The organism is Stenotrophomonas sp. ATs4, assembly GCF_051861585.1.
Classification (GTDB): domain Bacteria; phylum Pseudomonadota; class Gammaproteobacteria; order Xanthomonadales; family Xanthomonadaceae; genus Stenotrophomonas; species Stenotrophomonas maltophilia_AS.
This window is the reverse complement of the sequence record NZ_JBLYPK010000018.1, coordinates 1-41,504: the sequence shown is the minus strand read 5'-3', so window position 1 is coordinate 41,504 and position 41,504 is coordinate 1. Positions and strand designations below refer to the sequence as shown.

The 41,504-nt window shown below is 62.8% G+C and carries 40 protein-coding genes; 18 read left to right on the top strand and 22 right to left on the bottom strand.

Annotation, left to right across the window (positions count from 1 at the left end; all coding sequences use genetic code 11):
* Positions 1-292 precede the first annotated feature (292 nt).
* From ABR323_RS21545 to ABR323_RS21520, 6 genes are all read right to left on the bottom strand, one after another.
* The gene (locus ABR323_RS21545; RefSeq protein WP_135272093.1) at positions 293-853 is read right to left on the bottom strand and encodes a queuosine precursor transporter; all 561 of its coding nucleotides are present in this window, start codon (positions 851-853) and stop codon (positions 293-295) included.
* Positions 854-928: 75 nt separating this feature from the next.
* A complete protein-coding gene (locus ABR323_RS21540; RefSeq protein WP_439450777.1) occupies positions 929-1,441 on the bottom strand; it encodes a hypothetical protein in 513 nt (170 codons plus the stop codon).
* A gap of 32 nt (positions 1,442-1,473) precedes the next feature.
* Positions 1,474-1,977, bottom strand: coding sequence for a hypothetical protein (locus tag ABR323_RS21535; RefSeq protein WP_135272095.1), 504 nt, complete (start codon positions 1,975-1,977; stop codon positions 1,474-1,476).
* Between the two features lie 19 nt (positions 1,978-1,996).
* Complete coding sequence (locus ABR323_RS21530) at positions 1,997-2,848, bottom strand: DUF2145 domain-containing protein (protein WP_439450776.1); 852 nt, start codon at positions 2,846-2,848, stop codon at positions 1,997-1,999.
* 48 nt (positions 2,849-2,896) lie between these two features.
* A complete protein-coding gene (locus ABR323_RS21525; RefSeq protein WP_439450775.1) occupies positions 2,897-3,124 on the bottom strand; it encodes a hypothetical protein in 228 nt (75 codons plus the stop codon).
* A 148-nt stretch (positions 3,125-3,272) separates the two neighbouring features.
* Positions 3,273-4,238: a mitochondrial fission ELM1 family protein gene (locus ABR323_RS21520; protein ID WP_439450774.1), complete on the bottom strand. Its 966-nt coding sequence runs from the start codon at positions 4,236-4,238 to the stop codon at positions 3,273-3,275.
* A 121-nt stretch (positions 4,239-4,359) separates the two neighbouring features.
* Between ABR323_RS21520 and ABR323_RS21515 the strand changes: the two genes are divergently transcribed.
* Both ABR323_RS21515 and ABR323_RS21510 read left to right on the top strand, forming a co-directional pair.
* Positions 4,360-4,950 carry a malonic semialdehyde reductase gene (locus tag ABR323_RS21515; RefSeq protein WP_439450773.1) on the top strand — a complete coding sequence of 197 codons (591 nt, stop codon included), beginning with the start codon at positions 4,360-4,362 and terminating at the stop codon, positions 4,948-4,950.
* A 75-nt stretch (positions 4,951-5,025) separates the two neighbouring features.
* Positions 5,026-5,733 (top strand): YceI family protein, encoded by a 708-nt coding sequence (locus ABR323_RS21510; protein WP_135272102.1) that lies wholly within the window; start codon positions 5,026-5,028, stop codon positions 5,731-5,733.
* Positions 5,734-5,890: 157 nt separating this feature from the next.
* Here ABR323_RS21510 and ABR323_RS21505 read toward each other — a convergent pair whose 3' ends face one another.
* A complete protein-coding gene (locus ABR323_RS21505; RefSeq protein ID WP_439450772.1) occupies positions 5,891-6,292 on the bottom strand; it encodes a hypothetical protein in 402 nt (133 codons plus the stop codon).
* Between the two features lie 254 nt (positions 6,293-6,546).
* Between ABR323_RS21505 and ABR323_RS21500 the strand changes: the two genes are divergently transcribed.
* Complete coding sequence (locus ABR323_RS21500) at positions 6,547-7,380, top strand: hypothetical protein (protein WP_439450771.1); 834 nt, start codon at positions 6,547-6,549, stop codon at positions 7,378-7,380.
* A gap of 195 nt (positions 7,381-7,575) precedes the next feature.
* Here the strand turns inward: ABR323_RS21500 and ABR323_RS21495 are convergent, their stop codons facing one another.
* Both ABR323_RS21495 and ABR323_RS21490 read right to left on the bottom strand, forming a co-directional pair.
* Positions 7,576-8,373 carry a siderophore-interacting protein gene (locus ABR323_RS21495; RefSeq protein WP_439450770.1) on the bottom strand — a complete coding sequence of 266 codons (798 nt, stop codon included), beginning with the start codon at positions 8,371-8,373 and terminating at the stop codon, positions 7,576-7,578.
* Between the two features lie 59 nt (positions 8,374-8,432).
* On the bottom strand, positions 8,433-8,993 hold the full coding sequence (locus ABR323_RS21490) for a PadR family transcriptional regulator (RefSeq protein WP_439450769.1): 561 nt from the start codon (positions 8,991-8,993) through the stop codon (positions 8,433-8,435).
* A 568-nt stretch (positions 8,994-9,561) separates the two neighbouring features.
* On the opposite strand from ABR323_RS21490, the gene aceE reads away from it, so the two are divergent.
* The 3 genes from aceE (at position 9,562) to ABR323_RS21475 (ending at position 16,147) form a co-directional block, all read left to right on the top strand.
* A complete protein-coding gene (gene aceE / locus ABR323_RS21485) occupies positions 9,562-12,249 on the top strand; it encodes a pyruvate dehydrogenase (acetyl-transferring), homodimeric type (protein ID WP_439450768.1) in 2,688 nt (895 codons plus the stop codon).
* Positions 12,250-12,641: 392 nt separating this feature from the next.
* Complete coding sequence (locus tag ABR323_RS21480) at positions 12,642-14,813, top strand: ATP-binding protein (RefSeq protein ID WP_439450767.1); 2,172 nt, start codon at positions 12,642-12,644, stop codon at positions 14,811-14,813.
* Positions 14,810-16,147, top strand: a complete 1,338-nt coding sequence (locus ABR323_RS21475) for a hypothetical protein (protein WP_439450766.1) — start codon at positions 14,810-14,812, stop codon at positions 16,145-16,147. Before ABR323_RS21480 ends, ABR323_RS21475 begins: the two co-directional genes overlap by 4 nt.
* Positions 16,148-16,494: 347 nt before the next feature.
* Here ABR323_RS21475 and ABR323_RS21470 read toward each other — a convergent pair whose 3' ends face one another.
* The 3 genes from ABR323_RS21470 to ABR323_RS21460 all read right to left on the bottom strand — a co-directional run bounded on the left by ABR323_RS21470 (position 16,495) and on the right by ABR323_RS21460 (position 20,941).
* Positions 16,495-18,237 (bottom strand): DUF262 domain-containing protein, encoded by a 1,743-nt coding sequence (locus ABR323_RS21470; RefSeq protein WP_439450765.1) that lies wholly within the window; start codon positions 18,235-18,237, stop codon positions 16,495-16,497.
* A gap of 647 nt (positions 18,238-18,884) precedes the next feature.
* Positions 18,885-19,340 (bottom strand): very short patch repair endonuclease, encoded by a 456-nt coding sequence (locus ABR323_RS21465; protein WP_439450779.1) that lies wholly within the window; start codon positions 19,338-19,340, stop codon positions 18,885-18,887.
* 101 nt (positions 19,341-19,441) lie between these two features.
* Positions 19,442-20,941 (bottom strand): DNA cytosine methyltransferase, encoded by a 1,500-nt coding sequence (locus ABR323_RS21460; protein ID WP_439450764.1) that lies wholly within the window; start codon positions 20,939-20,941, stop codon positions 19,442-19,444.
* Positions 20,942-21,270: 329 nt separating this feature from the next.
* Between ABR323_RS21460 and ABR323_RS21455 the strand changes: the two genes are divergently transcribed.
* Positions 21,271-22,395: a protein NO VEIN domain-containing protein gene (locus ABR323_RS21455; RefSeq protein ID WP_439450763.1), complete on the top strand. Its 1,125-nt coding sequence runs from the start codon at positions 21,271-21,273 to the stop codon at positions 22,393-22,395.
* A 566-nt stretch (positions 22,396-22,961) separates the two neighbouring features.
* Here the strand turns inward: ABR323_RS21455 and ABR323_RS21450 are convergent.
* From ABR323_RS21450 to ABR323_RS21440, 3 genes are all read right to left on the bottom strand, one after another.
* Positions 22,962-23,330: a hypothetical protein gene (locus ABR323_RS21450; RefSeq protein ID WP_171956374.1), complete on the bottom strand. Its 369-nt coding sequence runs from the start codon at positions 23,328-23,330 to the stop codon at positions 22,962-22,964.
* Between the two features lie 454 nt (positions 23,331-23,784).
* Complete coding sequence (locus tag ABR323_RS21445; RefSeq protein WP_439450762.1) at positions 23,785-24,210, bottom strand: energy transducer TonB family protein; 426 nt, start codon at positions 24,208-24,210, stop codon at positions 23,785-23,787.
* Between the two features lie 92 nt (positions 24,211-24,302).
* Positions 24,303-24,485, bottom strand: a complete 183-nt coding sequence (locus ABR323_RS21440; RefSeq protein ID WP_439450778.1) for a hypothetical protein — start codon at positions 24,483-24,485, stop codon at positions 24,303-24,305.
* A 167-nt stretch (positions 24,486-24,652) separates the two neighbouring features.
* On the opposite strand from ABR323_RS21440, the gene ABR323_RS21435 reads away from it, so the two are divergent.
* Together ABR323_RS21435 and ABR323_RS21430 are read left to right on the top strand one after the other, a co-directional pair.
* Positions 24,653-25,291 (top strand): DUF1629 domain-containing protein, encoded by a 639-nt coding sequence (locus ABR323_RS21435; protein ID WP_439450761.1) that lies wholly within the window; start codon positions 24,653-24,655, stop codon positions 25,289-25,291.
* Positions 25,292-25,328: 37 nt separating this feature from the next.
* Positions 25,329-28,682 carry an XVIPCD domain-containing protein gene (locus ABR323_RS21430; RefSeq protein WP_439450760.1) on the top strand — a complete coding sequence of 1,118 codons (3,354 nt, stop codon included), beginning with the start codon at positions 25,329-25,331 and terminating at the stop codon, positions 28,680-28,682.
* 114 nt (positions 28,683-28,796) lie between these two features.
* Here ABR323_RS21430 and ABR323_RS21425 read toward each other — a convergent pair whose 3' ends face one another.
* Positions 28,797-29,288 (bottom strand): hypothetical protein, encoded by a 492-nt coding sequence (locus ABR323_RS21425; RefSeq protein WP_439450759.1) that lies wholly within the window; start codon positions 29,286-29,288, stop codon positions 28,797-28,799.
* Positions 29,289-29,460: 172 nt separating this feature from the next.
* Between ABR323_RS21425 and ABR323_RS21420 the strand changes: the two genes are divergently transcribed.
* The 4 genes from ABR323_RS21420 to ABR323_RS21405 all read left to right on the top strand — a co-directional run bounded on the left by ABR323_RS21420 (position 29,461) and on the right by ABR323_RS21405 (position 33,524).
* Positions 29,461-30,387 (top strand): XVIPCD domain-containing protein, encoded by a 927-nt coding sequence (locus ABR323_RS21420; protein WP_439450758.1) that lies wholly within the window; start codon positions 29,461-29,463, stop codon positions 30,385-30,387.
* A gap of 166 nt (positions 30,388-30,553) precedes the next feature.
* Positions 30,554-31,699, top strand: a complete 1,146-nt coding sequence (locus ABR323_RS21415; protein WP_439450757.1) for a YncE family protein — start codon at positions 30,554-30,556, stop codon at positions 31,697-31,699.
* Between the two features lie 144 nt (positions 31,700-31,843).
* Positions 31,844-32,419, top strand: a complete 576-nt coding sequence (locus tag ABR323_RS21410) for a hypothetical protein (RefSeq protein WP_439450756.1) — start codon at positions 31,844-31,846, stop codon at positions 32,417-32,419.
* Between the two features lie 40 nt (positions 32,420-32,459).
* Positions 32,460-33,524 carry an XVIPCD domain-containing protein gene (locus ABR323_RS21405; protein ID WP_439450755.1) on the top strand — a complete coding sequence of 355 codons (1,065 nt, stop codon included), beginning with the start codon at positions 32,460-32,462 and terminating at the stop codon, positions 33,522-33,524.
* Between the two features lie 109 nt (positions 33,525-33,633).
* Here ABR323_RS21405 and ABR323_RS21400 read toward each other — a convergent pair whose 3' ends face one another.
* Positions 33,634-34,041, bottom strand: coding sequence for an XVIPCD domain-containing protein (locus tag ABR323_RS21400; RefSeq protein ID WP_439450754.1), 408 nt, complete (start codon positions 34,039-34,041; stop codon positions 33,634-33,636).
* Between the two features lie 99 nt (positions 34,042-34,140).
* A complete protein-coding gene (locus tag ABR323_RS21395; RefSeq protein WP_439450753.1) occupies positions 34,141-34,623 on the bottom strand; it encodes a nuclear transport factor 2 family protein in 483 nt (160 codons plus the stop codon).
* Between the two features lie 227 nt (positions 34,624-34,850).
* Between ABR323_RS21395 and ABR323_RS21390 the strand changes: the two genes are divergently transcribed.
* From ABR323_RS21390 to ABR323_RS21380, 3 genes are all read left to right on the top strand, one after another.
* Positions 34,851-35,663, top strand: coding sequence for an alpha/beta fold hydrolase (locus tag ABR323_RS21390; RefSeq protein WP_439450752.1), 813 nt, complete (start codon positions 34,851-34,853; stop codon positions 35,661-35,663).
* A 538-nt stretch (positions 35,664-36,201) separates the two neighbouring features.
* Positions 36,202-36,861, top strand: coding sequence for a hypothetical protein (locus ABR323_RS21385; RefSeq protein ID WP_439450751.1), 660 nt, complete (start codon positions 36,202-36,204; stop codon positions 36,859-36,861).
* Positions 36,862-36,931: 70 nt separating this feature from the next.
* A complete protein-coding gene (locus ABR323_RS21380) occupies positions 36,932-37,900 on the top strand; it encodes a polysaccharide deacetylase family protein (RefSeq protein WP_439450750.1) in 969 nt (322 codons plus the stop codon).
* A gap of 3 nt (positions 37,901-37,903) precedes the next feature.
* Here the strand turns inward: ABR323_RS21380 and ABR323_RS21375 are convergent, their stop codons facing one another.
* The 3 genes from ABR323_RS21375 to ABR323_RS21365 form a co-directional block, all read right to left on the bottom strand.
* The gene (locus tag ABR323_RS21375) at positions 37,904-38,746 is read right to left on the bottom strand and encodes a class I SAM-dependent methyltransferase (protein WP_439450749.1); all 843 of its coding nucleotides are present in this window, start codon (positions 38,744-38,746) and stop codon (positions 37,904-37,906) included.
* Between the two features lie 126 nt (positions 38,747-38,872).
* The gene (locus tag ABR323_RS21370; protein ID WP_439450748.1) at positions 38,873-39,196 is read right to left on the bottom strand and encodes a hypothetical protein; all 324 of its coding nucleotides are present in this window, start codon (positions 39,194-39,196) and stop codon (positions 38,873-38,875) included.
* Positions 39,197-39,265: 69 nt separating this feature from the next.
* Positions 39,266-39,682: a hypothetical protein gene (locus ABR323_RS21365; RefSeq protein ID WP_439450747.1), complete on the bottom strand. Its 417-nt coding sequence runs from the start codon at positions 39,680-39,682 to the stop codon at positions 39,266-39,268.
* 90 nt (positions 39,683-39,772) lie between these two features.
* Here ABR323_RS21365 and ABR323_RS21360 point away from each other — a divergent pair, with 90 nt between their 5' ends.
* Entirely contained in the window at positions 39,773-40,057 is a 285-nt protein-coding gene (locus ABR323_RS21360; RefSeq protein WP_208044070.1) for a hypothetical protein, read from the top strand.
* 119 nt (positions 40,058-40,176) lie between these two features.
* Here the strand turns inward: ABR323_RS21360 and dmeF are convergent, their stop codons facing one another.
* Positions 40,177-41,163, bottom strand: a complete 987-nt coding sequence (dmeF, locus tag ABR323_RS21355; RefSeq protein ID WP_439450746.1) for a CDF family Co(II)/Ni(II) efflux transporter DmeF — start codon at positions 41,161-41,163, stop codon at positions 40,177-40,179.
* A gap of 48 nt (positions 41,164-41,211) precedes the next feature.
* Between dmeF and ABR323_RS21350 the strand changes: the two genes are divergently transcribed.
* Positions 41,212-41,496, top strand: a complete 285-nt coding sequence (locus tag ABR323_RS21350; protein WP_439450745.1) for a metal/formaldehyde-sensitive transcriptional repressor — start codon at positions 41,212-41,214, stop codon at positions 41,494-41,496.
* Positions 41,497-41,504 lie beyond the last annotated feature (8 nt).

The following is a 41,504-nucleotide window of genomic DNA, read 5'->3' as shown; positions in this document are numbered from 1 at the left end:
CCCGGCAGCGTTCATGACGCCGGCAACAGCGTGCCAACCAAGGTTGGCACCTACCAGAGCTATGGCCTGGCGATGACCTGCTATTGGTGGGTGCCAACCTTGGTTGGCACAACCCGTCAGCGTTCATGACCCTGGCCACAGCGTGCCAACCAAGGTTGGCACCTACCAGAGGTATGGCTTGGCGATGACCTGCTGTTGGTAGGTGCCAACCTTGGTTGGCACAACCCATCAGCGTTCATGACCCCGGCAACAGCGTGCCAACCAAGGTTGGCACCTACCAGGGCGATGGTGGTCAGCCGGTGGTGCGCAGCGGCGCCATCTTCCACAACAACGCGCGGAACGGGGCCAGCAGGCATACGCCGATCGCCAGCTTCACCGCCAGGTCGCCGGCGGCCCAGCTCACCCACGGCAGGGTGGAACCGGCAAACGCGATCGACCAGAAAATGGTGGTATCCACCGTCGCGCTGCAGGTGGTGGCCACCATCGGTGCACGCCACCAGCTGCCCCGGCGCAGGCGGTCGAACACGGTGATGTCCAGCAGCTGGGCCACGATGAAGGCCGAGCACGAGGCGATAGCGATACGCGGCGTGGCCACCCAGATCGACAACAGCACCGCCACCAGGAAACCGATCCACGCCACGCGGCGCGCCGGGCCCGGGCCGAAGCGGCGGTTGATCAGGTTGCTGACCAGGAACGCGACCGGATAGCTGAAGGCACCCCAGGTCAGCCAGTCGTTGATCGGGTACTGCACCAGTACGTTGGACAGCAGCACCACCGCGCCCATGGCCAGCACCGCCAGCACCAGGGCGCGGGCGGTCAGCGGGGCAAACACAGGGGCAGGACGCACGGACATGGCGAGCCGGGGGGACAAGGGGGATCGCCCATTATCCGCCCGGCCCGCGGCAAAGCCAAAACCGGTCGTTCAGCTTTACAGCGCTTCGCTCATCACATCGCCGGCGGCATAGGCGGTCGGCACATAGGCCAGGGCCTGGCCCTGGGCGCTCTTCACGGTCCAGCCGGCACCGGCTTCGGTGGGGTCGAAATGCACCTGCTGGCCGACCACGAAGGCCGCCGTCTGGTCCTCGTGTACCTTTGCAGGCCAGCGCAGGGTGGCGGTCTGATCGGCCTTGTCGGGTACCTGCAGCTGCACCTGGCGCTCGCCTGCCGCGGTGGTCTCCACCTTTTTCACTTCCATCGGCGGCAGCGGCACTGCCTTGGTGCGCGTGGCCCGGCCGTTGCGCTCGCTGGCCTTGAACGGCGCCTTGGACAGTTCGGACAGGCCCGCGGATGCAGCGAGGGGCACCGAGACCACGATCAGCGAGGTGATCAGCACGCTGGCCTCGCTGCTGTTCAACTGCGGCGCGGCGCCGGCATGGACGGTGGGCACCAGCAGCGCGGAGAGCAGCAGGGCAGAAGCGGGAACGCGCAGGCAACGGAACATGGAGACCTCCTGGTCAGGGTGGGGACGGCGGCTCAGCGCCGGGTATCGAAGATGTCGCGCGGGCCGGTGGCCTCGGGCAGGTATTCCAGCGGGCGGCCCTGGTTGTCCTTCAGCTGCCAGCCCTGGTCGTTGCCAGTGGGCTCGAAGTTCACGGTCTGGCCCACGGTGAACTGCACGGCGGGATCGCCGATGCCGCGCGGGTACTGCATCGATGCGGTGTTCTGCGGGTCGTTGGCATCACGCAGCAGCACTTCGCGGCGGCCATCCACGGTGGTGGCGATCGCACTCACCTGCATCTGCGGCAGCTTGATCTGCTGCTGGCGGGCCAGTGGTTGGCCGGCGTCGGCTGCATCCTGGGCTTCCTTGGCCGCTGCCGCACGGGCCGAGTCCACCATCTGCGGGGACATCTCCAGGCTCGGCCCTTGTGGGCCCGGGTCATGGATGATCACGATGCGGCGCTCGGCGTGGGCGGCCGAGGAGCAGAGCAGGCCGGCAACGATCACCATCGACATCAGGGAAACAGGCAGGGCGCGCATCTCGTTCTCCTTGCAGGATTCAGGGGCTGGCTGCGGCGGCACCGGCCACCGGCACGTGGGGGATCACCAGTTCCTGCTGCAGCTGGCTGCGCTGGTGCAGGAAATCGAACACCGACTCCACCGTCACCACCGAATAGTTGCCGGAGATGCGTTCGCCGGCCGGATGGTCGGTGGTGGTGGCGTTGGCCACGAACAGGCGCGCACCCACGCGCTTGCCGAGGCCGATATGCAGCACGCTGGGCTGGAACTTCTGCTGGCGCAGCCACTGCTGGGCCTGCTCGCGCTTGACGATGGCCGGCGCGCCCTCGGTCTGCGCCATCGCCGCGGCCAGCACTTCCAGCACCCACTGGTTGGAGTTCTGGTAGTCGGTGGCGAACGGGTAGGCGACCACGTTGTACTTGGTTTCGTGCAGTGCCTTGGGCTGGATCGACGGCGACACCAGCATCGCCTTCAACGCAGCACGCAGCGCCGCCGAGGGCACGCCGATGCGCAGGTCGGTATGGCCACTGCTCTCGCCGACGAAGTTGCCCAGCCCTTCGTGGTACAGCTGCGAGCTGTCGGTCTTGCAGCGGTTGAGCAGGTGCATCGCGCGCCAGCGGCCGTCGTCCTCGCGCAGCAGGAAGGCCAGGTGGCTGTGGCGCAGGCCATAGCGGCTCAGGTCCTGTCCACCGCGCGCGGCCACCACCACGTCCACATCAGGTAGCGCGTCCAAGCGCTCGGCGGTGGTCCAGGCCACGTCCAGCATCGCTGCCTGCGAGGCCACGCTCGGGTAGCGCTCGCGGCATTCGGTGCTGTTGGCCCAGGCCGGTGCAGTCGCCAGCAGGCTGGCGATCAGCAGCGCGGCGCGGGGCAGGCGGAAAAAACGATCCATGTCGGTACCTTCAACGGCGGGCAGGCCCGCGCGCCGATCATACGCCGGTCAGCGCAGCGGGCGGTCCAGGCCCTTGCGCTGGAGTTCCTTGTCGCAGGCATCGCTGATTGGCGCCACCGGCAACGGCGGGCGTTCCCCACGCGGATTACGCAGCGCCGGCTGTTCGCGGTACGCGTCCAGCTGCTGCTGGCATTGATACGAGATCGGATCCAGCTCGGTGGGCGTGGTGGAGCAGGCAGCGAGCAGGGCCAGGGGCAGCAGGAGCAGGGTACGCATGAAGACGTTCAGTGAGATGGGGGAAGCTGGACTCTAACCGCACAGTCGGATCGAAATGTTCAGAAAATGCTGCGCACCCGGTAGTGCCGGCCGCTGGCCGGCAACGGCGTTCGGTAACGCGTGCAGTGTTGCCGGCCAGCGGCCGGCACTACCTCACTGCCAGGCGCTGTTTCACTTCTGCCGCTACCCGCGCGGTCTCGCGCAGTGGTTCGATGCGGTCGTACTGCCAGTCCAGCCAGTTCGCCTGCAACCGCCCGCGCTCGCGCAGCTGCTGCTGGAAGCGTGCCAGCCGGCCCTGCACGGTGTCGGCCAGCGCCACCATCACCGGCATGCGCGTGGCGCAGGCTTCAGACAGCAGGTTCACCGAATCGGGCGAGACCACCACGCGGTTGGCCCAGCCGAGCAGGCCGCCATAAGGATTGGTGCCGTCACCGCCGTCGCCCCAGATCACGTGCGGCAGGTCGGCGAACGTTGCGCGCAGGATCTCGGCCAAGGCCGGCGGCGTGCGTCGCGAGGTGGTGGCCAGCAGGCTGCCGCCCTCGCTGCGGATCTGCTCGGCCAGCGCCTGGAACACGCCCACCATCGCGGTCTCGTCCCAGGGCGCCAGCGGCGTCGGCCCGCCCACCAGCAGCGCGGTGCGCGGGCCGGGCAGGGTGCTGAAGCCCGCGAACGCGGCGCGGCCCCAGGCCAGCCAGTCGTCGTCCACCGGGTTGAGGCTGCCGAGCAGGGTCAGCACGTTGCTGCCACGCAGGGCATCGTGTTCGGGCACTACCACCATGTCCCAGTGGCGGGCGTTGATGCGCGGGTCGAGGATCTGCACCACCTGGCTGCCACGTGCGCGCAGCACGCGCAGTGCGCCGGCGGCCTGTCGGCCACAGCCGATCGCCAGCGCAGGGGCCTTTGCCGCCAGCGTCGCGAAGGCCTCGCCGTAGCCGTTCACATCACCGGGCAGCCGCCGCGGCGACAGCCAGCGCCAGGGTGCGCGCGGCTGCAGGACCAGCGGCCGATGGGTGCCCTGGCGCAGCGCAGAGGCCAGCGCGACCGCCTGGCGGACATTGCCCGCACGGCCGTCTGTGACCGTCCAGGGCGCGCTCGATCGTTTCACCTGTGGCATTAATTCGTTTCAGCCCTGCTGGGTGTTGCAACAGTCGCGACACTCTACACTGCGGCTCGTCGATTCGCCCCGCGCCGCCCGCGGGCACTGACCTTCCCTTAGCCGCCCTGGAGATCCACCGATGTCCCACGCGCTCGACGCTGCTGCCCTCGACCAGTTGTTCCGTACTGCCCGCACCCAGAATGGGTTCCTCGACAAGCCGGTCCCGGCCAGCCTGCTGCAGGAACTGTACGACCTGGTGAAGTGGGGCCCGACCGCCGCCAACACCACGCCGGCCCGTTTCGTCTTCGTCACCTCGAAGGAAGCCAAGGCCAAGCTGGCCCCGGCCCTGTCCGAAGGCAACCACGACAAGACCATGGCTGCCCCGGTCACCGCCATCATCGGCTTCGACCTGGACTTCCACGAGAAGCTGCCGTACCTGTTCCCGCACACCGATGCCAAGGCCTGGTTCGACGGCCCGCAGGAAGGCCGCCACGAAGCCGCCATCCGCAACGGCAGCCTGCAGGGCGCCTACCTGATCCTGGCCGCACGCGCGCTGGGCCTGGATGCCGGCCCGATGTCCGGCTTCGATGCGGCCAAGGTGGATGAAGCCTTCTTCGCCGGCACGTCCATCAAGTCGAATTTCCTGGTCAACCTGGGTTACGGTGACTCGGCGGGCCTGTTCCCGCGTCTGCCGCGCCTGTCGTTCGACGAAGCGGCGCGCATCGCGTAAGTCGCTGTATCGGTTTCGGGCCGTCACTTTGGCGGCCCTTGTTGTCCCCACCCTACGATCCGGAGAGTTCCTGAGATGAGCGCCACCCGTAAACTGCTGCTGCCGCTGGCCCTGACCCTGGCCATCGCCGCCTGCTCCAAGCCGGCCGACACCGCTGCCCCGGCTGCCGATGCCGCCGCCCCGGCCACCACCGAGCAGGCTGCCACCCCGGCCGCCGACGCCGCGGCTGCCGCACCGGCCGCTGAAGCGATCAAGATCGCCTCGGGCACCTACAAGCTGGACCCGACCCACACCGACGTGCTGGCCCAGTGGAGCCACTTCGGCTTCTCCAACCCGAGCGCGCACTTCGGCAACGCCGAAGGCACCCTGGTGTACAACGCCGAAGACGTGACCAAGTCCACCGTGGAAGTGAAGCTGCCGCTGAGCGGCCTGAACAGCTTCACCGCCAAGTTCGACGAGCACCTGAAGAGCGCCGACTTCTTCGACGCCGCCAAGTTCGCCGATGCCACCTTCAAGAGCACCAAGGTGGAAGCGGCCGGCACCAACAAGCTGACCGTCACCGGCGACCTGACCATCAAGGGCATCACCAAGCCGGTCACCCTGGACGTCACCGTGAACGGCGGCGGCGAGCACCCGATGGCCAAGGTTCCGGCCGCCGGCTTCGATGCCACCACCACCCTGAAGCGCAGCGATTTCGGCGTCGGCGCGTATGCCCCGAACGTCAGCGATGAAGTGAAGATCCGCATCACCACCGAAGCCACCGGCGAAAAGCCGGCGGCTTGATGCACCCCGCTCACTCGTCGTGAGAAGGCAGAAGGCCCGCTGAAAAGCGGGCCTTCTTTTTGGGTTCCGGGGAACACGCGTTGGTAGGTGCCAACCTTGGTTGGCACACGGGCACTCTGCGGGCCAACCAAGGTTGGCCACTACCGGGTACGCGCGCTCAGCGCAACGCGCCCAACCATGCCACGCACGCCTCGCTCGGGCTCTGCTTGGCCTTCACCGCCAACCCGCTCATGCGCGCGAAGGTCTGCGCGGCCTGCGCCACCACCTGGCGTGCGATCAGTGCCGCCTGCTTGGTGGCGGCCTGCTGCTTGCGCAGCTGCACGATGTTGATCGAAGGCCGGCCCACCGGCGCGTACTTCTGGTCGCGGCGCAGCATGTCGGCCACCTGCGCCACCTCGAATTCGGCCTGCAGGTAACGGTGTTGTGCCTCCACCAGCTCGCGCAGCGGCGCACGCAGCGCGGCCGGGTCGGTGAACGCGGCCAGTGCCGTATCGCAGGCGGCGTCATCGGCAAAGCGGGTACGCAGCGCGTCCACGCTGGCCAGGGTCAGTTTGGCCATGTGGGCCTCGTTGCTGCAGGAAAGGAGCGCGATTGTCGCATTGCCGGCTCGGTAGTGCCGGCCGCTGGCCGGCAATTGCATGGAAGTGTGCGGACCAACGGTCCGCACCCACCAGTAGATGGCGGTCCGTGCCCACGCTCGGCGGCTCTCTGCCTCCGGTGGGTGCGGACCGTTGGTCCGCACATTCCCATGAGCAGCCGAGCATGGGCTGGCCTCTACAATGGCCCGCTGTATCACCCACGGAAGGAAGACCCATGCAGGACGCGCAGTACTGGTTGAACGAATTCTGGTCGGGCCTGAGCGTGCTCGACCTGGTGGGCGGCAGCGTGATCGGCACGTTGCTTGGCCTGGTGCTGGGCATTCTTGCCTGGCGCTGGCTGCACCGCCGTGGTTGGTTGCAGCGGCGCAAGCGCTGGCATCACTGGCTGCTGGCCAGCTACCTGGTGTTGCTGCCGCTGGCGACGGCTTTCTTCGGCCTGCAGCTGGGCTTCACCGCCGGTGCGCACCGCGCGCTGTTCAAGCAGCTCGATCATTTCCAGCCGCACCTGCAGACCCTGGTGGAAGGCTGGAGCGAAGGCTTCACCGACTCGCTGGACGACCCGCGCATGCGTGAGGCATTGCGCAGCCAGGGCACCGTGGGCGATGTCGCCGACACCATTGCCTCGGCCTACCTCAGCGAACATCCGTTGCCCGGCCTTGATCGTCTTGGCAACGGCCCGTTGGCGCGCGGCACCGGCTGGGTGATCGGCAAGGTGCGCGAAGGCCTGCTGCGCGGCATGGTGGAAGACACGCTGGTGGACAAGGCCGGCACGGTGGGCCTGGAACCCAAGGTGGTACGCGAGGCGCTGACCATGCATGTGGACGAGCTGCTGCACACCCGCGGCGTGCTACGGCTGGTGAAGGCGCAGATCAACGGCATGATGCCCGGCGTGTACTTCGGGTTGCTGCTGCCGCTGCTGATCATCGCGCTGCTGGTGGCGCTGGAGATCTGGGCCGCGCAGCGGTTCGGGTGGACGCGGCGGGTGGCATCCAGCGCGGTAGTGCCGGCCGCTGGCCGGCAGCTGCAGGTTCCTGCCGAAGGTTCATGAGGTTGCCGGCCAGCGGCCGGCACTACCCATCGGGAGGAGCGTGCGGACGACGTGGCCGATGGCCCCCTGTAGGGTCGAGCCATGCTCGACTCATCGCGCGTAGCGCGAGGGTGGATCGAAAAGCAGCCGAGCGTGGGCTCGGCTCTACACAGTCAAGGGCGTGCGGACCAACGGTCCGCACCCACCGCCTTTGGGTCAATCGCCGTCGGTTTCGTCCGGGTGGGCCTTCCAGTAGCCGGTCGAGCGGATCCAGTCGCGCGGCACGCCCAAGTGGCCTTCGATGAACTTGCGCATCATCCGCGCGCGGCGCGATTCGGTGGCGATCCAGTAGAAGACATCACCTTCCGGTGCCTCGAAGTCGGTCAGCATGTCTTCCAGCAGCGTGCTGCTGGCCGCTGGGAAGCCGTTGCGTTCCAGCCAGTGGATGCGCACGTTCTCGTACTGCGGCAGGTCCTGGCGTTCGGCTTCATCGCTCACTTCAATGAAGGCCTGCACCTCGGCACCGTCCGGCAGCACGTCCAGCCAGCGGGCGATGGCGGGCAGCGCGGTTTCATCGCCGATCAGCACATAGGCATCAAAGCTGTCTGCCACCACGAACGAGCCGCGCGGGCCGCCGATCACCAGCACGTCGCCAGCCTTGGCCTGCTCGGCCCACGGCCCGGCAATGCCCTGGTCGTGCAGCACGAAGTCGATGGCCAGCTCGCCGGTTTCGTGGTCCCACCAGCGCGGGGTGTAGTCGCGGGCCGGCGAATGCTCCTTGCCTTCCGGGTAGCGCGGGCCCTCGGCGGTCATGGTCGGCAGCACCATCTCGCCGCTGCTGTTGGGGAAGAACAGCTTGATGTGGTCGTCGGCGCCGGGCGAATCGAAACCGGCCAGCTCGGCGCCACCCAGCACGATGCGGCGCATGTGCGGGGTGACGTCTTCGGTGCGCAGCACGGTCAGTTCACGGATGCGCACATCCAGGCGCAGGCGCGTGTTGTTGTGTTCGGTCATGGGGTTACCTGTAAAGGTGTCGCGCAGTGCTGCGCGGCGTAGGGGAGACCTGGCTGGATTCAGTCTGGCTGGGTCGTTGAAATGGGTGGGCTCTCGCTACCGGCCGTACCGTTGAGCAGCGCAGACGCCCGCGTCAGCAGCGCCGCCACTTCTTCCGCTTCGCCCTCGGCCCAGCGGCCGTGGTGGTGCACCAGCGCCCGCTTGAACTCGCGCAGGGCAGTGGCCAGCGGCGGCGGCAGCGAGGCCTTGGTGATCTCGCGGGCACGGTCGAAGGCACGCCGCTGCGCCAGGCGTACCTGGGTGCGCTGCACCTTCAGCTCGAACTCGCCGGCAGCGGTAATGCGGAAGATCCGCTTGCCGTCCACTTCCTCGGCCTCGATCCAGCCGGCCTGCTCGAAGCTGGCCAGCAGCGGGTACATGGTGCCGGCGCTGGGCGTGTAGGCCTGCATGAACTGGTTGCTGATCAGCTGCATCAGCTCGTAGCCATGACGGGGTTGCTCGCCGATCAGGGCCAGCACCAGCAGGCGCAGGTCGCCGCGGCTGAGCACCCGTGGCTGGCCGTTGCGGCGCGGCACGGACGGGTCGGTGGAACGGGTTCTGGGAGAAGCGGTACGGCTCATTTCGATATATCGGTAAACGAGTGTGCAAACGATATATCGATATATCGAAGACGACAATCATCGATCCGGCCACAAGCGGGTCAGTTTTGGGCCACGGCCGGCCCCGCGCACAGCAAAAGGGGCGCCCCTTGCGAGGCGCCCCGGGCAACACTGTGGAAGGGAATGAGGCAGGGCCAGACGGCGGACCGAAGCGGGCGAGGCCAACACTCGAGGCCTACCCTGAGGGCAGGGCGGGGGTCGATCCAGAGGCAGGTGCGACACGTTGTCGCCGGTTCAGCGCCAGCCCGCGCTGCCGATACCGCAGGCTGTGGTGTTGCCCTACAACCGTCATCGGCAGCGGTAACACTGCGTCCTGCACATGGGCGCAGCGGCCCGCAAGCGACAGCCCGCGCAGCCACCAAGGCCCGCCGCAGGGCCTTCAGCGGGTCCGGCAAGCCCCTTGCGGACACTGGCCGGTTGCATCCATACGCCTGCGTAGCCAAGTGACGAAAGCCCTTGGTGCGCTACACTTTGCGGTCTAGAAATCTATACAACAGTCGCGCGCGTGCGTGCGGTTATGGGAGCGCTAATGAACTGGTTGAACGAGGTGCTGAACAACGACCCGAATCCTGTGGAAACCCAGGAGTGGATCGAGTCGTTGAAGGCCGTTATTGATGTCGAGGGCTCCGAGCGCGCGCATCAGCTGCTGGAAGGCATGGTGGAACTGACCCGTCGTTCGGGCGCCTACCTGCCGTTCTCTCCCACCACCGAGTACGTCAACACCATCGAGCCGCAGCTCGAGGCCAAGAGCCCGGGCAATGCCGAGCTGGAATGGCGCATCCGTTCGATCATCCGCTGGAACGCGATGGCCACCGTGGTCCGCGCCAACCGCAAGCCGGGTGACCTGGGCGGCCACATCGCCTCGTTCGCCTCCGGCGCCACCCTGTACGACGTGGGCTTCAACCACTTCTGGCGCGCCCCGAGCGAGAGCCACCCGGGCGACCTGCTGTTCATCCAGGGCCACAGCGCCCCGGGCATCTACGCGCGTTCCTTCCTGGAAGGCCGCATCAACGAAGAGCAGCTGGACAAGTTCCGCATGGAAGTGGACGGCGGTGGCCTGTCCTCGTACCCGCACCCGTGGCTGATGCCGGAATACTGGCAGACCCCGACCGTGTCGATGGGCCTGGGCCCGCTGGCCGCCATCTACCAGGCGCAGTTCATGCGCTACCTGGAAAACCGTGGCCTGATCGAGAAGTCCGACCGCAAGGTGTGGTGCTTCATCGGCGACGGCGAGAGCGACGAGCCGGAAACCCTGGGCGCCATCGCCCTGGCCGGCCGTGAAGGCCTGGACAACCTGATCTTCGTGGTGAACTGCAACCTGCAGCGCCTGGACGGCCCGGTGCGCGGCAACGGCAAGATCATCCAGGAACTGGAAGGCGTGTTCCGTGGCGGCGGCTGGAACGTGATCAAGCTGCTGTGGGGCGGTTACTGGGATGCCCTGCTGGCCAAGGACAGCGACGGCGTCCTGAAGAAGCTGATGATGGAAACCGTCGACGGCGAATACCAGAACTGCAAGGCCTTCGGCGGCGCGTATACCCGCGAGCATTTCTTCGGCAAGTACCCGGAAACCGCTGCGATGGTCGCCGGCCTGAGCGACGACGACATCTGGCGCCTGAACCGTGGTGGCCACGACCCGCACAAGGTGTACGCCGCCTACCACCAGGCCGTGAACACCAAGGGCATGCCGACCGTCATCCTGGCCAAGACCGTGAAGGGTTACGGCATGGGCAGCGCCGGTGAGGCACTGAACCCGACCCACCAGACCAAGAAGCTGGACGACGAAGCGGTGCGCCACTTCCGCGACCGCTTCAACATTCCGGTGACCGACGCGCAGCTGGCCGACGGCCAGGTGCCGTTCTACCACCCGGGCCCGGATTCGCCGGAAGTGCAGTACCTGCAGGAGCGCCGTGCTTCGCTGGGCGGTTACCTGCCGCAGCGCCGCCGCAAGGCCGACAAGACCTTCGTGGCGCCGAAGCTGGAAAGCTACGAGCGCCTGCTGAAGAGCAGCGGCGAGCGCAGCTACTCCACCACCATGGCCTTCGTGCAGAGCCTGAACATCACCCTGCGTGACAAGGAACTGGGCCCGCACATCGTGCCAATCGTGGCCGACGAAGCCCGTACCTTCGGTATGGAAGGCCTGTTCCGCCAGATCGGCATCTACGCGCCGTTCGGCCAGAAGTACAAGCCGGTGGACGCCGACCAGCTGATGTTCTACCGCGAAGACCAGAGCGGCCAGGTGCTGCAGCAGGGCATCAGCGAGCCGGGTGCGATCAGCTCATGGATGGCGGCCGGTACCAGCTACTCGGTCAGCAACGTGCCGATGCTGCCGTTCTACATCTACTACTCGATGTTCGGCTTCCAGCGCGTAGGCGACATCGCCTGGCAGGCCGCCGACATGCGTACCCGCGGCTTCCTGCTGGGTGGCACCGCCGGCCGCACCACGCTGAACGGTGAAGGCCTGCAGCACGAAGATGGCTTCAGCCATCTGGTGGCTGGTGGCATTCCGAACGTGCGCAGCTACGACCCGACCTTCGGCTTCGAAGTGACGGTGATCCTGCAGCACGGCACCAAGGCGATGATGGAAGATCAGATTGACGAGTATTACTACGTCACCCTGATGAACGAGAACTACACCCACCCGGAAATGCCGGAAGGCGCGGCCGAAGGCATCGTCAAGGGCATGTACCTGCTGACCGACGCCGGCAAGCCGAAGAAGGGCGAGCTGCGCGTGCAGCTGCTGGGTTCGGGCACCATCCTGCGCGAAGCCATTGCCGCGGCCGAGCTGCTGGACAAGGACTTCGGCGTGACCGCCGATATCTGGAGCTGCCCGAGCTTCAACGAACTGCGTCGCGATGGTTTCGACGTGGAGCGTGCCAACCGCCTGCATCCGGAAGGTGAGCAGCGCAAGGCCTACGTGACCGAGCTGCTGGAAGGCCGCCAGGGCCCGACGATTGCCGCCACCGACTATGTACGTGCGTATGCGGACCAGATCCGTGCGTTCGTGCCGATGTCGTACACGGTGCTGGGTACGGATGGTTTCGGCCGCTCGGATACGCGTGCGAACCTGCGCCGGTTCTTTGAAGTGGACCGCTACTACATCGCACATGCCGCGATTGCGGCGCTGGCGAAGGACGGGAAGATGACGGGTAAGGATGTGGCCCGGGCGATCAAGCAGTACAAGATTGATCCGGAGAAGGCTAATCCTGTTGGGGTTTGATTGATAATCTCAAACAGGAAGGGCAGGGCTGATTGGGTCGCGAACAAGCAGTACTTCGAGGCTTGTAGTCACTGACTAATCTCTGGACCTGCGAAATGAGGCGGCTCACTGAGCCGCCTCATTGCGTTTTTAGCCCCAGGTCGCAAACGAGATCAGAGTGCCCGGAAGGTGGGTGGGCACCGCCCAGCTAGGGCTGGCGCGGTGAATTCAGAAGCTTGTGCTAGAAACCCTGGCTGCCGTCGGATTGAACTCAGCTGCCTGCCAAGCCAATCTAACCAACCGGTTTGCTAACATTCCCTGGCGAACCGGTGAACTGGTGCCGCCGGTTGCAGACTCAAGCGAGATTCGGCTTAGTGCAGAAAATGATGCTCGGCCCGGACAAGGAGCTGTAAATGCAAACTTCAGATAAGAATGACCCAGTTTCAGAGACTTTGCCCTTTCGGCCGAGGGCTCGTTTGCTGCAGCTTCTTGGAGACCAGCTGATCGGTAGCCCAAGGCTCGCAGTCTTCGAGCTTGTAAAGAATGCCTATGATGCAGATGCCGAACATGTCACGGTAACGCTGAGCTCGCTTGGCACCACTCAAGCCAGCATCACGGTGCAAGACGATGGCGATGGGATGACTCTCGCCACAGTTAAGGACATTTGGCTTGTACCTGCACACGATCATCGGGGGTTGCAGCGATCAAAGCTGAAGCGCACTAAGTTGAATCGTTTGCCCTTGGGTGAAAAGGGGCTAGGCCGCTTTGCGGTGCACAAGCTCGGAGACGCAATCGAGCTGGTCACTCGTGCTTCGGGTGAGCAAGAGTGCGTTATTCAAATTGATTGGGCTGCACTCATAGCAAAGGAGTTTCTTTCGGAGGCTGAGGTTACAGTAGAGACTCGGGAGCCCTTAGTCTTCACTGGAGATAAGAAGGGGACACGCCTAACGATTGGCGAACTTCGAGAAGCAAATTGGACTCGAGGAGAGGTAAGGCGTCTGCTGAGGCAGATTACCTCCATTTCTTCACCATTCAATGCTCGCTCCGACCAGTTTAATACCGAGCTTAAGGTTCCTGAACATCCGGAGTGGGTCTCTGGAGTTCCCGATATTGGTGTGCTTCTAGAAAGGGCGCCGTGGCGTTTCGTGTTCTCCTTCGAGAACGGAAAGATTGACTGGGATTACGAATTCCGCGGTATCGCAGGTATCAAACTAGAGAAGCGTGCAGTAAGTGATAACGCAGGAAATCTCCAGATCGTAGCTGATCGCGATGTTGATGATCTTGGGACCAATCAAGGTGCTACATCTAAAACTGCGAGAAAGCTAGTAGCCGATGAATCCATGACCGATGGCGTAGGGCCAGTTACTGGAGAGTTCTACGTTTTTGACCGAGATCGGGAAGTTCTACAGCTGCTTGGAGATAGTCAGCTAATTCAGAGCTTCCTTGACGAAAATGGTGGCGTTAGGGTGTATCGGGACAGCATCCGAGTGTACAACTATGGCGAGGCCGGGGATGACTGGTTGAGCCTGGATCTTCGCCGTGTAAATACCCCGACTCGAAACATCAGCCGAAATATCATCGTTGGTGCGATAGATCTATCTCTCGAGAAAAGCACCAGTCTCGTGGAGAAGACGAATAGAGAGGGTTTTGTTGAGAATGCTGCCTACGCAAATCTGAGGCGTATAGTTATTGGCGCGCTCGCCATACTCGAAATTGAACGAAAGATAGACAAAGATAACATTCGTGCCATCACCGGAAAAGGCAAGGATCGGGAGGTCGCTAACATAACGATGCCGCTTCAGGCGCTTCGCGATGCGGCCAAGAAGCACAAACTCTCCGCAGAGCTAGATCCCCTGATCAATAAGGCGGAGAAGAATTACAATGAAATGCGCGATACCATGCTTCAGGCAGGAATTTCTGGCATGGGGCTCGCGATCGTGTTTCACGAGATCGAGCAAGGCGTCCGGCTTCTGTATGACGCAATCGAGGACGGACGCAATCTTCAGAACGTTCAGGTTCAGGCCCGAGAGCTAGTTCGGGTGCTCGACGGGTTTAGCGAGCTTCTGCGCAAGGGCGACCGCCGAGATCATAGTCTCAAGCATTTGATCAAACGAGCGAGAGATCTTAATCGTGTCAGATTCAGAAATCACGGCGTCAGTCTTGTCTGTCCAATTCTCGAGGATGACTCGCCTGGAATAGAAAGAAGGTTCTCGTTCGGATTGCTACTCGGCGCGCTTAACAACCTCCTTGACAATGCGTTTCACTGGCTTCAGGTCAGATGGCCAGAAGGCTCTCAGAATGACCGAAAAATTTACATTGGCATCGAGCCAGATCTCACTGGTTGCCCAGCTATCATCGTTGCCGACACTGGCCCGGGCTTCCAAGATGATCCAGAGCGGCTGATAAAGCCGTTCTTTAGTCGACGCCCGGATGGTATGGGTGTCGGACTCTATTACGCGAACATGGTGATGGAGCTAAATGGTGGACATCTCGCTTTCCCAGATGCGGCGGAAGTTGGGTTGCCCGACGAGTTTACTGGGGCTGTTATTGCCCTTATGTTTCCGAAGGAAGGGACCTCCTCATGATGATCGTAGCGCCGCGCTTCATTGCAGTAGATGATAAGAAAGAGCACCTCGAAGCAATCGTTTCTTCCCTGCAGAAACTGGGGGCGCCTTGCATAGGTGTACAGTACGATCTTGAAAATGACCTAAATGCCAGTCATTTTCGCGGTGTCAGATGCCTATTTATGGATCTTCATCTAACGGGTGGCAACCTCAAGACCGACCACAAGGGTGACTTCAGTAGAATTCAGCAGATCCTGGAAGACTGCATCGACTCTCGTGGCGGCCCTTTTATTCTGGTCATGTGGACTCAGCATCCCGATCTGAAGGATCAGTTGGTCGAATACTTGGAGAGGAACATTGATCTGGCCCGTCCGTACGCGCGTCCGCTTGCTGTACTTAGCCTCGCCAAGGACAGGTACTTGGTGAATTTGGACGAAGGTGTAGTTCGCGATCCGGCGGAGCTTCTTGGCGCTATCCAGGAATCCATACTTGGAAATCCACAGCTTGCCGTTATTCTTCAATGGGAAGCTGACGTACTCAGGGCTGCCGGTGCGACGTTGGCATCGTTGTTGGAGCTGGTGCCAGTCGGTTCACGGACGAACGCGCATTACTCTGACGCGCTGGATTCGCTTCTCAGTCGCATGGTGACTGAGGCGGTCGGGACGAATCATGTCGCGGCAGATCCGCGAGCGGCTATCACGACGGCCCTTGCTCCAATACTTTCTGACCGTGTCCAAAACCAGGACGTCGCAGATGCCGAAGCCGCTATATGGAGCGCGGCTGTAACCAAGCACGACGCGAGGATGCCGAAGGCCGATTCCTTCGAGGCTGGTAGCATCAACAGGATGCTTCACCTCGCCATACCTGGCACAGAGAGACTGACAGCCACAGATTGGGGGGCCGTGGTAGCTTGGCCATTCGAGCGGGACGATCCGACCTTCCTTCGTATTACTGGAATCAGCATTAAGGATATGCTGTGCCAGCAGTTCAAGATGAGAAGCGCGTCGATTGCAGATTGTCGTCCGATTCTCGTTCGAGTTGGGGCTGCGTGTGACTATGCACAAAGCAATGCTGGCCCTATTACCTACTTGCTGGGGTTCGAGATTCCCGAGAATGCTGCGCGTCAGGACGCCAAAGCCACTGATGCGATATGGGTCTCCCCTGTGTTTGTTCTGGATCCAGCACAAGGCCCTTACCGGATTCATGCGCATATCAGGTTTCCACAGACTCACCTACCTGCGGAGGCTAGTCAGTGGCAGGTTACTAGCCGGTTGCGCGAGCAGCTGCTTATGCAACTTATTAGTTCTGCAAGCAACTACGTGGCACGTCCGGGGATTGTTCAGATTACATGTTGAGGGGCCGCTGATCCGGAAACATGATCTTAGTTCTCGATTTGCACAGCGCCGGGTCCTGCCTGAGTCATGCCGAATGACCTGAGCAGGCAGCAGTGCGTCATTAGACGCTCTTGGACCCCCGTGCTGCGAGCTCTGTGAATCTTGCCGCATTGGTCGATCAGCACAGGGGGGGGGGCACCTACGTGCCCTCTCCAGATCATCTCGATTAGAATGCGCGGAAATCTCAGAACTCGCCAGACCCGTTGCGCGACGCAGTAAGTCGCGCGCGCAAATCAGAGCGAACTGACGGCGCCGCTCGTGATCCGTTGCAGTAGGTTCGAAATCACTGGCCGGCGACTATGTTCGTATCACGCCCACCTTTTGACTGCCCAGTCAGCGAGAATTTGGGAGCGCTCGGAAATCAGAGTTGGGGTCCAACTTGCGTAATCCCGTGCAAAACTTCGCGCAGCCTTGAACCCTGAATCGTCCTGGTAGACGTTTTTCTTTTTCTCATATGGGCCATTGCTTAGTGATTGGTTCATTTCTCTAGATAGTGGAAGTAGGTTTGCTAGAAGGCCCTTCAAAGCTTCATGCTGTTGCGTCGAGAAGTGTTCCTTCCATGTCTCCGACAGCTTGTCCGGCAATACATGCTCAATCCACATTGTTCCCTGGGGCTGGTCACCGCCAAGGTGACGATTCCATTCCAGAAGGACGAACCCCGTTACCGATGCACCATAGAGTGGTCTCTCCGCTATTGCTTGTCGCACATCATTGTCGTCGGGCCAAACAACGGTCTTGTGCTTGCGAATACATGCCTCCACCGAATCTTCTGTTGGGCTGCCATCGCAATCCTGCCACAGTCGCTTAAAGACGGCGTGGAGTCCAGTGGGCTCGTGTCCACAAACAGCTCGACGGATAAGAAACGATTCAACCTTTGCGGCAACTTCAACGGCTACAGTCGGAGCTATGGAGCCTTCTCGCACGGCATTGGTGAGCTGCATCAGGAATGGATAAGTCGAGCTTGGTGCATCGCATTCGCTGAGGCGGAGCAGGGCCTTGGCTATATCTGGAGGGAGGCCTTGCTGATTCGTGCCATTCACCACATCGAGGAATGCATCTTGGTACTTCGCGAGGTCGTTAATGATTGATCTTGGATCAGAAAGGTCTTTCCATCTGAGGCGAAGCTTGTCAAAAACCTCAGACTTTTTCACATTGGGATCGTGGATTAGGCCGTATGGGAAGAAGTAGGAATCGAAGAGGCTCTTCTCATCGCGTAAGAACTTGCTGTAGAAGGGCTGCCAGTCGTTTTGATCAATTTCTTCGATTCGGTCTGGTGCTTCACTTGCAACTTTCGAAAAGATCTCGTTGCGAACCAAGTCGCCAGTGGTAATCGGCTCCTGCCGCGAATTAAGACTGTCAAATATCTTGGGGCCATCGGTTGGATTCCGGACCACAATCTGCACAACGCTCACGGCTCCCAACAGAGCGCGATAGATCCCATGTAGGCGCTCCTCTCCCTCAAGTTCAACTTGGTCCTTAAGAAATCGATGCGCTGTTCGATAGTTGTTCCACAAGCGTCCGTTGTTATGCCCTGTCGCAGACAGTGGCTTGTATCTGAACGAGCCAAGCTTCTCCGCAAACTTGGTATCCGAGAGGATGTGTTCGAATACTCTGTTGAGCTGGGCGCGGTCTTCCTTGCACGAATGGAGCTTGGAATTGGATGCCAAACGACCTTCCCGCCCGATGCCGATGACTAGGTACTTAAGGAAAAGGCCGGCTGCATCGTCATAGAGGCCGTTGTCGCAGAGTGTCTTTACAATTGCGCAGATGTAAAGGAAGACGGTGGTAGTCCGCTGCTGACCATCGATAACTTCGTATACGCTCGGATCTGCAGGGTTGCCGCGGCGCGCGTACATAATGATCGCACCCAGAAAATGCGTGTCTTCAGCATCGATAATGCTGAGGAGGTCCTTCTCGAGCTGCCGGAGCCTTTCAGGCTTCCATTTATAGGCGCGCTGAAAGTAAGGAATGCTGAAAACTAAGTCTCCGGAGAGCAAGTTGGAGAGCTCGGTTTCATCTGAGCTATTGGTGAGGCGCTGTGCGGTTGACATCAGGGGCCATTCTCCATGCGGAAGATTGCTTGAGTGGGTCTTGCTTTCCTAGGACTGCAATGGATCGATATCTGGTCTCTTAAGCGCTAATGCAACTGTGGTCAAAAGGGTCCTTAGGGTCGCCGCCCGTTCGATCATGCCGCTACGGGGCAACATAGAACAAGGGATTCACCCTGGCTTTCAGCGACACACTTGGCGGCCGGCCCGCCTGGCCTGAGCGCAAGCAATGGGGTTCGATTTAGGCAAGCAACGCCTACCTCGGTACCACCTGCTCCATCTAGGCCAGGAAGATCTCACGACGGGCCTGCATGCGTCTTCCCAGGCTCTCGGCGTCGCCGAATGTTAACTGGATGGATGGCTCCTCAACATGTGCCGCCATTGTCGCTCAGGAAGCCGGTCAGCGGCCGGCACTACCGGAGGGGGCAGAGCATCACTAACGCGATCGCCTAACAACCGTTGACCACTGCTCAGAGAAAAACACTATGGTTCGAGTGATTCGAACCCCGAGGGAAGGGTGTGTACATCTGCAGGATGTCCCACAAATGATGACGCCTTGACTGATGCTGAGGACTAATATCCCAGACGCGGCCTATGACTACACATCAACCAAATGGACCAGGGCGGCAGGCTGTTGGTCACTGCAGGGCTTAGTGTGTTGAAATCTCGATCTTCGTGTCCTTGGTATTACGTAGAAACGACGCACATCGGATGGCTGCTGCTTGAGCTCCAATCCTCCTACTGCCTCGGAGGGCGCATTCCCATACAATGATGACTCGCCAGCCCAGCACTGTGAGCGTCCTTTCGACCCGTTCGTCTCGCGCCCGGTTGCCCGCAATCTTCTTAGTCCAGAAATCTGTTCTCGTCGAGGGAATCTTTGCGCGGTGGCAATTATGACCATGCCAGAAGCAGCCATGAACGAAGATGGCAGTTCGGTACTTTGTCAGTGCAATGTCCGGCGAGCCTGGAAGATCTTTCTTGTGCAGTGCATATCTGAATCCAAGTGAATGGAGGGCTCTTCTCAGCAACATCTCGGCCTCGGTGTCGCCTTTGCGAACCCGACTCATGTTCCAACTACGTTGTGCCCGATCGCTGCGATCGGTCATCACCGCCACCTCTGCGTGCAGGGAAATGAAAATGACCGTCCAGCAGAACTCGGTACGAGACACCAAGGTTGCAACTGAACGGTCATCGTGACTGGAATCTTCTAAGTGCCGACCCGCTCAGTCGGAGCGGTCGTTCCGAAGTTTGCGGAGACAGAACTCATGAGAGTTCCAATCATCTCAGATGCAATTGCTTTTGCTAGCAGGGGAGGGACAGCGTTACCGATCTGCTTGAACGCAGGATTCATAGTGCCGCTGAACTTGAAGCCATCTGGGAAGGACTGAAGCCGAGCCGCCTCACGAACCGATATCGTGCGGGCCTGACTGCTATCGTAGTGAATATGGCTATAGCTGTCCTTCCCCAGGTGCGCCATCAATGTGCGCGCGGGTTGATCCGCCCACATCTTGCGCCACTTGTTCGGGAACTTGGTAGCGTCATATGGCGGAACAACAGAATCCCAAAGAGCCTTGTAGCCCGCCGACTTCTCTCCCAGCTTCTCGCCCCGGGCGCGGGCGGCGTCCAGCTTCTCCTGGAACATCTCAAGAGCGTGTGCGTAAGCCTCAGGATACTGATCCCCAGGATTCATTCTTGCAAACAGCTCGTAGTCTCTCGGTAGGTACCGAATCACGTGGTCGGAGATGCCTTGCTTGGGGGCTTCACGCCCCTCCCACGAGCGCATCAGTGCACCGTAAACAGTGGGCTTCCTCTTGCCATAGGGGATCGGAGTATCAAAGCGACGCGCGCCACGCACAATCTTTCCCTGCGCAAGAAGCTCGCGTGCATTGATACTTGGCATATCTGCCAGGGCGTCTGCCGCGGTGACGGCAGGTGGAAGGTCAGGTGAGGCCGCCGGAGGAGCAATGTATGAATGAGCCCCGTCAAAGAGATTGCGCAACGTCTTCAGTGCGACAGAGCGCGAACCCTCATAGCCTGGCGGCAAGACAAGATAGTGCGTCGGCTTGGGGAAAGACACGGTCGCATTGAGTTCGCGCCTGTATGCCATCAGAAACATACGCTCACGCATTTGCGGAACGCCATAGAACGCCGCATTGAGAAGTGTGTACCCGCAGGTATAGCCCTTCGACTCGAGCACCTCACAGGTTTCTTCAGCGATGTTCTGCCCACCATGGTTCAGCATGTCGGGCACATTCTCCATCAGAACCGCGATGGGCTGGAACGCATCTACGTACTCAAGGTACTTCTTATAGAGTTGAGCTCGCGGATCATGAATGAAGGCCTCAGGATGCTCTTCGATCTCGCGCAGCTTGGAGCGGCCGACGCGAGCGAACGCTTGGCATGGCGGACCCCCGACGACGATGTCAAACGCGTCAGCGACGCTCCCAAGGCCAAGCTGCATGCAAAGCTCGGCTGGTGTGGTCTTGGTGATATCAATTGGCTTGCTGTGAGCCTCTGCACCACCATGGAAGTTCAAGCCATGCGATCTAGCAGCATCGGGGTCGAACTCAACCGCGGCGCGAAGCTCGAAGCCGGCTGACTCAAAGCCCAGAGAAATGCCCCCGCAGCCAGCGAACAGATCAAGCACGCGAGGCTTACCGCCCGCGGCGATGCGCTCTAGCTTACGAAGAATGACATCAGTGTTCATCAATTGGTCCCTTGCCCGTTTGGCAGGCGAAGTGGTGACTCGGCTTGGTTGTTGCAGTCGTCGAGGAAGCGTTGGACCGCCATGCGAATGACCCAGGCGGACGAAACGTGGTGGCTGTCTGCTAAGGCCTGAACCTGGGTGTGGACGTTTTCGGGCAGCATCACCGACGTCCGCACAGACCTGCGGTCTGGTGAGATGGGGCTTCGAGCCATGACAAGGCCAGCTTTGGGATGGTGGCAGCATTGTGGAGTAATCTGCGTATAAATGCACCACATAAGCAGCTCTGGAGACGGCATACTTGTATTCATCTGAATAAACACGGTCGACATATGGCCCGCAAGCTAGCCCTCAAGCGTCTCACCGCTTCAGATTTGACTGTTTTCCGCTGGCATTTCACCAATCGACCCGCCGGCAATCAGAAGGCGATCAACCTGGACAGAAGCGTCTTGGTGGACAGCCTGTTCCCTGAGCTGGCCAAGCCGGGGGCGGTGCCCAACCCTCGGTACAACCTCGAGCTCAAGATCTCTGGCCCTGGGGCCTGCGCGCCTCACACGTTGGTCCGCAAGATCCTTAAGCAGCAGAAGAACTGGAGGCTCAACGGCGAGTTCATCGATGGTCCGATCGATGATCCACAGAGGTACAACTACCTCGCAGCTGACGACTTTGCCTTCTTTGAGTTCCGCGGCGATCAAGTGCCAGAGGCTATCCATATGCTGCTGGTTTCGGCAGCCGATCCACAGGACGCACAGCTTCATCAAGCCCTCAGTCAGATCTTTGTGACCGGCTCGATGCGTGTCATAGATGAGCACTTCATTCATGATGTATTGGAGCGGAGTGGAGTTGCTGGCCGACACGCGCTGTCTGACTGGGCAGAGGGCGCACTGCTTGAAGAGATCGGGCTTGGCAGCGCGGCTGCCACCCTTAAGCTCTACGCCCGTCATAACAGGCGTGGACTCACTCCAGAGGAATTTCTCGAGATCCGAGGCCGCGCACAGTCAACGGGAATCTCCGGCGAACTGTACCTCAACGACTGGCTGTTGGACCTGCAGCGAGAGGGAGAGTGCTCTGACGTTGAGTGGACATCAAGCAGCAATGCGATCGCACCATATGACTTCCGACTCAGAACGTCTCCGCATGGCGTCGAACGCCGGATTGATGCCAAGTCGACCACTGGCGAATTTGAAACCGCACTGCATATGTCGCGCGCGGAGATCATTGAAGCAGTACGAGGTGGTGTGTGCTACGACATATATCGTCTTTATCGACTGTCAGAGGAAGGGGCGGAGATGCGGGCTGCATACGATGTCGGGCCCGTCTTGGCCTCTGTACTGGAAGCGCTAGAAGATCTTCCGCCTGGCATCTCGGTAGATTCGGTCTCCATCGACCCGCGAATTCTTCAGTTCACCTCAGACATCCACTATCCGCGAAACTCGGAGCTGGACGACGACAAGTAAGTCTCTGAACTACATCGGTGCTACTTCCCAGTGACCTGATGAGCCGGGCGGTACGCGACTTCCTCTGGCACCAGAGGGCATGCTCTTCGAACGAATTGCGGCCCTCTTTCGTCCCCGTTGCCGCGATTACCAAGGTATCGTTCACTCGACCCCCTGTCTGTACGCCCTTCTCCGCAAGCGCGATCCGAATGGAGATGCTGACGATCAGTAGCTGTGTCGTGGAATTGTCTACCAGCACAGCTGGGGTGCCTCGGCTCATAAGCTCGAAGAACTCATCTCCAGAATGAAGTGAATCTAGCGCCGAGCCCGTTGCAGCCAGACGCAGCGCTCTGTCGCCCACATCTGCCAACTTAGTACTGGAGACCTTCTTGTAAGTTCGAAGTTCAAGCGTCATTGTGGGCGCGTGGGATGTGAAAGGCATTGCGAGCATCCACGCTGGAACGAGCCCGATGGCGAATCTCTGCAACATCACTGAAAGGGATCGATGACGAACGGGGAAGCGCCGATGCCCTCGGTGCACCGTCAGTGGCGCTCCCCACTGCGATCGATGCTGTGAGTCGCCCGCGCTACTCCCGAACATGCAACCGCTCAGCCACCTGTGCGGTCAACGCCACACACGCCATCTTCAACCCTTCCATCACCCGGTCCCCCAGGTACTCCTCGGGCGCACCGTTCTGCCGAGTCCGCTCCGCAGCTAGCATCAGCTCCGCCACCACGCGCAGCCCGGCCAGTGCGCAATCCGCATCCGCCAGCTGAAGGCAACGCCCAGGCAGTTGATGACGCTCCGGCCAAGGCTGGCCATCCGCAGCCGCACCGGTGCCGATGCGGCGCAGCGTGGCGACGAAGGCGTTGGGATCGACGGACGGTTCGCGCTCGGGTTCGGCGTTGTCCGGATCGTACTGCGCGTGCAGGGAACGGAAGTCCGATGTATTCATGGCAATGCTCCGTACAGGACAGATAGCAGCGCCACCGATAAAGGCGGCGGACGGTGCGTGTCTCGAAAACCGGTGAATACCCAAGCCGGCGGGCCCGAAGGCCCCCACGCACCGCCCGCCATGGAACGCGAACGGATTGCCAGCCGGCGCCATCCGAAGATGACGCCGACTGGCAAGCGTAAAGCACTGGGTATTCAGACGGGTTTTCGAGTCCCGCGCCACCCTTTTCCGGTGGCACGCCAAGAGATACCCGTGCAGCAACCAAATGCCAAGAAACCACAGGACTGATGATTGCCAGTCCTGACGCTTTCGGCATTGTCGCACACGGTGTTAAGCCAGCAAGCGATTGCGCCGCAACGGTCTTGAAGGGCTTGGCGCTATTGGCTCCAAGCGCAGGAATGCCCGCAGCCAGGGCCATGGCGTAGGACCAATTGCGACAGATTGGAGCAACAGTTCAGCCGGGCGGCGCCTCGGCCGTGGGCACGACGGTCAGACGGACCCGTACCCGCGCATGCAGCGCGACGCCCTCAACCACGACCGGATCAAAGCGCCACTTGCGCACAGCGGTAAGGGCCGCACGATCCATCTCCCGCAGTCCGCTGGACCGCGCCACCATCACGTTGGAAACGTGGCCCAGCTCATCCAGTTGAGCAACCAGCACCACCTGCATGGGAGCCTGCAGGAAGGTATCGGGCGGCGTGACGAGGGCCGTTGAATACTCAATGGCAGGCGCCTGCTGCAGCTCGAAGGTGGGATTGTCACCGCGCTCCACGAACACTTCAGTGGAAACCTGCAGGTCTGCCGTCATGGCCATGGCAGGTGTAGCGCCCAGCAGCGTCAGAACGAGGTTCAGTGCCAGGGCAGTGTTCAAACGGGGCATACGTGGCTTCCATTCCAGTGCGCTGCCAAGCATAGCGGCCATCCCCTGGCATCGCTTGCCTTGAATGCCGGCGTGCCGGGTTTCTGCGCGGATCACATAGGCGCGCCATGCCGTGGCCACAGCGCATCGTCGCGCTCCAGGTCGTAGTCGCTGCCGAACGCCAGTGCAACCTCGCGCGGCGGTAGATCTGCGTAGTAGCGCAGCAGGTACTCATCCATGCCGGCATCGCGATGGTCGATGGCGAACAAGCGAAGGGCTCCTATTGGACGGATGATCTACCTGTAATGGATTTCGTTGTAATCCGATTACCGGCTGCTGCCGACCGGGTTACAAGGCAGCATGCCCATTCAGCACGCTTCTTTGGAGTGTGAGTGTTTGATCCGTGACCGGTGACCGGTAAGCTGTGCCCAGTGCAGGACTCAGAATGAGATGGAGATAGCGCATGGATTCGACCTCAGCTAATCACCCTCGGAAGGGGGAGTTCTTTCTCCTTGAGGCCGGTGCAATCAGTGGCCCTGCATGCGGGGTCGTCTTCGAGAATCTGGATCGACTGCTGTCTCCTCCCCGCATGATCCTGCTACCAGAGGAGGGAGGCATTCCACCACTCCGCGAGGTTCCGCGATTGGCTTTCAATCCGAGCGTAGGCGCACCGCCACGGGATCTGGAGCCGGGATTCAGCGGATACTGGCTCGTCTCGAAGCGACTGCATGACGTGATGATTTCCGTTGATCCTCACGCCTTCGCCTTTGCGGAAGTTGACTATCGGCTGGAAGATGGTAGCCAAGGCGACCGCCGCTACTTGTGCACTGTGATCCGGGTAATTGATGCGTTGGACGAAGGTGCTTCCAAGCTCTTTATTGATACCTCCGAAGATTTCATCAACGGGAAGTTCTACGACCTGGGTGGTGGTGCAAGTGTGACGTTTGATCGTGGCGCGCTCGGCCAGGCGCACGTCTTCAAGACACCTTATACAGCCTCTGTCTTTTGCGACCACGTGTTCAAAGACGCAGTGGAAAGCGCTGGCGTGGCTACTGACAATGATACCGATGGCATGTGGTTTATTGACGCTGCAGATATCTAGCTGCTTTGCAGCTGCTGAGCAGGAAGGAGCCTGATCGATGCCTCGCAACGGACCTGACTTTCAAGACCATCACGCGATCGAGCAGCGTACGCTAGCGCGTAGCCCACTGCTCAGGATGCTCGCCGACACCGGTCATTTTGATATCCACGCCCCGGAGAATCGGATCTTTCTCCCGGCTGATCCGGCGTTCGCTCAAACGCTGGGAATCACTCCGCACAGTGGTGGCCCTATCGCCGACTATCAGATCGGCCTCCTGCAACGTTTGCGTCGCTTGGAGCAGACGCCCGACGGAGTGGGCGCGTTCAACGGAGACGCTGCGGCACAGGCGCGGATTTCCGGGCGGGTAGAGGCACTGCGCGACACGGTACGGGTCGGCCTGATCAATGGTGATCTCTACACCAACGCTCCCTATGGTCTAAAGCCTGACGATATTCGGCCACAAGTTCAGAGCTTCTTCTTCAACGAAGCCCGTTATGGCCAGTTAAACGCTCCCCAGCTTCAACAGCTTAGGAGCTTCACGCCGATCGATAGCGGCTGGGCGGGTGTTACTCATTCGGAGCATCGTGTAGTGGCCACGCTCCGGCACGTTCAGTCATCTCCCAATCCGTTAACGCGTGGAGGTGGAGCGGAGTTGCAGCGTCAAGGCCTTTCGGAGGCAATCTCCAGCGCCTACCACGGTGGCAGGCTGAGCATATCCTCAGAGGGAGTCCTGATAGTTGAGAATGCTCTGGGTAAGGAAGCGGCAGACCCATTGCGCGTTCCGCAAGGTCAGCGAGGATTTGCGACTACCAGCATCCTCCTCGGCGAAGCCTCCACCAGCCAACTGATCCGCTCCGGCGGCCTGCTCGCCTCTGGCGCCGACGCCGTCATCACCGCCCGCCGAACCTCGCAGCTGCTGGAAGAAGGCAACGGCACCGCCGCTCAGTCCGAGCTCACCCACGCCCTGGCGCGAAACGGCGGTGGCTGGATCGGTGGCATGGCCACTGCGTCGGTGATCGGCACGTCCAGCTTCGTCCCTGTGGCCATCGTCGCGGGCGATGCGCTGCTGATGAGCAAGGCGTTCGACAAAGGCGCCGATCTGCTCGACAACCGTGCCGTCTACCGGCAGACCGACAAGGCCGATGTCACGTGGGAGTTCAATGGCCTGAACTGGCAGCGCCAGGCAGTCATGGACAGCGCAGGCGACGGCCTGGGCAATCCGGCTGAGCGCAGTGTGGGCGCCAGTTACGAGAAGGCCTGCGAGCTGGGCGCATACGCCCACGTAAAAGCGGTAGAGCTGGCGCTGGGCAAGGCACCGCTGCCGCAGGATCCTTTCAGTATTCCGGCGAAGGATGGCGAGGGCCGTCTGGACAATTCCAACTGGCACCGCGATGCGCAGACCGAACAGTGGACGCGGCAGGTCAAGATTGGCGTGTCCGGTGCCAACGACCGGGGTGTGTATGAGACGCAGACCGCCAGCCCCGAACGCGCCAACGAGTTGAATCATGAGGCGGTGCAGCGCATCGAGAACAACATCGCCAACGGCAAGGCCGCCATTGCTGCCAGCTACCTGGAGACCTACGCCGCTACCCGCGCCAGCGACTTCGTGCCGATGGTGCCGGAAGCGGTGGAGCAGGCGCGTGCCAGGCCCGACGCCATCCAGGGCTCGGACAACCAGCTTTACCAGCGCGACGAAGCAGGGCAGTGGAGCCATGCCGGCCAGATCGCGCAGGGCAACATGGCACTGGAGCTGGAACTGACCCGCACCATCCAGCAGCCGTCGCTCGATCAGTTCAACCAGACCATTGCCGCGTTGGACGCGCGGCCATTGCCGTCTGCGGCGGAAGTGAATCAGAACGAACTGCGCCACAGCTACTACGCTGCGGGCGTCGTGCTGTCACCGGCATGGGAGCAATCGATTGCGCTGGCTACGGCACGCACGCGCGAGCAGCACGGCATTACGGGTCCCACGCTGCAGGAACTGGGGCCTGTTGCTGAGGGCAACGCGGGCGCCTCTCGGCCCATCACCCATTACCAGGTAGGCGAGGATGGCGTGGCGCGCGCCGTCGCGACCACCAGTACGCTGGAGCTGCAGGCGGCGTGGAATGAGGTGCGGGCGCTTGCCAATGAGCAGGCGCCGGTGCCGGACTCACCCGAGCTGCGCATTGCCGCGCTGTCGGCGGGTGAGCAGGAGGCTTACCGGCAGGCACTGCAGGAGGCCAATCGACAGGGGGCTGCGCAGGTGGATGCGGGACAGGCTGCACGAGCGGCCGCGCAGGTGGCACATGGCGACAAGCGATCGGACCAGGGCGGGAACGTGGAAGTGCGGCCCGAAGAGCCGGTGACTGCGCAGCCCATCGCGCCTGCGACGGTTGCGGCAGCGTCGCCAGCGATAACGGTCGCACCACCACCTACGCCCACCCCACAGGACAAGCCTGAGCCTCAACGGCACGCCGAGCAGCGCGATCCGCCGCGGCGTGAGGCGGAGCCCCAATCTCAGCCCCATCCAAACAGCGAGGCGCCCACCGAAAACCGTACCGCCTCACAGAGGCTGGAGCCGGCTGGGCCGATGCAGGCGCACTCAGCCGCACCTGAGCGCGCGACGCCACATGCCGCCGCGCCTCTGGATGCGGCAACGCAGATGATGCCCACGCAGCGCACAGAGCAGGCATCGGAGCCGGAACGGATGGCCCCGGTGCCTGCGGTTGCTCCCACTCCAAAGCAGGACATGGCAGTTCAGGAGGTGGAACCGGTGCCCTTCAAGGAGCCGCTGCCTGCTGAGCCTGCGCGCGATCCATGGTCTTTGGAGCAGGAAGCGGCACAACACGTGCCAGAGCCCGAAACGGCGCCATTGGATGACCTCCAGCCCGTCACTGCGGCTGTCGCTGTTCCTGCCGAGCCCACGATAGCGCCAAGCCCTGAGCCGGCCGCGCCCGCACCCGCACCGGATGAGGCATCGGCCCCGAACCGGGCGCTGCAGGACCCCACGCAGCCCGGCCACCCCGATCACGCGCTGTATCAGCAGATCCGTGAGGGCGTGGAAGCGCTGGATGCCAAGCACGGCCGCAGCTTCGATGAAGTCAGCGAACGCATGACCGCCAGCCTTCTGGTACTGGCCAAGGACAACGACCTCGAACGGGTGGACCATGTGCTGGTGAGCAACGCTACGAGTGAACATCCGGCCGGGCACACGCTGTTCGTGGTGCAGGGTGAGCCAAGCAATCCGGCCCATCAGCGCGCTGCGATGCCGACAGAACTGGCGGCGCAGACATCAGTTGAAGAGTCACTGCAGCAGTTCGACTCTGTCAGCCGTGAAGCGCATCAGCGTGCGCTTGCGAATCAGATGGATCAGCAGCTGGAAGACCAACGGGTGCAGCACGACATCCAGATTCGTGCGGCCAGCGGGGGATGATCACTGGTCAGGGGCGAACAGGTTCAGAAGTATGACTGTTGTGAATCACCAAGGACGACACTTATCCCCTGTCCCTCAGTAACTTCAGGTCGTGCTTGTCGTGCTGCTGGTCACTTAATCCCTTGGCGGAATCTGCAGAATTGCGAGCAGCAGATAGCCTTCCAGGGAATCCAGTACGTGATGCGCATTCGCCGGCACGCCAGCGCCAGCCAAGGCATCCTGCGTGGTCAAGGCGACATAGCGCACATGGTGCCGTGACCGGACGCCGGAGCCTGCGGCTGACAGCAGAGCATGAACGATCCTGCGCAGAAAGGAAAAATCGTCCTCGGTGCTGCCTAGGGCTGACTTCTCTTCGAGCAAGCATCTCAATGACTGCGGATGTGTGAAGTCGAGTGAATAAATGTCCTCCCAATGCCCCTCTTCTCTGATGTACCAATCCAGCCCTCCGCTCACCCCGGCGACCCCAACGCGCTCGCCGTTGCGCCGGAATACGTACTCATACTCTGCAGGTGATGGCCCACCGCCTTGCAGGCGAGCAAGGCTGACCAGGACCGCGTTCTGCATCTCGGCTTCTGACGTTGCATCTGGATAGAAAGTACTTGGCATGTGTTTCCCTTGGTTGTCCTTGACGAATTACCGGCGACCCAATTCTCGTACTGCCGTCTGGTTCACACATTCAGCAAGCCGGTACCAGCATCTGGCTGTCCTCCACCTGCCCCCCATCCCACCTATGCCATTATCCGCCCAGGACCGCAGTACCCAACAAGGCTGAGCAGGCATGGAGCAGGCAACACGCTACACCGCAACCCTTTATCTGGCCGCACCTGGAACCCCGCTGAAAAGCGGAGGCATCTCGCCGCGCGGCCATATGTACCTTCAGGTGGCTGAGGGCGACGAGGCCCACAGCTACGGCTTTGCACCACCGCGCCAGGCGCCGGGCGAAACCCGCACCGGCGTGCAGTACGCGCAGGTGTGCCACGACGATGCCGACGAGCATCTGGACCCGTACTACAGCCGCACCCTGGAAATCACCGAGGAGCACTACGGCTGCCTGCGTGATTTCGCCGAGGAACCGGCCGAGTTCGAATTCGATGTGGATCGCCCGGCCACCATCAACCGCTGCAGCGATTTCGTCTGGGCCGCGCTGCACTATGCCGGCCTGCATCCGCTGCCGGCACCGCTGGACGGCGGCAGCAACCTGGGCGAGTTCGCGGTGCTGTTCAACCTGCCGGAAATCCAGTGCATTGCCGCGCCGTTCCCGGGCAGCGACCTGAATGCCGAAACCCATCACGCGATGCCCGAGCGCGAGGCCGAACATCATCGCCAGGGCGACCGTGCCAGCGATGAGCCGCCGCCGACGCCGATTGAAGTGGCCGGTACGCTGCTGGACCCCTCGCATCCAGACCATCGCCTGTTCTCGCAGCTGATCCAGAAGGTGGCCGAGCTGGACGCCGCGCATGGCCGCCCGTTCGATGCCGCCAGCCAGCGCATCAGCGCCAGCCTGCTGGTGCTGGCCAAGCAGAACAATCTCTCGCGCGTGGATCACGTGCTGCTCAGCCAGCCGACCCAAAGCAGCCATGCGGCCGAGAGCATCTTCATCGTGCAGGGCGATCGCAACGACCCGGGGCACCGCCGCGCCAGCATCGCCACCGAGGTGGCGGCCACGACCGATGTGGCCGATTCGCTGCGCTTGAAAGAGCAGTAATCCGCGCGCCTGCCATACGCGCGCCGGCGCACGCCACGCCCCCCACCTGCTACCATTCCTCCGCAACCCCAGCCAGCCCACCCCGCGCAGACAGATGCAGGTCGGGCCGTCGCAGTACGGCCCAGCGAGCCAGGACACCTTCCCGTGCCCATTCAAGGACGCTCGCATGTTCCGTAATCCTCTCTTCCGCTCGGCCGCCCTGGCCGTTGCCGTTTCGCTCAGCCTCGGCGCGCCTTCTGCATTCGCCGACAACGCACCCGCCGCCAGCGCCACCGCCGCCGTGCAGCGCCAGGCCGTGGCCAAGGGCCTGTACGAGCTGGCCTACAGCCCGAAGCAGAACGCCGTGTTCGTGGCCTCGTCCGGGGGCTTCGGCGATGACGCCGGCCCGGCCCAGGTGCTGCGCCTGAACCCGGCCACGCTGGCCGTGGAAACCCGTATCCCGCTGGAGCGCAAAGCCTTCGGCGTGGTGCTGGATGACGCCCACAACCGCCTGTACGTGGGCAACACCGTGGACCTGTCGGTGACCGTGGTCGACACCGCGCAGAACAAGGCCGTCGGCACCATCCAGTTGATGGAGAAGAAGACCGGCAAGGATGGCAAGGCCGCTTACACCCATGACCTGCGCGAGCTGGTGGTCGACAGCGCCGCCAACCGCCTGTACGTGACCGGCCACAGCAGCCAGCCCGACGTGAGCAGCGTGCTGTTCGTGATCGATACGAACACGTTGAAGGTGATCAACACCATCGACGGCCTGGGCAATGCCAAGGCACCGGGCCTGGCGCTGGATGCGGCCAACAAGCGCGTCTACACCAGCAACCTGCTGGCCGACCTGGTGGTGGTGGGTACCGATTCGAACAAGGTGGTGTCGCAGCACAAGATCGCCGCCGAGCAGCCGATGAACATTGCCTTGGATCCGGCCGGCAAGCGCCTGTTCGTGACCGACCAGGGCTCGGAATTCCTGCGTGGCTACCAGGCCAAGAGCAGTGGCCTGGTCAGCAAGCATCCGGGCCAGCGCGTGCTGGTGCTCGACCGCAGCACCGGCAAGGAACTGGCCAGCATCCCGACCGATGCCGGCCCGCTGGGCATCCTGCTGGATGCACCGCGCAAGCGCCTGTACGTGACCAACCGCGAGGCCGGTACGGTGACCGCCTACAACAGTGACAGCTACCAGAAGGTGGCGACCTACACGGTGCCGACCCACCCGAACAGCCTGGCGCTGGATACGAAGAACAACGTGTTGTTCGTGAGCGTCAAGAACGGCGAGAAGGATGACAAGGGCGCTGACGAGAGCGTGGCGCGGATTCAGCTGTGATGGAGTGACGCCGGGGCACGCCCGGCGGCGAGCCGCGTGAAGAAGGCAGGGTGCAGACCCTGCCTTTTTCTTTGCCCGGTTGCAGTGCCCAGCGCCAACCCGCTAGGGTTGAAGCCCATGGCAGGGAGCCAAAGGATCTGAATCATGCTGGGTATCCACCGCTGGCTGCGCGCCGGCCTGATCTTCACGCTGGCGGGCGCACTCGGTGCCTGTAGCAGCCGCGTACCGGATGCGCCGGAGCCGCTGGATCTGGTCAGGCCGATCAACGTGGCCGAGTCCGGCCAAGCGGTGCGGTTCGAGTTCGAGACGAATGCCCGCAACTTCTATCCGGGTCGACCCTATGTGCTTGATCTCGAGGTTCAGCGACATGGACCCGGGTCTGACAGTGAGCCTGACATGGACAATGTCCATGTTCCCTTCCAGCTGTCCCTGCAGCGCTGGGTCGCAGGCGCTTGGCAGGACGTTGCAACTTCTGATGTCTATCAGGCAAGGGCGCGCAATCTGGGGGAGCCCCTCCCCGAATGGCATGCATCGGCAGACTGGCGCTACGCGCAGCAGGTATCGATGGGCGCCAGCCGATACAGGTTGAGCATCGTCACGCTGCCGATGGAAACGGATGCCCACTACCGCCTGGATGTGCGCACGGTGCAGCCCACCGCTGCGCTCCAGCATTACCCGGCACAGCTGCGGGTTCATGCGGACCCTCTCTCGGGAAAATAGTCGCTGTCCCACTTCTGGGTGGAATTGAAGGAGTCTTCTTATGGATAAGCCGCGCTACACCGTAGAAATCGTCATTGCCGCACCTGGTACGCCGTTGGTGGACGAGAAAGGTGTACAGAAAGTTGTGGACGGGGTCCCGCAGACATCCGGGCCCGGGCACATGTTCTACGTGCTCCATGGGCCGGACAAGACCACGCGGAGTTTCGGCTTCGCGCCTTCCGAACATGGAAGCATGAACGGGCCGGGCGAGGTCATGAAGACCGATGCGACCGAGTACAAGAACCCCCATTACAGCCGCACGCTCGAGATCAGCGAGCAACAGTACAAGAAGCTTGAGTCGTTCGGCGCGCACCCGGATAAGTACGGCTTCGATCTGCAATACAAGGACGTGCGCCACAACTGCGTTGACTTCACCTGGGAAGCCTTGAACCACGCGGGCATCGAGCGGAAAAAGAGCATCGACGTGAACGCGCTGGGAGGTGGCATCGGCCAATTGCTTCCCGATGTCCGCATTCCCTTGGAGAGCAAGGGTGCAGGCAAGGATGGGTTCCGACCGCTGCGCAACATCCATGGCGTGGATAGCATTGATCCGCCGTTTCCAAACAGCGAGCTCAATCAGAAGAAAACCCACCCCCTGCCGGAGCGCAGCTTTCAGCAACGCATCCTGAGCGACGCCGAGGGTATGGGGGAGCGCAGTGGTGATCTTCTGGCCCGGCACAGCAACGACCCGCTGCTCTCGCAGATCCACCAGGGCGTGGCCCTGCTTGATACAGAGCGGGGCCGCAGCTTCGATGCCACCAGCGAGAACATCAGCGCGAGCCTGTACGCCCTGGCCAAGGCAAACGGCCTGACTCAGGTCGACCACGTGCTGTTGAGCGATCGCACTGCGCAGGCCGATGCGGCGCAGAACATCTTCATCGTGCAGGGCGAGCGAAACGACCCGGCACAGCTGCGCGTCAGCATGCCAACTGCGGTGGCCGCGCAGACACCGGCAGAGACCTCGTTTGAGCGTGCCGAGCAGCTGTCCCAGTCTGCTCAGATGCGCACGCATGACGAGTTGCAGCAGCGTCAGGTGCAGGAGCAGCCTGGGCCTCGCATGGTGTAGGAAAGTGGCCTTCCGATCGCAGCGAGGTGCGATGGGTTTGGGCTACATCGACGGCAAGCGCCACGGCGTGCCGGTGCTTCCGTGCCGTGCCGCCAACAACGCCGGCGGCTCAGCCCAGGCGGTGTGCCGGATTCTGCTGCTGGTCCTGCGCCTGTGCATCCAGCGTCTGCTGCCCGGCCTGTACCAGCTGCTGCATACCCAGCCCCAACTTCTGCATCGACTGCTCCACCGGCGTCTGTACCGCCACAGCCGTCGGCATCATCGCGCGCAGGTGCGCCGGATTGGCCGGGTCGCCCTGCACGACGAAGACGTTGTGTCCGGCCGGATGCTGGGCCGTGGCGTTGCTGACCAGCACGTGGTCGACCTGCTGCAGGCCCTGCTCGCGGGCGAGCACGGTCAGGCTGGCGGTCAGGCGCTCGCTGGTCTGGTCGAACGGACGGCCATGCTGAGCGTCCAGTGCGGCCACGCCCTGGCGGACCTGGTCGTGAAGCGATGAGGGAGAAGAATCGGGGGTCATAACGTGGCTCCGCAGCGGACGGGAAGTTGGCAGAGGTCCGCCGCTGCAGTCGAGTGTAAAGCCACGCCGCGTGCTTCCGCGACCCTGCGCAGGATGGGCCTACGGTGTGGCCGGCCGATGGTCATAGCTGATCACCCGCTCGGCCAACCAGCGCCCGTCCACGCGGCGCCAGACCTGGATGAAGCGGGCCTGGCCCACCCATCGCTCCACACCGTCCTTGCCGCGTTCATGGAAGCGGTGGTCGCCGATCTCCAGCGCTCGCTCGTCGTGCAGCGGGAACACCTGCAGGGAAGGCTCCACCAGCTCGCGGCGCAGGTGCCAGCCACCCTTGCGCGCGTTGCCGCACATGTTGGCCACGCTGCGCCGGAAGTCCTCGCGATTGCTGGCCGATTTGCCATCCTTGTCATGGAAGAACTCCATGTCTTCGGTGGTCATCGCGGCGGCCTTGTCGGCATCGCAGGCCTCGAAGGCCACGGCGAACAGCTGGGTGTCGGCCTGACGGATCTGTTCGCGCAGGTCATCGGAGGATGCGGGTGCGGCGGCGAGGCCGGCGGCCAGCAGAGGCAGGGTGAGCAGCAACATGGCGAGACTCCAAGGGTGGTTCACGCAGGCTCGCATGGCGTTTGGGCCGCTGCAGCCGGCTTCCGACGAAACGGCCCTTCTATGGAGTGAATGCCCGCATTTGCGGCCCAGCTCCAGCGCCGGGGCCGTCGTCTGTGCAGGGGATGTCATGGCGACCGGCGATTCCATCACGGTCGCGATAGGGGCCGGCCCATAGCCTGAAATCCTCCCCTTCCACAGGAGCTCCCATGCCTGCTTCCCGCATCCGCCTGCACGTTGAAGACACCGGTGGCGACGGCCGCCCGGTGATCCTGATCCACGGCTGGCCGCTTTCCGCCGATGCCTGGAAGACGCAGGTGTCGATCCTGCGTGATGCCCAGTACCGGGTGATCAGTTACGACCGCCGCGGCTTCGGCCGCTCAGACAAGCCGGCCGAGGGCTATGACTACGACACGCTGGCGGCTGACCTGGCCGGGTTGATCGAGGAGCGTGATCTGCGCGACGTGACCCTGGTTGGCTTCTCGATGGGCGGTGGTGAGGTGGCGCGCTATGTGGCGAATCACGGGCAGGATCGACTGCACAGCGTGGTGTTCGCCGCCGCCGTGCCGCCGTATCTGCTGCGCAGTGATGACAACCCGGACGGCCCGCTCACCCAGGACAAGGCCGATGACATGCGCAGCGGGCTGGAGAAAGACCGCGAAGCCTTCTTCGATGGCTTCACCCGCGATTTCTTCAGTGCCAATGGCCAGTTGATGGTGACCGAAGAGACGCGTCAGGCGGCGATCGCGCTGTGCCACCAATCCGACCCGGCGGCGGCGTTGGGCTGCATGCACGCATTCGCGACTACTGATTTCCGGGATGACTTGAAGAAGATCACTGTGCCAACGCTGATCCTGCACGGTGACAGCGATGCCATCGTCCCGTTTGAAGGTTCTGGTCAGCGCACGCAGCGAGTCATTGCGGGCAGCGAAGTGGTGATCCTTGAAGGCGCACCCCATGGCTGCAATACCAGCCATGCCGATCACTTCAATCTGGCGCTGCTGAACTTCCTGAAGCGGTAAGCTGCGGCCATGCGCCAGGCCAACACACCCCCGTGAAAGAAGCCCAACCCCAAGGGCCAGACGTCGCAGCCATTGTCGCCTGCGCAGAAAGAAGCGGCGCGGCAGCGTGCGGAAGAGAACGGGCGGCGTTATCCGAATCTGGTGGACAACATGTGGGCCGCGAAGCTGCCGCGCGGATCGTGACCTGTAGAGTCGAGCCATGCTCGACTTCGCTCTGCTTCCATCCACGCATGGCGTGGATCTACTACAGCAGTGCCACCTGTAGAGTCGAGCCATGTTCGGCTTCGCTCTGCTTCCATTCACGCATGGCGTGGTTTTACATCAGCACAGCAGGATCCACGCGATCACGATCACGAACACCAACAGCGGAAGCAGTGTTCGCACCCACAGATGCAGCGTGACCCTCCACCACACCTCTACATACGACCCTCCACGCTAGGCCACGTCCCACCGGGACCAGGCCGCGGTTGTCGTATCCGCCAGCCGACAAGCACAGGGCGCTTGGTTAGGATGGTCCTTTGTTGTCATGGATGAACCGATGGTCTCTGCTGCTACCCGCTTCTGTCGCATCTGTGGACCTGGACCGATCCTGCTGACACTGCAGGTGGTAGCGCTGCTGGCGGTGGCGCTTGCAGCCGGCTTCTTCCATTACCGTGTGGGACTGCTGCTGGAGCCGGTGGATGATGCATGCGGTGGGCCCGACCCGGTCGCGCGCATGCAGGTGGCCGAACAGCTGCTGGCGCGGTCCACTGCGCTTGCACCGTGGCAACCGTTGCAGTGGATTCCGATGGCGGGCGTGGTGCTGGCGCTGCTGGGCGCGATGTCGATCAGCGTCTACCGGCTGGGTCGCCTTTCGGAGCGCCTGCGACGCGCCAACTGGGGGGTGATGGCGCTGCATGCCGCTGTGCTGGTGCTGGCCGTCAGGGCCTTGCACCTGTACGACATGGCATGGATCAGCGTAGCCAAACTGTCCCCAGCGGCGTGCCTGGTGGAACTGGGCGAACAGGGCCGGCTGCCGCTGGCACAGGCGCAGCAGGTGGTGTTCGAGATCCTCACCCATGAGCACGCGCCGCTGCTGCGCAATCCCGATGACCTTGCCCTGGTGCTGGTCGCGTTGATGCTGATGGCGATGGCTGCGGGATTCATGCTGTGGCGGGCGATCGTGCGGGAGCGTCAGGCGCAGTCGTCCAGCCCATAGCGGACGCGTGACCGACCACGCGCCCGCAATCGCGCTACAGTCTGCGCTTCGCTCTTGCAAGGAAGTGCTGATGCGTTGGTTGCTGCGTGCTGTGCCATTGCTGCTGTGTTCGTTGGCGGTTCACGCCGCCGAAGTGGATCGCCGGATCGCGGTGACCATCGACGACTTGCCCTGGGCGCGGGTGGACGAGATCGTCCCGCCGGATCTGCAGGCGCGGCATGAGGCGCTGATGGCGCAGCTGCGCCAGGCGGGTGTGCCGGTGGTCGGCTTCGTCAACGAGAACAAGCTTGAGATCGACGGGCAGGTGCAGCCGGCGCGGGTGCAGATGCTGCGCGACTGGCTGGACGCAGGTTATGTGCTGGGTAACCACACGTATTCGCACATGGATCTGAACGCCAAGGGCGTGCCTGCGTTCCAGCAGGATTTCCTGCGTGGCGAGGCGGTGCTGCGGCCGCTGCTGGCCGAGCGCGGACTGAAGCCGCAGTGGATGCGCCACCCCTATCTGCGCGCCGGGCGCACGCCGGAAGAACGTGTGGAGATGGACGCGTTCTTCAATCAGCATGGCTACCGCGTGGCACCCGTGACGGTCGACAACGGCGAGTGGGTGTGGGCGTTCGCCTATGCCAACGTAATGAACGAGCAGCCCGATTCGCCGGCACGCGAGGCGACGTTGGCGCAGCTGCGCAAGGGCTATGTGCCGTACATGCTGAACAAGCTGGACTACTACGAGAAGCAGTCGCAGGCGCTGCTGGGCTACGCGCTGCCGCAGGTCTGGTTGATGCACGCCAACGAACTCAATGCAGCGGCGTTTGCCGAACTGGTGGCGGCGACGAAGCGGCGCGGCTATCGCTTCATCTCACTGGATGAGGCGATGCGTGACCCGGCGTATGCACGTGGTGCCGAAGGCTACAGCGGCCGCTACGGCCCGAGCTGGCTGCACCGCTGGGCGATGGCGGAGAAGAAGCCGAAGGATTTCTACGCCGGTGAACCCGAGGTGCCGGCGTGGGTGCTGAAGCTGGCCAAGGTCGGTTCGGAGTGAGGCTCAGCGCTTGACGGCCAGCACGCCGTCAAGCGCCAGTTCGGCCTTGAAACCGGCCTTTTCCAGGCGCTTGGCCACTTCACGCGGCACGTCGCGGCCGCTGGTCAGCTTGTTCGGGGCGCCGGTGTAGTGGAACAGGCGCCCGCCCTTGCGGATGACGCGGGCGAGGTGGTCGTAGAACACCTGCGAGTACAGTTCGCCGGCGATGCCAAAGCGCGGCGGGTCGTGCAGGATCGCGTCGACGCTGTTGCTGGCCACCTGTTCGATCTGCTGCGAGACATCGCCGTGGCTGAACTGCAGGCGGCCACCGGCCGCGGCCGATTCCGGATCCGGCGACCACGGGTTGAGCGTGCGCAGCCACATCACGTCGGCGTTCTTCTCGAACGAGCGGATCTGGCCGACACCGGCCTCCAGCGCGCAGGCGGCGAAGTAGCCCAGGCCGCCGCAGGTATCGAGGATGACCTTGCCGGCCGGGGCGACCAGCTCGACCTTGCGACGCGCGTCCTCGAACGGTGACAGTTTGGACGTCGGCAGCATCTTGATGCCGTCGATCTCGAAGGTCGGTGCGCCCCATTCGGTCGGCACCAGCTTGATCAGCGAACCGCTGTAGCGCGAGATCGGCGCGAAGTCCTCGCCGTCCCAGTAATACAGCGTGCGGTCCTTCAGCTTGCCCGGCCACGGGTACGGCTGGCCACGGAAGTGGAAGCCGTCGGCATCCAGCGCCACGCTGCCCTCGCTGCGGCCGAGGTCGAGCGAGCCCTGGCATTCGGCAGCGCCCTTGTCATGGGCACGGCGCAGGGTGTCAGCGCTGTCGCGGGTCAGCAGGGGGCCGGTGTAATGGGGCACGGCGGGTACCGGGGCGGTTCGGGGGAGGGCATGGTACCGCAGCTGTTGCCGGGGCCACGCGTGGCTGCTGCAGTAGATCCACGCCATGCGTGGATGAGACGGAAGGAGCCGAGCGTGGGCTCGGCGCTACCGTTGGCTGGTGCAGCTGAAGCCGTGCGTGGCTCCTTCTCCTGAAATCATGCCGACGCCACGCGACGGCTGCATGCCTACACGCGCGCACGACCGACGATGGACGTCCTGGGTTTCCGGTGGCTGCCGATCAAAGTCGTAGCGCAGGCTGCCGTCTTTCTGCAGCAGCCAATGCACGGTAACGCGCTCGTGGCGACCATCACCGAGATCCCAGTCCAGGGTGCGCATGATCAGGGTCTGGCCATCGGCCAGCTGCCGGACTTCGTCATAGGCCCCCTGGGTTTTCGGCGCGCTTACCGCAAGCAGCAGAAACAGCAGCATTGGCATCGCTCCTCAAAGAAGACAGGATGCGCCCATATTGCCCTGAGCCGCCATCAGAATCATTGCGTCTTACGGGCACTTCACCGCATACACCGGCCCAGCCCCGATCAGCATCAACGCCATGTAGTCACTATCACTGGCCTTGCCCTTCAACGTCGCGCCCTTGTTGAAGTGGAAGATGCCGAAGCCACCGGCCATGCGGATCAACGCGCTGTCGATCTGCTCGGCGTCGTCGCGGAAGTAGCGGCTGATCTCGCTGCGGGTGGCCTTGTGCAGGGCATTCGGCTCGCGCTGCCACTGGTCGCCGCGGCTGAAGGAGACGAAGTACTGGCTGCCTTCCTTGTCGATGCGGAAGTCAGCCGGTTTGCGTGCGCCGGTAGCGAAGCAGCCCTGCAAGGGGTCGGCGCTGAAAGGAAGCCCGGCGTCACCACTGCAGGCGGTGAGCAGCAGGAGGGCACCGGGCAGCAGCAGGCGGAGCGTGCGCATGGGATGTCCCGACGGGGCAGGTGCGGCTAGTGTAGGCAGCACACGGGCGAGGTCCGTACAGAAATTCGGCAAGGACACAGGGGTTTTCGGATGGCGCAGGGCAAGGCACCGTGGTGCGGCATGGCCAGTTGGCTGGGGATCGTGGTGGGCTGGGGTGCGGGCAGCCTGGCTGCGCAGGCGGCGGTGGCCGCAGGCGGCAATGGCATGGCTGCGGGATTGGGCGTGGGTGTGCTGGGCGCGGCGCTGGTGGGCTGCGGCCTGGCGGTGGCGTCGCGCGTGCGCGGCGAGCGCTGGCCGTGGATCGGCATCGGCGGTGCGGTGCTGAGTGCGTTGCCGCTGCTGATGTACCTGCTGCGGATGATGTTGAAGCTCTAGGTGTAGAGTCGAGCTTGCGCGACTCATCGGCTGGGACAGCCAGGCATGGCCTGGCTCTACTGGGCAGCAGCGGTCGGAGGAGGCCATGCGGGCCAGCGGCCGGCACTACCGGATGCGGGTCACGCGCTGCGGTGAATCTCCACCGTCACGTGCACCAGCTCCTCATGGATCGCCAGTGCGTTGCGCACGGTATCGGCATCCAGGCTGGTATCGCTGGTGACCACGCTGGCGCTGACCGCGTACTTGCCGCGACCGACCTGCCAGACGTGCAGGTCGGCCAGGCGTGCCGGCCACGGACCCTGTTCGATCACTTCGCGCACTTCGGCCACCACCGGTGCGTCCATCTGCGCGTCGAGCAGGATGCGGCCGCTGTCGCGCAGCAGGCCGATCGCCCACACCGTGACCAGCACGGCGCCGACCAGGCCCATCACCGGGTCCAGCCAGGTCAGGCCCAGCAGCTTGCCGCCGAGCAGGGCGACGATGGCCAGCACCGAGGTGGCGGCGTCGGCCAGCACGTGCACGTAGGCCGAGCGCAGGTTGAGGTCGTGACCGTGCGCATGGTCGTGATCGTGGTGTTCGTGGTCATGCGCGTGGTCATGCCCGTGGTCATGGCCATGGCCATGCCCGTGGTGGTGGTGCGTGTGGCCCGGGCTGTCGTGCAGCCACCATGCGCAGAGCAGGTTCACGCCCAGGCCAACCGCAGCGATGGCGATGGCTTCGTTGTAGTGGATCGGCGCCGGCACCCACAGCCGCTGCAGTGACTGCACGGCCATCAGCGCGGCGACGCCGAGCAGGGCGATGGCGCTGGTATAGCCGGCCAGGATCTCGATCTTCCAGGTGCCGAAGGCGAAGCGCGGATCGTGCGCGTAGCGGCGTGCGCAGCGGTAGGCGAACACCGAGAGGCCCAGCGCCAGCGCGTGCGAGCTCATGTGCCAGCCGTCGGCGAGCACGGCCATGGAGTTGAACCACCAGCCGCCGACGATCTCCACCAGCATCATGCCGACGGTGAGCCACAGGGCGCGGCGGGTATTGCGTTCGGCCAGCGGATTGCCGTCGTCGAAGCGGTGTTCGTGGCGACGGGCGGCGGCGAGGGCGTCCAAGTGCATGGCGGCGGAAGCTGGAGTGGATACCCCCATAGGGTATATGATCCGACCATGGCTCATGTACACAAGAATCGAAAGCAGCTGCTGACCCGGGTGCGCCGCATCGCAGGTCAGGTGGCGGCGTTGGAGCAGGCGTTGGACCCGCCCGAGGGTGAAGCCGGCGACTGTGCGGACGTGCTGGTGCAGGTCGCCGCGGTGCGCGGTGCCGCCCACAGCCTGCTGATGGAGCTGCTGCACGAGCACCTGCAGGAACATGTGGTGGCTGCCGACGACCCGCAGCAGCGGGCGGCCGAGGCCGAGGTGCTGGTGGAGCTGCTGCGCCGCTACGGCAAGTAGCAGGGGTA

What these genes read in the sequence shown, in the direction of transcription:
- ABR323_RS21545 (WP_135272093.1), bottom strand. Translation starts at nt 853, where the DNA reads ATGTCCGTGCGTCCTGCCCCTGTGTTTGCCCCGCTGACCGCCCGCGCC.
- ABR323_RS21540 (WP_439450777.1), bottom strand. Translation starts at nt 1,441, where the DNA reads ATGTTCCGTTGCCTGCGCGTTCCCGCTTCTGCCCTGCTGCTCTCCGCG.
- ABR323_RS21535 (WP_135272095.1), bottom strand. Translation starts at nt 1,977, where the DNA reads ATGCGCGCCCTGCCTGTTTCCCTGATGTCGATGGTGATCGTTGCCGGC.
- ABR323_RS21530 (WP_439450776.1), bottom strand. Translation starts at nt 2,848, where the DNA reads ATGGATCGTTTTTTCCGCCTGCCCCGCGCCGCGCTGCTGATCGCCAGC.
- ABR323_RS21525 (WP_439450775.1), bottom strand. Translation starts at nt 3,124, where the DNA reads ATGCGTACCCTGCTCCTGCTGCCCCTGGCCCTGCTCGCTGCCTGCTCC.
- ABR323_RS21520 (WP_439450774.1), bottom strand. Translation starts at nt 4,238, where the DNA reads ATGCCACAGGTGAAACGATCGAGCGCGCCCTGGACGGTCACAGACGGC.
- ABR323_RS21515 (WP_439450773.1), top strand. Translation starts at nt 4,360, where the DNA reads ATGTCCCACGCGCTCGACGCTGCTGCCCTCGACCAGTTGTTCCGTACT.
- ABR323_RS21510 (WP_135272102.1), top strand. Translation starts at nt 5,026, where the DNA reads ATGAGCGCCACCCGTAAACTGCTGCTGCCGCTGGCCCTGACCCTGGCC.
- ABR323_RS21505 (WP_439450772.1), bottom strand. Translation starts at nt 6,292, where the DNA reads ATGGCCAAACTGACCCTGGCCAGCGTGGACGCGCTGCGTACCCGCTTT.
- ABR323_RS21500 (WP_439450771.1), top strand. Translation starts at nt 6,547, where the DNA reads ATGCAGGACGCGCAGTACTGGTTGAACGAATTCTGGTCGGGCCTGAGC.
- ABR323_RS21495 (WP_439450770.1), bottom strand. Translation starts at nt 8,373, where the DNA reads ATGACCGAACACAACAACACGCGCCTGCGCCTGGATGTGCGCATCCGT.
- ABR323_RS21490 (WP_439450769.1), bottom strand. Translation starts at nt 8,993, where the DNA reads ATGAGCCGTACCGCTTCTCCCAGAACCCGTTCCACCGACCCGTCCGTG.
- aceE (WP_439450768.1), top strand. Translation starts at nt 9,562, where the DNA reads ATGAACTGGTTGAACGAGGTGCTGAACAACGACCCGAATCCTGTGGAA.
- ABR323_RS21480 (WP_439450767.1), top strand. Translation starts at nt 12,642, where the DNA reads ATGCAAACTTCAGATAAGAATGACCCAGTTTCAGAGACTTTGCCCTTT.
- ABR323_RS21475 (WP_439450766.1), top strand. Translation starts at nt 14,810, where the DNA reads ATGATGATCGTAGCGCCGCGCTTCATTGCAGTAGATGATAAGAAAGAG.
- ABR323_RS21470 (WP_439450765.1), bottom strand. Translation starts at nt 18,237, where the DNA reads ATGTCAACCGCACAGCGCCTCACCAATAGCTCAGATGAAACCGAGCTC.
- ABR323_RS21465 (WP_439450779.1), bottom strand. Translation starts at nt 19,340, where the DNA reads ATGACCGATCGCAGCGATCGGGCACAACGTAGTTGGAACATGAGTCGG.
- ABR323_RS21460 (WP_439450764.1), bottom strand. Translation starts at nt 20,941, where the DNA reads ATGAACACTGATGTCATTCTTCGTAAGCTAGAGCGCATCGCCGCGGGC.
- ABR323_RS21455 (WP_439450763.1), top strand. Translation starts at nt 21,271, where the DNA reads ATGGCCCGCAAGCTAGCCCTCAAGCGTCTCACCGCTTCAGATTTGACT.
- ABR323_RS21450 (WP_171956374.1), bottom strand. Translation starts at nt 23,330, where the DNA reads ATGAATACATCGGACTTCCGTTCCCTGCACGCGCAGTACGATCCGGAC.
- ABR323_RS21445 (WP_439450762.1), bottom strand. Translation starts at nt 24,210, where the DNA reads ATGCCCCGTTTGAACACTGCCCTGGCACTGAACCTCGTTCTGACGCTG.
- ABR323_RS21435 (WP_439450761.1), top strand. Translation starts at nt 24,653, where the DNA reads ATGGATTCGACCTCAGCTAATCACCCTCGGAAGGGGGAGTTCTTTCTC.
- ABR323_RS21430 (WP_439450760.1), top strand. Translation starts at nt 25,329, where the DNA reads ATGCCTCGCAACGGACCTGACTTTCAAGACCATCACGCGATCGAGCAG.
- ABR323_RS21425 (WP_439450759.1), bottom strand. Translation starts at nt 29,288, where the DNA reads ATGCCAAGTACTTTCTATCCAGATGCAACGTCAGAAGCCGAGATGCAG.
- ABR323_RS21420 (WP_439450758.1), top strand. Translation starts at nt 29,461, where the DNA reads ATGGAGCAGGCAACACGCTACACCGCAACCCTTTATCTGGCCGCACCT.
- ABR323_RS21415 (WP_439450757.1), top strand. Translation starts at nt 30,554, where the DNA reads ATGTTCCGTAATCCTCTCTTCCGCTCGGCCGCCCTGGCCGTTGCCGTT.
- ABR323_RS21410 (WP_439450756.1), top strand. Translation starts at nt 31,844, where the DNA reads ATGCTGGGTATCCACCGCTGGCTGCGCGCCGGCCTGATCTTCACGCTG.
- ABR323_RS21405 (WP_439450755.1), top strand. Translation starts at nt 32,460, where the DNA reads ATGGATAAGCCGCGCTACACCGTAGAAATCGTCATTGCCGCACCTGGT.
- ABR323_RS21400 (WP_439450754.1), bottom strand. Translation starts at nt 34,041, where the DNA reads ATGACCCCCGATTCTTCTCCCTCATCGCTTCACGACCAGGTCCGCCAG.
- ABR323_RS21395 (WP_439450753.1), bottom strand. Translation starts at nt 34,623, where the DNA reads ATGTTGCTGCTCACCCTGCCTCTGCTGGCCGCCGGCCTCGCCGCCGCA.
- ABR323_RS21390 (WP_439450752.1), top strand. Translation starts at nt 34,851, where the DNA reads ATGCCTGCTTCCCGCATCCGCCTGCACGTTGAAGACACCGGTGGCGAC.
- ABR323_RS21385 (WP_439450751.1), top strand. Translation starts at nt 36,202, where the DNA reads ATGGTCTCTGCTGCTACCCGCTTCTGTCGCATCTGTGGACCTGGACCG.
- ABR323_RS21380 (WP_439450750.1), top strand. Translation starts at nt 36,932, where the DNA reads ATGCGTTGGTTGCTGCGTGCTGTGCCATTGCTGCTGTGTTCGTTGGCG.
- ABR323_RS21370 (WP_439450748.1), bottom strand. Translation starts at nt 39,196, where the DNA reads ATGCTGCTGTTTCTGCTGCTTGCGGTAAGCGCGCCGAAAACCCAGGGG.
- ABR323_RS21365 (WP_439450747.1), bottom strand. Translation starts at nt 39,682, where the DNA reads ATGCGCACGCTCCGCCTGCTGCTGCCCGGTGCCCTCCTGCTGCTCACC.
- ABR323_RS21360 (WP_208044070.1), top strand. Translation starts at nt 39,773, where the DNA reads ATGGCGCAGGGCAAGGCACCGTGGTGCGGCATGGCCAGTTGGCTGGGG.
- dmeF (WP_439450746.1), bottom strand. Translation starts at nt 41,163, where the DNA reads ATGCACTTGGACGCCCTCGCCGCCGCCCGTCGCCACGAACACCGCTTC.
- ABR323_RS21350 (WP_439450745.1), top strand. Translation starts at nt 41,212, where the DNA reads ATGGCTCATGTACACAAGAATCGAAAGCAGCTGCTGACCCGGGTGCGC.